This window comes from Pseudohaliea sp., from assembly GCF_054552115.1.
In genome coordinates, this window is record NZ_JBTOLW010000009.1 from 1 (window position 1) to 55,818 (window position 55,818).

Below are 55,818 nucleotides of genomic sequence, written 5' to 3' on the forward strand. Positions count from 1 at the left end.
ACTACATACCAGCGTTTTGGAGGGGATCAACAACCGAATAAAGGTCATCAAGCGGATGGCCTATGGCTACCGGGACGAGGCGTATTTCTTCCTGAAGATCCGCGCGGCGTTCCCCGGTAATCTACGATGAACCTTTTTTTAGGGCGCTTCCTTGAGGGCGCCTCCTACAGCGCCAGCAGGGCCCGGCCGCGCAGCTGCTCGGGCAGCAGAGGTTCAACCTCAAGCGGCGGTGCCGGCCGGTTCTCGGCGATGAAGCGCCACTGCAATACGCTCTGGTAATGACGGATGTTCTGCACATAGCGCACCGCCTCGCGGCCGCGCGCGTAGCCGTGGCGCACGGTGGTGTACCAGGCGCGCTGCTCGAGCTTGGGCAGGTGGGCCATCACGTCCTGCCAGTGGTGCGGGTCACCGCCCGCGCGCTCCGTGAGCACACGGGCGTCCTCCAGGTGCCCCAGGCCGATGTTGTACGCGGCGAGCGCGAGCCAGGTGCGGTCCGGCTCGGTGATATCGCCGGGAAGGCGCCGGCGCAGGTCCTTGAAGTAGCGCGCACCACCGCGCAGGCTCTGCAACGGGTCCCGGCGGTCGGGCACGCCGAGCTCGCGTGCCGTCGCGCGCGTGAGCATCATCATGCCGCGCACCCCGGTCGGCGAGATGGCCTCCGGGTCCCAGTGCGATTCCTGGTAGGCGATGGCGGCGAGCAGCGCCCAGTCCAGCTGGTGTTCCCGGGCTACCTGCTCGATGGCCTCCCGGTAGGCCGGCAAGCGGCCGCGGATATTGGCGATGAAGGTCTGGGAGCCGGCGCGGGTCAGCACATCCACCTGGCCGAAGTGCGCCTCGCGCAGGGCCGCCAGCGTGCCGCCTTGCTCCAGGCGCCGGAAAAACCCGGCCAGCCGTTCCTGGAGTGCGCCGTTGTCACCGTCGGGGGCGAGGTACCAGACCATGTCCTGCTCGGTGGCGAGGTCGAAGGCGACGGCCAGCTGTGGCAGCAGGTGCCGCTGGATGGCGAACTCCACCGAGTCCACCACGGCGGCGTCGGCGCTGCCCTGGTCCAGCTGGCGCAGCACGTCCAGCGGGTCGGCCCCGGCGACGCTGCGCACCTTCAGGCCCGGCAGGTCGTCGGCCTGGCGCCGCGCGAGGAGGGCGCCATGGCTGGAGCCCGCGAGCACCAGGACCTCCCGGTCCTCGAGGTCCTCCAGGCTCCGGGGGCGGCGGGTGCCGGTACGGTAGATCACCTGGGGACGCTGCTCGTGGTAGGGGGTGGATGCAGGAAAGGTGCTCGCGCGCTCCGGGGTCAGCGTCAGGCCGGCGCCGGCGATATCCGCCTCGCCTCGGCGCAGGGCTGAGAACAGCCCGTCGAGGCTGAACACGGGCACCACCGTCAGTCCGACGCCGAGTTCCTGGGCGAAGCGCCGGGCCAGGTCGTACTCGAAACCGGCCGGTGCGCCCCGCTCGCGGTAGTAGGTCGTGGGCCCGTTGCGGGTGACGAAGCGCAGTTCGCCGCGCTCGCGGATCGCCTCGAGGTTATCCGCCGGCCCGCCGCAGCCGGCGGCGAGGGCGAGCAGGGTCAGCAGGGCGGTGAAGGCGAGGCGCGTCGGCATGGTCCTAGTGTAAACGCACCGGTACACTACGCGCCCGTCTTCGCACCCGGGAGTCAGAGTCCCCATGTTGATCCTGCCCGGCCCGCCGGCCCTGTCCACTTTCCGTCTCGCCAAGCTCGCCGAGCGCCTCCAGGCCGTGGACCCCGCCATCCGGGTCACCGGCGCTCGCTATGTGCACTTCGCGCAGCTGCAGGGTTCCCTCGACGAAGGACAGCGGGCCGTGCTGGAGGGTCTGCTGGCTTACGGTGGCGTTACGCCGGACACGGGCGGGGATCTCGCTGCCGCGCCGGGGGAGACCCTGCTGCTTGCGGTACCGCGCCCGGGCACCATCTCGCCCTGGGCGAGCAAGGCGACGGACATTGCTCACCACTGCGGCCTTGACGCCCTGCACCGGGTGGAGCGGGGCATCGCCTACACGCTGCTGTTGCCCGCAGAGCTGCCGGAGGCTGCGGTAACCGCCGCCCGTTCGCTGCTCTTCGACCGCATGACGGAAACGCTGCTCGATGAACCCGCGGCCGCCACGACGCTGTTCGCCGAGGCCACGCCGCGACCCATGGCGCAGATCGACGTGCTCGGCGGCGGCCGGGCGGCCCTCGAAGCGGCGGATCGCGGGCTCGGCCTCGCCCTGGCCGAGGACGAGGTCGACTACCTCCTGGAGAGTTTCCGCGACCTGGGCCGCAACCCCAGTGACGTGGAGCTCATGATGTTCGCCCAGGCCAACAGCGAGCACTGCCGGCACAAGATCTTCAACGCCAGCTGGACCGTGGACGGCGAGGACCAGCCCCACTCCCTCTTCGACATGATCCGCAACACCTTCCGCCAGGGTGGAGAGAACGTGCTCTCGGCCTACGCGGACAATGCCGCGGTGGTCAGGGGCAACCGCGGCGGCCGCTTCTATCCGGCACCCGACAGCGGCGAATACGGCGCCCACGAGCAGGACATTCACCTGCTCATGAAGGTCGAGACGCACAATCACCCGACGGCGATCGCGCCCTTTCCCGGTGCGGGTACCGGTGCCGGCGGCGAAATCCGCGATGAGGGCGCCGTGGGCCGGGGGTCGAAGCCCAAGGCCGGCCTGACGGGTTTCACCGTGTCCAATCTCGAGCTGCCGACCCTGCCCCAGCCCTGGGAGCAGGGCTACGGCCGCCCGGGGCGTATCGCCTCGGCGCTGGATATCATGCTGGAAGGGCCCATCGGCGGGGCCGCCTTCAACAACGAGTTCGGCCGGCCGAACCTCTGCGGTTATTTCCGCAGCTTCGAGCTGGCGGTGGACGGCGAGGTGCGCGGCTATCACAAGCCGATCATGATCGCCGGCGGCTACGGCAACATCGCGCCGGAACATGTCGAGAAGGGCAGCTTCGGTCCCGGCGCGAAACTGGTGGTGCTCGGCGGGCCGGCCATGCTCATCGGCCTCGGCGGGGGCGCGGCGTCATCCATGGCCTCCGGTTCGGGCCAGGAAGACCTCGACTTCGCTTCGGTGCAGCGGCAGAACCCGGAAATGGAGCGGCGCTGCCAGGAGGTCATCGACCGCTGCTGGCAGCTCGGCGAGGCCAATCCCATCGCCTTCATCCACGATGTCGGCGCCGGTGGTCTGTCCAACGCGCTGCCGGAGCTGGTGAAGGACGGCGGCCGCGGCGGCCGCTTCGACCTGCGGGCCGTGCCCTCGGACGAACCGGGCATGTCGCCGCTGGAACTCTGGTGCAACGAAAGCCAGGAGCGCTATGTGCTCGCGGTGGAAAGCCACGACCTGGACCGCTTCGCGGCGATCTGTGAGCGCGAGCGCTGTCCCTTTGCCGTGGTCGGCGAGGCGACGGTGGCACAGCACCTGGCGGTCACGGACCCGCACTTCGGCAATGCCCCCGTGGACCTGCCCATGGGGCTGCTCTTCGGCAAGCCGCCGCGCATGCACCGGGAGACGGCCCGGCCGCCGGCACGCTCGCCCGAGCCCGTGCCCGCCGCTGCGCCGGCGGAGGCGCTGGAGCGGGTGCTGCAGCTGCCGACGGTGGCCAGCAAGCAGTTCCTCATTACCATCGGCGACCGCAGCATCACGGGCCTGGTCTGCCGCGACCAGCTCGTGGGCCCCTGGCAGGTGCCGGTGGCGGATTGCGCGGTGACGGCCGTGACCTTCGAGGGCGACCGCGGCGAGGCCATGGCCATGGGCGAGCGCACGCCGCTCGCTCTGCTGGACGGCCCCGCATCCGGCCGCATGGCCGTCGCCGAGGCCATCACCAACATCTGCGCCGCACCCATCGCCGCCCTCGAAGACGTCAAGCTCTCCGCGAACTGGATGTGTGCCGCCGGGGTGGGTCACGAGGACAGCGTTCTCTTCGACACGGTCCGGGCGGTGGGTATGGAATTCTGCCCTGCGCTGGGCCTCACCATTCCGGTGGGCAAGGACTCCATGTCCATGCGCACCGCCTGGAACGAGGGCGGCGTGGCGCGCGCGGTGACCGCGCCGGTCTCGCTGATTGTCTCCGCCTTTGCCCCGGTCACGGACGTGCACCGGGTGGCCACGCCGCAGCTGGACCCGGCAGCCGATGCGGTGCTGCTGCTTGTCGACCTGGGCCGCGGCGCCGGCCGCCTCGGCGGCTCCGCGCTGTGCCAGGTCTACGGCGGCCTCGGCGATGCACCGCCGGACATCGACCGCCCCGGCGACCTGGCAGGTCTCTTTGCGCTGGTGCAGTGGGGGCTCGCCCGCGGCGATCTGCTCGCCTACCACGATCGCTCCGATGGTGGTGTCATCACGGCCCTGCTGGAGATGGCCTTCGCCGGTCGCTGCGGCCTGGCCGTGGACCTCCCGCCGGCACCCTCCGTGCCGGCGGCGCTGTTCAGCGAGGAGGCCGGCGCGGTGCTGCAGGTGCCCCGCGCGGCCGTCGCGGCCTGGCGGGAACAGGCGGAGGCGCTTGGTATCGCGGAGTGCCTGGCAGAGGTCGGCCGTGCGGTGCCGGGCGATGCCGTCACGGTTGCCGTTGCCGGCGAGCCGGTTCTCGATGACCGCCGCGCCCGCCTGCAGGCGCTCTGGGCCAGCACCAGCCACGCCCTGCAGCGCCTGCGCGACAACCCTGACTGCGCCGACGAGGAATTCGCCCGTATCGCCGCCGACGACCCGGGCCTCCACGCCGAGCTCAGCTTCGACCCGGAAGATGACGTGGCGGCGCCCTTCGTCGCGACCGGGCAGCGGCCGCGGGTGGCGGTGCTCCGGGAGCAGGGCGTTAACGGCCAGGTGGAGATGGCCGCGGCCTTTCACCGCGCCGGCTTTGCCGCGGTGGATGTGCACATGAGCGATCTCGCCCAGGGGCGCCACGATCTGGCCCGCTTCGACGGGCTCGTGGCCTGCGGTGGTTTCTCCTACGGTGACGTGCTCGGCGCCGGCGAGGGCTGGGCCAAGGCCATCCGCTACAACGAGGGCCTGCGCGACGCCTTCGCTCACTTTTTTGCCCGCGGCGACAGCTTCACCCTGGGGGTCTGTAACGGCTGCCAGATGCTGTCGACGCTGCGCGAGCTGGTGCCCGGCGCAGAGCACTGGCCGCGCTTCCTGCGCAACCGCAGCGAGCAGTTCGAGGCGCGCCTGTCGCTGGTGCGCGTGGAAGCCTCCCCGTCCCTGTTCCTGGCTGGCATGGCCGGGTCGCGGCTGCCCGTGGCCGTGGCCCACGGCGAGGGCCGGGCGGCCTTCGCCTCCGATGCGGAGCGCGAGGCCTGCGAGGGCGCGGGGCTGGTCGCCCTGCGTTACCTGGAGAACGACGGCAGCGTGGCCGAGCGCTACCCGGCGAATCCGAACGGGTCGCCGGCCGGCATCACCGGCCTGACCAGCGCCGACGGCCGCGCCACGATCATGATGCCGCACCCGGAGCGGGTGCTGCGCGGGGTCAACTTTTCCTGGGCGCCGCCCGCCTGGGGCGACGACGGTCCCTGGCTGCGCCTGTTCCGCAATGCCCGGGCCTGGCTGGGTTAACGGGGTCACGGCGGACGCCTCTTGTGACTGCGGCGCCGTGCTCTATAATGGCGCCTTTTTTCCGCCGGGCGCGTTTCCCGCGCCCGCGAACCGGGCCCGACGATGCTGAACAAATACCCCCTGTGGAAATACCTGCTGGTGCTGGGCGTCGTCTGCCTCGGCTTGCTCTATGCCGCGCCGAACCTCTACACGCCGGACCCGGCGCTGCAGATCACCGGTGAGAGCAGCGCCCAGGTCATCGATGCAGCGACCCTGCGCCGGGCCACCGACGCGCTGGAAGAAGCGGGCATCGACCATTTTGGCGAGGAAGTCGAGGCAAACGGCCGCAACGCCCTGATCCGCCTCCGCGACCGCGACGCCCAGCTGCGCGCGCAGGCGCGGGTGGCCCGGGCCCTCGGCGACGGCTTCATCATCGCCCTCAACCTCGCGCCGACGACGCCGGACTGGCTCCTCGCCGTGGGTGCCCAGCCCATGAAGCTCGGCCTCGATCTCTCCGGCGGTGTGCACTTCAAGCTCGAGGTGGACGTGGACGCCGCCGTCGAGCGCCGCATGGAGTACTACTACAGTGCCATCCGCCGCGCCCTGCGCGAGGAGCGCATCCGCGGCCGGGTGACGCTCGATGGCGACCGCCGCGTGGCGATGGTATTCCGCAGCGAGGACGATCGCGAGGCGGCCCGCAGCATCGTTGTCGACAATCACCCGGAGCTGCTGCTCGACCGCATCGACGAGGAGGGCAGCTGGCGCCTCAACGCCGACATGACCGACGCCAGCGTCGACGAGATCATCGATTACGCCGTGAGCCAGAATCTCACGACCCTGCGCAATCGGGTCAACGAGCTCGGCGTCTCCGAGCCACTGGTCCAGCGCCAGGGCCGGGCCCGCATCGTGGTGGAACTGCCCGGTATCCAGGACACGGCGGAAGCCAAGCGGATCCTCGGCAAGGTGGCCAACCTCGAATTCCGCCTCGTCGCCGCGCCGGACGCCCCGGCGGCCGAGAAGCAGCGTTTCGAGTACCGCAGCGAGGAGCGCGCCGGCGCCTACGAGTGGCTGGAGCGCGATATCATCATCACCGGAGAGCGGGTGTCCAACGCCCAGGCGAGCTTCGACCAGAACGGCCAGCCCAACGTGCAGATCAGCCTCGACAGCGAGGGCGGCACGCTCATGAGCCGGGCCACGCGCAACAACGTCAAGCGGCGCATGGGCGTGCTCTTCATCGAGCGCAAGTACCGCACCCGCTACGAGGAGCAGCCGGACGGCAGCGAGGTGCCGGTAAAGGTGCCCTACGATGAGAAGAAACTGCTGACGGCCCCGGTGATCCAGCAGGCCCTCGGCGCCCAGTTCCAGATCACCGGCCTCGACAGCCCCATGGAGGCCTCGGAGCTCGCGCTCATGCTGCGCGCCGGTGCGCTCGCCGCGCCGATCACCTTCGTGGAGGAGCGCACCGTGGGTCCGTCCCTCGGTGCCGAGAACATCCGCCTGGGCGTGAAGTCCGTGCAGGTGGGCCTGGCACTGGTCGTGGTCTTCATGGTGCTTTATTACCGGGTCTTCGGCCTCTGCGCCGTCGCCGCGCTGTCGGCAAACCTCGTGCTGCTGGTCGCCTTCATGTCGCTCATCGGGGCTACGCTGACACTGCCGGGTATCGCCGGTATCGTGCTCACGGTGGGCATGGCGGTGGACGCCAATGTGCTCATCTTTGCCCGCATACGCGAGGAGTTGCGCGAGGGGAGGGCGCCGCAGATGGCCATCCACAGCGGCTTCGAGCGCGCCGTGTCCACGATTCTCGATGCGAACATCACCACGCTCATCGTCGCGGTGATTCTCTATGCCGTGGGTACGGGCCCGATCAAGGGCTTTGCCGTGACCCTGTCCATCGGCATCCTGACTTCCATGTTCACGGCGATCCTGGGTACGCGGGCGCTGGTCAACCTGATCTACGGGGGGCGGCGGCTGCGCCACCTCGCCATTGGCAAGGACATCGTGCAGGGGGACGCGGCATGAAGGTATTCAACTTCATGGGCTGGCGCCTGGCGGCGGTGGTCTTCTCGGCTGTGCTGCTGGTGACCGCCATCGGCTCGCTCGCGGTGCGCCAGCTCGAATGGGGCCTCGACTTCACCGGGGGGACGCTGGTCGAGGTGCATTACGGCGATAGCGCAGACCTCGACGCCATCCGCGACACCCTGGACAGTGGCGGCTACGAGGGCGCCACGGTGGTCAGCTTCGGCACGGACCAGGACGTGCTCATCCGCCTGCCCTCGGGCTTTACCGATGCCGACGGCGCCGCCGTGCTGGCCGTACTGAGCGAGGCCTCGGACGCGGGCGTGGAGCTGCGCCGCACCGAGTTCATCGGCCCGCAGGTGGGCGAGGAACTGCGCGAGCAGGGGGGGCTGGCCATGCTGCTGGCGCTCGGCCTGGTGATGCTCTACATCGGTTTCCGCTTCCAGCTCAAGTTCGCCGTCGGTGCCGTCGCCGCCCTGGTGCACGATGTGCTCATCACCCTCGGCTTTTTCTCCGTGCTTGGCCTCGAGTTCGATCTCACGGTGCTGGCGGCGCTGCTGGCGGTGATCGGCTATTCGCTGAATGACACCATCGTCGTGGCCGACCGCATCCGTGAAAACTTCCGCAAGCTGCGCCGGGCCGAACCGGTCGAGGTGATCAACATCTCCCTCTCCGAGACCCTGGGCCGGACCCTGGTGACGTCCTTGACCACATTGCTGGTGCTCGCGTCGCTGGCGATTTTCGGCGGCGAGATGATCCACGGCTTCGCCGTGGCGCTGATCGTCGGCGTGTTCATCGGTACCTACTCGTCGATTTACGTCTCGGCGACGACCCTGCTCGCCATGGGCGTCAGCAAGGAAGACCTGATGATACCGGTGAAGGAAGGGGCGGAGCAGGACGACCTGGTGCCCTGAGGCGCGGGCCCGCCGCGCCGCTGAGACCCTAGGAGCGCGCCCCCGCCAGCGGGCGCGCGGCCTGCAGCACCGCCTTGAAGCACTTGGGGTTGCCGCAGGCGATGTTGCCGCTTTCGAGGTAGTTCTCCGAACCGTCGAGGTCCGCCACCAGGCCGCCGGCCTCGCGCACGAGCAGGCTGCCGGCGGCCATGTCCCAGCGCGCCAGGCCGATCTCCCAGAACGCATCCAGGCGCCCGGCGGCGACGTAGGCGAGATCCAGCGAGGCGGCGCCGGCGCGGCGGATGCCGGCGCATTTCGCGGCGAGCACGGCCAGCGTCTTCGAGTAGCTGGCCAGGTGCTGGTCGCAGTGCCCCCGGAAGGGGATGCCGGTGCCGAGGAGGGCGCCGTCGAGGCTGTCGTACCGGCTCACCCGCACGCGGCGCCCGTTGAGCTGCGCCCCGCGGCCGCGGGAGGCGGTAAACTCCTCGCGGCGCACCGGGTCGAGGACCACGGCGTGTTCCACCTTGCCGCGGTGCAGGCAGGCGATGGAGACCGCGTAATGGGGGATGCCGCGGAGGAAGTTGGTGGTGCCGTCCAGCGGGTCGATGACCCACTGGTACTCGGCGTCCGGGTCACCGTCGAGACCCGCTTCTTCGCCGAGGAAGGCGTGGCCGGGGTAGGCGCGCTTCAGCTGTTCTACGATGATCTCCTCGGCACGCTCATCCACTTCGGACACGAAGTCATTCGGGTCCTTGGCTCTTACCTGAAGACGGTCGAGGTCGTCGGAGGCGCGCACGATGTGTTCGCCAGCCCGGCGCGCGGCGCGCAGGGCGATATTGATCATCGGTTCCATGGTGTATTCCGGTGCCTGGTACCTGGCCGGCGGCGCTCCGAGCGGCCCGTGGGCGCGGGAGTATAACAGAGGGCGGCGGGCCTCTGGTAAACTGGCGGGTCATCAGCCACTTGCCGAGGGAGGCCCCGTGCGGCCCGAGCTCATCGACATCGTCCTCGTGAACACTTCTCACCCCGGCAACATCGGTGCGGTGGCCCGGGCGATGAAGAACATGGGGCTCGTGCGCCTCACCCTGGTCGCACCGCGGCAGTTCCCGCACGAGATGGCCACCTCCCGGGCCACTCACGCGGCGGATCTTCTGGAGGCGGCGCGCGTCGTCCCCGATCTCGACAGCGCCATCGGCGATGCGCAGTTCGTCGTCGGGACCAGCGCCCGCGGCCGCCGTATTCCCTGGCCCGTGCAGGACCCGCGGCGCTGCGCGGCGCGCATGGGCGCGGCGACGGATGCCGGCCAGCGGGTGGCGGTGCTCTTCGGCCGCGAGGACCGGGGGCTGAGCAACGACGAGCTGAACCGCTGCAACCTGCACCTGCACATTCCCTCTCATGACGGCTACACCTCCCTCAACCTCGCCATGGCGGTGCAGATCGTCTGCTATGAACTGCGCATGCTCGCCGTCGGCGAGACGCTGCCGGCCGCCGAGACCGCCGAGTGGGACACGCCCTTCAGCACCCAGCTGAACATGGAGCGCTTCTACGCCCACCTCGAGGAGACGCTGAGCGCGATCGGCTTTCTCAACCCCGCGGCGCCGCGGCAGCTGATGCCGCGGCTGCGGCGGCTCTTCGGCCGGGTCCGTCTCGACGAGATGGAGCTGAACATCCTGCGCGGCATCCTTACGGCCACCGACGAGCAGGTGGAGCGCGCCGGCGGCCCCGTGTTCGAGAAGCAGCGAACGGGGAGCGAACCGTGAAGAAGCCGATCTACTTCGACTACCTTGCCACCACGCCCGTCGACCCCCGGGTAGCCGCGGCCATGGCCGACTGCCTGACCCTCGAGGGCACCTTCGGCAACCCCGCGTCGCGCTCTCATCGCTACGGCTGGGAGGCGGAGATGCGCGTGGAGAACGCCCGCCGCGACGTTGCCGAGCTCATCGGCGCCGATCCCCGGGAGATCGTCTGGACCTCCGGTGCTACCGAGTCCGATAACCTGGCCATCAAGGGCGTGCTGCGCGCGGCCGGCGAGCGCGGGCACATCGTGACCTCGGCGATCGAGCACAAGGCGGTGCTAGACAGCTGCCGCTACCTCGAGGCCCGCGGCGTGGCCGTGACCCGGCTCGCCCCCGGGCCGGACGGTCTCATTGAACCGGCGGCGGTGGCCGGCGCGCTGCGCGACGACACCCGGCTGGTGACGATCATGCATGCCAACAACGAGATCGGTACCGTCAACGACATCGCTGCTATCGGCGCCATTGCCCGCGATGCGGGGGTACCCTTTCACGTGGATGCCGCGCAAAGCGCCGGCAAGCTCCCCCTCGATGTCGGCGAGCTGCCCGTGGACCTGCTCTCCCTGTCGGCGCACAAGTTCTACGGCCCCAAGGGTGCCGGCGCTCTCTATGTGCGCCGCCAGGCGCGGCTGGAGCTGGTGCCGCAGATGCACGGCGGCGGCCACGAGCGCGGCCTGCGCGCCGGTACCCTCGCCACCCACCAGCTCGTGGGCATGGGCACGGCGGCGGCGCTGGCTGCCGCCGAACTTGAGGCGGAAGCCGGGCGGCTCCGGGGGCTGCGCGAGCGCCTGCGGGAGGGGCTGGAAAGCATCGGTGACGTCACGGTCAACGGCCATGCCTCGGCGCGGCTGCCGGGCGCCCTCAATGTCGCCGTGGGCGGCGTGGAAGGGGAGACCCTTCTCCTGTCCCTCAAGGACCTCGCGCTCTCCACGGGCTCGGCCTGTACCTCGGCCAGCGTGGAGCCCTCCTACGTGCTGCGCGCCCTGGGGCTGCCCGACGAGCTTGCCCACAGCTCGCTGCGCTTCGGCCTCGGCCGGTTCACGACGGCCGAAGAGGTCGAGTACGCGATAGCACAGGTTGCGGAGAGCGTTCAGCGGCTGCGCCCGGCCGCTGCAATAAGCTCCTGATTCGCGGGCATAAGTCGGGAGTTTTCCCGGCGCCGGCGGGTGAAACGGCGGCACAGGCGGCGTATAATGCGCGCGCCCGGGCGGGGCCTCTTGAAGCCCCGCCCCCTGACCATTCTTTTGCTGGAGAACCCTGATGGCCGTTGAACGCACCCTTTCCATCGTCAAGCCCGATGCCGTCGGCAAGAACGTGATCGGCAAGATCTACAGCCGCTTTGAGGACGCGGGCCTGACGATCGTCGCGGCGAAGATGCTGCGCCTGTCGGAGGCGGTGGCCGGCGGCTTCTACGCCGAGCACAAGGAGCGCCCCTTCTACAAGGACCTCGTCGCCTTCATGACCTCCGGCCCCGTCGTCGTGCAGGTTCTCGAGGGCGAGGACGCCATCGCGAAAAACCGAGAGCTGATGGGCGCGACCAACCCGCAGGAGGCCGACGCCGGGACGATCCGTGCCGATTTCGCCCAGTCCATCGACGCCAACGCGGTGCACGGCTCCGACTCCCCGGCCTCGGCAGAGCGCGAGATCGCCTATTTCTTCTCGGCTAGCGAAATCTGCCCGCGGGACTAGCCGGGAGCGGACGGAGAAAACCCATGACCGCCGTCATCGCCAGTAGCGCCGGACGCAGCGGCGCGCAGGCCGGGAAGGTGAACCTTCTCGGCATGCCGCGCCCCTGGCTGGAGTCCTGGTTCGAGGAGATCGGCGAGAAGAAATTCCGCGCCCAGCAGCTCCTGAAGTGGATCCACCACGAGGGCGTGACCGACTTCGAGGCGATGACCAACCTGTCGAGGGCGCTGCGCGACAAGCTGGCGTCGATCGCCGAGGTGCGGCCGCCGGAGGTGGCGAGCCAGAGCGACTCGACCGACGGCACCCGCAAGTGGCTGGTGCGCGTCGACGGCGGTGCCCTGGTCGAGACCGTGCTCATCCCCGACGGCGATCGGGCCACGCTCTGCGTCTCCTCGCAGGTCGGCTGCAGCCTGGACTGCAAGTTCTGCTCGACGGGCAAGCAGGGGTTCCAGCGCAACCTCACCGCGGCGGAGATCGTGGGTCAGCTGTGGCTGGCCATCGCCTCCTACGACGCCTTCAAGGCGGGCAAGGATCGCGTGGTCACCAATGTCGTGTTCATGGGCATGGGCGAACCGCTGCTCAATTTCGAGAACGTCGTCGCCGCCATGAACCTCATGATGGACGATTTCGGCTACGGCATCTCCAAGCGGCGGGTGACCCTGAGCACCTCCGGGGTGCTGCCGGCCCTCGACGAACTGCACCGCTACACGGATGCGAGCCTCGCGATATCCCTGCACGCGCCGAACGACGCGCTGCGCAGCCGTATCGTGCCGATCAACAAGCGCTACCCGGTAGCTGACCTGCTGGCCAGTGCGAAGCGCTACATCGATGCGCAGGTGGACCGCAAGCGGGTGGTCACCATCGAGTACACGCTGCTGGCCGGCGTCAACGACCAGCCCGAGCATGCCCGGGAACTGGTGGCACTGCTCGCGGACTATCCCTGCAAGATCAACCTCATTCCCTTCAATCCGTTCCCGAACAGCGGCTTCGAGCGCCCGAGCGGCAACGCCGTGTCGCGCTTCTGGAAGGTGCTGGTGGACGCGGGGCTCCGCGTCACCGTGCGCGCGACCCGCGGGGACGATATCGACGCGGCCTGTGGTCAGCTGGTCGGGCAGGTCGCGGATCGCACGCGTCGCAACGAGCGCTACCGCCGCTCTGCGGCGATCGGGAACGCCCTCTGATGGCTTCCCGCGCCGCGCTTGCCCTTGTCCTCGGCGTCCTGCTCGCGGGCTGTATCACCGAACGCGGAAGCGTCTATACCAACCCGCCCTCCCCGGAGGAGGCCATGCGCCAGCGGGTCGAGCTGGCGCGCTCCTACATCGGCCAGGGCAACTGGGAAGACGCCAAGCGCAACCTGAAGATCGCGGTGGAGCTCAATGACCGCGAGCCGGAAATTTACGAGGCGTTTGCCCTTGTCTACCAGAGCACAGGGGAGTTCGAGCTGGCGGAGGAGAACTTCCGCAAGGCCATCAGCCTGGATCGGGAGTTTTCCCGCGCCCGCAACAACTACGCCGCGTTCCTGTTCGCGCAGGAGCGCTTCGCAGAGGCGGAGACGCAGCTCGAGCGGGTTGTGAAGGACACGCTGTACGAGGCCCGGCCCCAGGCCTTTGTCAACCTGGGGCTTTGCCGCCGTGCTCTGGGCAAGCCCGCGCTGGCCGAGGAAGCCTTCGCCCGGGCGCTCGCCATGGACCGGCAGAACCGCATAGCACTGCTCGAACTCGCTCAGCTGCGCTTCGAGGCGGGGGATTACGCGGCGGCGGCTGGCTACTATACTGGGTACCGGGCAGCGGTTCGGCGGCAGAGCGCGCGCGGCCTGTGGCTCGGCATCCGCCTGGCGCAGGCCACCGGTGACCGCGATGCGGAGGGCAGTTACGCCCTGGCGCTGCGCAACCTCTACCCGGAATCGCCGGAATTCGCCGCCTGGCAGCGTCAGCAGGCCAAAGCGGGCGCCCCCTGAGGACGGATTCCGAGGGACATGAAGGCACCAGCAGTCGAGGCAAAGTCATGAGCCACAGTTCCCCGATCCAGCGTCGCAAGAGCCGGCAGATCCACGTCGGCAAGGTGGCCGTCGGCGGTGATGCGCCGATCAGCGTGCAGAGCATGACCAACACGGAAACCTGTGATGTCGCCGCCACGGTCGCGCAGGTTCAGGCCATCGCCGACGCCGGCGGCGATATTGTCCGTGTGTCCGTGCCGAGCATGGACGCCGCCGAGGCCTTCAAGCAGATCCGCGCCCAGGTCGAAGTGCCCCTCGTGGCGGATATCCACTTCGACCATCGCATCGCTCTCAAGGTTGCCGAGTATGGCGTCGACTGCCTGCGTATCAACCCGGGCAACATCGGCCGGGACGACAAGGTGCGCGAGGTGATTGCCTGCGCCCGGGATCGCGGCATCCCCATCCGCATCGGTGTCAACGCCGGCTCCCTCGGCAAGGACCTGCAGCGCAAGTACGGCGAGCCCACGGCCGAGGCGCTGGTCGAGTCGGCGCTGCGCCATGTCGATATTCTCGACAAGCACGACTACCCGGACTTCAAGGTCAGTGTGAAGGCGTCGGAGGTCTTCATGGCCGTGGACGCCTATCGGCTGCTGGCAAAGGAGATCGACCAGCCCCTGCACCTCGGTATCACGGAGGCCGGCGGCCTGCGTGGCGGCACGGTGAAGTCCGCCGTGGGTCTGGGCATGCTGCTCTACGAGGGGATCGGCGACACGATCCGCATCTCCCTGGCGGCGGACCCGGTCGAGGAGGTGAAGGTCGGCTTCGAGATCCTCAAGAGTCTCAAGCTGCGCACCAACGGCATCAATTTCATCGCATGTCCCAGCTGTTCGCGGCAGAACTTCGATGTCATCGGCACCATGAACACGCTCGAGCAGCGCCTCGAGGATGTGCGCACGCCGATGGACGTGGCGGTCATCGGCTGCATCGTCAACGGCCCCGGTGAAGCCCGGGAAGCGGATGTGGGCCTCACGGGCGCCACGCCGAACAACCTCATCTATGTCGGCGGTGAGCCGGACCACAAGGTCAGCAACGCCGACTTCATCGACCACCTCGAGCAGGTAATCCGCGAGCGCGCGGCGAAGATCGAGGCGGAGCGTGCCCGGCAGGAAGAGGAAGTCATCCTCAAGAGCACCGGGTGAGCGCCGCCGGCACCACGCAGGACACGCTATGAACCCCATTCGCGCGATCCGCGGGATGAACGACATCCTGCCTGACGAGGCTTTGCAGTGGCGGGAGGTCGAGGAGACAGCCGCGCGTCTCCTCGCCAGCTATGGCTATGGCGAGCTGCGCCTGCCGCTGGTGGAGCAGACAGAGCTGTTCAGCCGCTCCATCGGCGAGGTCACAGACATCGTCGAGAAAGAGATGTACAGCTTCGAGGACCGCCACGGCGACAGCCTGTCGCTGCGCCCGGAGGGTACCGCCGGCTGCGTGCGAGCGGCCATCCAGCAGAACCTCCTCGCCACCCCCTGCCGACTCTGGTACGCGGGCCCCATGTTCCGCTACGAGCGGCCGCAGAAGGGGCGCCAGCGCCAGTTCCACCAGATCGGCGCCGAGGCCTTCGGCTTCGCGGGACCGGATACCGATGCGGAACTCATTGCGCTGTCCGCGCGTCTCTGGCGCCTGCTCGGTATCGACGGGGCCGTGCGCCTGGAGCTCAATTCGATCGGTTCGCCCGAAGCCCGCCGCCGCTACCGGGAAGCCCTGGTCGCCTACCTGGCGGGGCACCGCGAGGCGCTCGACGCCGACAGCCAGCGGCGCCTGGAAACGAACCCGTTGCGCATCCTCGACAGCAAGGACCCCGGTACCCGGGCGGTACTCGAGGATGCGCCCGCCCTGGCGGACCATCTCGACGAGGAATCGGCGGCGGATTTCGAGCGCCTGGGATCGCTGCTGGATGCAGCGGGCATCCCTTTCGTGCACAATCCGCGTCTCGTGCGGGGCCTCGACTACTACAACAAGACGGTTTTCGAGTGGGTCACGGAGGCCCTCGGCGCCCAGGGTACGGTCTGCGCCGGCGGCCGCTACGACGGCCTCGTGGCGCAGCTCGGCGGCAAGGCGGCGCCCGGCGTCGGCTTCGCCATGGGGCTCGAGCGCCTCGTGCTGCTGCGCGCCGAGCTGGGCGTGGCCACACCTGCTGCGGCACCGGACGTTTACGTCGTTGCCGTGGGTGAGGCGGCAGAGCAGACCGCCCTGGTCGAGAGCGAGCGGTTGCGCGATGCGCTGCCGGCGGCCCGCATCCTGCGCCATGCGGGGGGCGGCAGCTTCAAGAGCCAGATGAAAAAAGCCGACAAGAGCGGTGCCCCGGTGGCACTGGTCTGGGGCGAGGACGAGGTCGCCGCCGGCGAGGTGGTCCTGAAGCCGCTGCGCGGCGGCGAGCAGCGTCGCCTGCCCCTGGCCGCTGTTGCCCCCGCGCTCGCCGACATCATGACGCAAGGACACTGACGTGGAAAGTTACCGGACGGAAGAAGAACAGGTCGAGGCGCTCAAGCGCTGGTGGAAGGAGAACGGCACGAGCACGCTGGTATCGATTCTCCTCGCCGTAGCCGTGGCTTTCGGCTGGCAGGGCTGGCAGGCGCGGCAGCAAGCCAGGGCCGAGTCCGCCTCGAACCTGTTCCAGCAATTCCTGGAAACGATGGGCAGCGCGGAGCAGGCGACCGGCGGCGCGGCGGCAGAAGAGCTTGCCACCCGCATCGCCACCGAGTATGACGGCACGGCCTACGCCCGTTTCGCCGAGTTGCACCTCGCACGGCTGCACGTGGCCGGGGGCGACCTGGGCGCGGCGGAGGCGGCGCTGCGCACCGTCCTCGCCGAGACGTCAGCAAAGGAAGATCTTCACCGGGTCGCCAGGCTGCGCCTGGGTCGGGTGCTGGCCGCCCGTGGTGACACCGAGGACGCGCTCGAGCTGCTGGCCAGCGACGGGGCCAACCCCTATGCCGGTGCCTACGCCATGGCCCGGGGCGATGTCTTGCTCGCCGCAGGCCGCGCTGACGAAGCCGCCGCGGCCTACCGCGAGGCCCAGTCCCTCGCCGACCCGGAGCGGCCCCTGCCCGGGCTCGACGAGAAGCTGGATTACCTGAACCCGCAGCCGCCGACGGCGGGAGCGCAGGGATGAGCGCAACGCTGCGCGCCGCCTGGCTCCTCGCGCTGCTGCCGCTGCTCGCCGGCTGCAGCACCATCGGTGACTGGTTCGAATGGAGCGAGGACGAAGACCCGCGCAAGCCCGCCGAGCTGGTCGACATCGATAGCCGCGTGAACATCGACCGGCTCTGGTCCGTGTCCGTCGGGGACGGACAGGGCAAGGGCCTCTACAAGCTGCAGCCGGTGCTCGCCGGCGACATGATCTACGCCGCTTCCGTGGACGGCCAGCTGCGCGCCGTGGAGCGCGACCGGGGCCGCACGCGCTGGCGCGAGAACGTCGAGACGGGCCTGTCCGGCGGCGTGGGTTACTACGATGGCAACCTCTACCTCGGCAGCGCCGACGGCGAGGTGCTGCGGCTCGACGCCGCCGACGGCAGCGTGCGCTGGTCCGCGCGGGTGACCGGCGAGGTGCTGGCGCCACCGCAGGGTGACGGCCGGGTCGTCGTGGCGCAGACCTATGACGGCAAGCTTCACGGCCTCGATCACGACAGCGGGGAGCGCCTCTGGAGCTATGACAGCAACGTCCCGGTGCTGACGATCCGCGGCACGAGCACGCCGATTCTCCGCGATGGCACGGTCTATGCCGGCTTTGCCAACGGCCGGGTACTGGCCTTTGACGCCCTCACCGGCGCCGTGACCTGGGAGGCCCGCGTGGCGATCGCCCAGGGGCGCTCCGAGATCGAGCGCATCGTCGATGTCGACGGCACCATGGCGATCCAGGGCACGGAGCTCTATGCGGCCAGTTACCAGGGCCGCATTACCGCCCTCGATATCCGCAGTGGGCGCAAGCTCTGGCAGCGCAACCTGTCGTCCTTCAGCGGCGTTTCGCAGGGCTTCGGCAACGTCTATGTCGCCGATGAGGACGGCACGATCACCGCCTACCTGCGCAGCGGCCAGGGGATTCGCTGGGAACAGCCGGCGCTGGCCTTTCGCGAACTGTCGCGGCCGACCCCGGTCAGTTCCTACCTGGCGGTCACCGACTACCAGGGCTACCTGCACATCCTCTCCCAGGTCGACGGCGAGTTCGTCGGCCGCACGCGCGTCGATGGCGACGGCGCCCGGGCGGACATGCTCGCCGATGGCAGCGTGCTCTATGTCTTCGGCAACAGCGGCAAGCTCGTGGCCTACGAGATCACCCCCAGGGACTGATGCCCCATGCTCCCGGTCATCGCCCTGGTCGGCCGCCCCAACGTGGGCAAGTCGACCCTCTTCAACCAGCTCACGCGCAGCCGTGACGCGCTGGTCGCGGATCTCCCGGGGCTGACCCGGGACCGCAAGTACGGCGAGGGCGTGAGCGGGGATCACCGCTTCATCGTCATCGACACCGGCGGCATCAGCGGCGACGAGGCCGGTATCGACGCCGCCATGGCCAGCCAGTCCCTGGCCGCCATCGAGGAGGCGGACCGGGTGCTGCTGCTGGTCGACGCCCGGGCCGGTCTGGCAGCCGGTGACGAACAGCTCGTGCGGGAACTGCGCCGTCGCGGCAAGCCTTTCGATCTGGTCGTGAACAAGGTCGACGGCCTCGACCCGGAGGTCGCCGCCAGTGATTTTTACCGCCTCGGCATTGAGCATTTCCACCGGATCGCCGCCAGCCACGGCCGCGGCGTGCGCGCGCTCATCGAGGCGGTACTGGCCGATTTTCCGCCGGCGTCAGCGCTGGCGGACAGCGCGGAAGACCGCGTGCGGGTTGCCGTGGTAGGGCGCCCGAATGTCGGCAAGAGCACGCTCGTCAACCGGCTCCTCGGCGAGGAAAGGGTCGTGGTCTACGACCAGCCGGGCACGACCCGGGACAGTGTCTTCATCGATTTCGAGCGCGACGGGGCGCCCTATACCCTCATCGACACGGCGGGCGTGCGCCGGCGCAAGAACGTGCGCGAGACCGTGGAGAAATTCTCCATCGTCAAGACGCTGCAGGCGATCGACCAGGCCCATGTCGTGGTGCTGCTCATGGACGGCAGCGAGGGGCTCGTCGACCAGGACCTGCACCTGCTCGGGCACTGCATCGAGGCCGGGCGCGCCCTGGTGCTCGCGGTGAACAAGTGGGACGGGCTCGAGCCGGAACAGCGCGAGCGTGTGAAGAGCGAGCTCGAGCGCCGGCTGCGCTTCGTCGACTACGCGGAGACCCATTTCATCTCCGCGCTGCACGGCTCCGGTGTCGGGCTCCTCTTCGGCGCCATCGACGCCGCCTACGAGGCGGCGACCCGGCCGCTGTCGACGAACCAGCTCACGCGCATCCTCCAGGATGCGCTCGCGGACCACCCGCCGCCCATGGTCGCCGGCCGGCGCAGCAAGCTGCGCTACGCCCACGCGGGCGGGCGAAATCCGCCGGTCATCGTCATCCACGGCAACGGGACGGACAACATTCCCGCCAGTTACCGGCGCTACCTCGAGAAAACCTTCGCCCGGGCGCTTTCCCTGAGCGGCACGCCCGTGCGCGTGGAGCTGCGTTCCGGTGAGAACCCCTATGCGGGCCGCCGCAACACGCTGTCGAAGCGCCAGGTGGACCGCAAGCGCCGGCTCATGGCCCACGTGAAGAAGGACAAGAAGCGCCGGCAGCGGAAGAAAGATCGCTAGGGAAGCGGGATAGCCATGGCACGGCCGGACCTCGACAGCCCGGAGCACATCGCCGCTTTTGTCGACCGGTTCTACGAGCGGCTTCTCGCGGATCCGCAGCTCCGGCCCATCTTCATCGATGCCGCCGGCATCGACCTCGCCACGCACCTGCCGCGGATCCGCGCCTACTGGCGCAAGATGCTCCTCGGTGACCCGGGCTACCGCCGTCACACGATGAACATCCATCGCGCCGTTCACGCGCGCCGGCCCTTCACGGCGGCGGACTTCGACCGCTGGCTCGCGCTGTTCACGGCGACCCTCGATGAGGGCTATGCCGGCCCCGTCAGCGAGCGTGCCCGGCGTCTCGCAACCCGCATTGCTGCCAACATGCAGGCGGGCCTTGCGGCCCCCTGCGACGAACGGCGGGCAGCGCGCGACGAGTGACCGTCAGCTGTCTTGTGGCACGTTTCACGGGTGCTATAGTCCCCTATAACACCCACGCAGGAAGGATTGCGGACATGTTTTTCCCTCATCGCAAGCGCCGTTTCGTTGGTGACAACGGGCTCCTCGCCGGTGCAGTGCTCTTTCTTGCCTGCACGCTGGCGAGCGTGCTCTGGGCTCGTGTCGCCCATGCCGGGGACCCGGAAACGCTGCGTGTCGAGAACCTGCCCATGAACCACGTCACCGTGCGCGGAGCGGTGCAGGTGGAAATCAGCCAGGGCGAGCCCGCGGTGCTGCTCATGCGTGGCCCGGCGGAGCAGCTCGCGGTGCGTCCCTTCATCGCCCGGGAAAAGCTTCTCGTGCTGGGGGACAGTGAGCAGGACCCCCGCGCCGACGTGAGCGATGTGCGCTACAAGCTGACGCTGCCGTCCCTCGAGGCGCTGCACGTGGCGGGCAGTGGCACGGTCTACGTGCGCCGCCTGGCCGTGGGGGATCTCGACGTCAGCGTGGACGGCTCGGGCGACGCGCGTTTCTTCGCGGTTGACGGGGAGGACATCCATCTCGCCGTGAACGGCTCCGGGGACCTGGAAGTCGTCGAGCTTCGCGCTGAAGGGCTGGAGGTCGTCGTCGCCGGCGCCGGCGATGTGCGCTTCAGGGACGTCACCGTGGAGGACCGTATCGGCGCCGTGATCAAGGGCTCCGGCGATATTGTCGCGAAGGGCGAGGGGCGCAGTGCCGCCATGAAACTGGCGATCGTCGGCTCCGGCGACATCGACTTCCGCCGGATCAACGCCACGGACGTGGAAGTCAACATCGTCGGCTCCGGCGATGCCCGCGTAGGCGGCGTCCTGGACCTCGATGTGACGGTGCTCGGCAGCGGTGATGTCTACTACCGCGGTGAGCCTGATATCAGCACGACGATTCTCGGCTCCGGCCGCCTCCACGACAGCGACGACTGAGAGCGGGCGCGCCCATGGAATGGAACGATGTCCAGCCGATCTACCGCCAGCTCCGCGACCTGGTGATGCAGCGGGTACTGGACGGGTCCTTCCCCGAGGGGGAGTCGATTCCCTCCGTGCGCCAGGTCGCATCCGAGTACCGGATCAACCACATCACCGTGAGCAAGGCCTACCAGGAACTGGTCGACATGGGCCTGCTGGAAAAGCGCCGTGGCCTCGGCATGTTCGTCCGCCCCGGGGCCCAGGCGGCGCTGTCCAGCGAGGAGAAGCGCCGGTTCCTGGACGAAGAGGTGCCCGCGCTCGCGGCGCGGGCACGCACCCTGGGCGTGGCCATCAACACCATCGTGGAGCGCCTGCAGGACGCGGGCGAGGAGAAGCATGTCACACATCATTGAAGCAAGGGATGTCCGGCGGACCTTCGGCGATATCCGCGCTCTCGACGGCGTGAACCTGGCCCTGGACAGCGGCAGCGTCGTCGGGCTCATCGGCCCGAACGGCGCCGGCAAGACCACGCTGCTCCGGGCGCTGCTGGGCCTGACGGCCTGCGAGGGTGAGCTGCGGGTGCTCGGCAGCGACCCGCTGGCCGAGCACGCCCGGCTCATGCAGTCCGTGAGCTTCATCGCCGATACCGCGGTGCTGCCGCGCTGGATGCGCGTGGACGAGCTCCTCGATTACGTCACCGGTGTCCATCCGAACTTCGACCGCGACCAGGCGGAGCGTTTCCTGGCCACCACGGAGGTGACGCCGCGCCGCCGCGTCCGGGATCTCTCGAAGGGGATGACGGTGCAGCTGCACCTCGCCCTGGTGATGGCCATCAATACCCGCCTGCTGGTGCTCGACGAACCGACCCTGGGCCTGGACATTCTCTACCGGCGCCGTTTCTACGAGCAACTCCTCAACGACTACTTCGACGAGGAGCGCACCATCATTATCTCGACGCACCAGGTGGAGGAGGTGGAGCACATCCTCACCCACGTGGTGTTCATCAACCATGGCCGCCTGGTGCTCACGGAAGCCACGGCGCGCCTCGAGGAGCGCTTCGTGGAACTGCACGCTGTCGGCGAGGCGGTGGCGCGGGCCGAAGCCATCCCCCACGTGGGCAAGCGCAGTATCCTCGGCGGGAAAGCGTTTATCTACGAGGATGTGGACCGCAGCCTGGTCGCGCCCCTCGGCGAGTGCCGCACGCCTTCCGTGGCGGACCTGTTCATGGCGAAGGTAGGAGGCTGAAGCGGTGATCGCGAGAACACCCCCCAACACCCTGTTCACCCTGCTGCAGCGGGAACTGCGCGAGTACCGCACCTCGCTGCTGTGGACGCCCGTGACCATCGCCGCGCTGCTGGTCGTGCTCCTTGGTGGCAGCGTCTTCTTCGCCGACCGCATCAGCGTATTCGGCGAGGCTTTCATGCAGATGCTGGAGCACGAGAGCGGTGACGGTTCCCTGAATATCTCGATCAGCGTGGGCGAGGACGAAGTTACCGTCTACCGGCGCGGGGAACTGGACGAGCGTCTCGGTCCGCCGCTGGACCTGCCGGTGAGCGAGCCCGAGGCACCGCCGCCGCCGGAAGCCTGGAATTTTTCGCGGGACTGGACCTTCAGCCCGCCCCGCGCCGCCGAAGCCGGGGAGGCGGCCCCTGAACCGGAAGCGTATGGCGCCCTGAGCCCGTTACTCAACGTCCTGCATAACCTGCTGTTGCTGGTGCTCATGTTCACCACGGCGAACTACCTGCTCGGTACGCTCTTCGATGACCGCAAGGACCGCAGCATTCTTTTCTGGCGCTCCATGCCCGTCTCCGAGTGGCAGACGGTGCTGTCGAAGTTCCTGGTGGTGGCGGTGGTCGCGCCGGGCGTCGTGTTCATTATCAGCTTCGTGCTGCAGGTGCTGACCCTGGCGCTCTCGGCGGTGCTCGCCTGGCGCATGGAGGTGCCCACGGAAAGGCTCTTCGAGGGGCTCGCCCTCGGCCGGCTGGCGCTGGACCAGTTCGGCGGCTGGGTGCTCACGGCCCTGTGGCTGGCGCCGATCTGGGCCTGGCTGCTGCTGGCGTCCGCCGCGGCGCGCCGCTCGCCCTTTCTGCTCGCCGTGACACCGGTCGTCGTCGCTGCCATCGCCGAGGCGCTGCTCTTCGGCAGCCACTATGTCATCGGCGCAGTCGTTGACCACCTGCCGAAGCTGGTGGCCGACGTCGAGGCCGATCCGGGCTCGGCGGGGCTCTACCTCTTCGGGCCGAACTGGCACGCCGTGAACCTGCCCGGCATGGGCGCCGGCCTGGTCGCCGCCGTCCTGCTGCTCACCGGCGCGGTCTGGCTGCGCCGGCACCGCTGGGAAATCTAGCCTCGAAGGCGTGCGCCCTCAGAAATGCACGCCCTTCATGAGGGCGGCGAGGGCGACCTGCTCGTTGGAGACCTCCACCTGCTCGGGCTTCTTCTCGCCCCGGGCCGCGGCCGAGTCGCCGAACATGCGGAAGACCGTGTTCATGATCACCTCGGTCACGTGGGGCATGAGGGCGTTCATTACCTGCAGCGAGATGCCGAGGCGGGTTGCGATGCGCTTGGGCTTCTTGATCACCGCCTCGGCGACCATGTCCGCCGCCTCCTCGGGCGAGATAATGGGCATGGAGTTGTAGACTTCTGTCGCGGCGATCATCGGCGTGCGCACCAGTGGCATGTTGATCGTCGTGAAGCGCACGTTGCGGTCGGAGAACTCGACCGCGGCGGCCCGGGTCCAGGCGTCCAGGGCGCTCTTAGAGGCGACGTAGGCGGAGAAGCGCGGCGCGGGCATGAGTGCGCTGATGGATGAGATGTTGATCACCTGTCCGCTGCGGCGCTCGAGCATGGACGGCGCCAGCCCCATGATGAGCCGGATCGCGCCGAAGTAGTTGAGCTGCATGGTGCGTTCGAAGTCGTGAAAGCGGTCGAAGGACAGCTCCAGGGAGCGGCGGATCGAGCGGCCGGCGTTGTTGATGAGGATATCGATGCCGCCGTGCGTGTCGAGTACCTCGGCGACCAGCCGGTCCACGTCTTCCATCACCGATACATCGGCTGTGTGCATCGAGGCGCGCCCGCCGGCCAGCTCGATCCCGGCCGCGGTCTCCTCGAGCTTCTCCCGGGTGCGGGCCACCAGGATGACGTGCGCGCCGGCGTCCGCGAGGCGCAGCGCCGTGGCCTTGCCGATGCCCGAAGAGGCGCCGGTGATGAGGACGTTTCTGCCGCCGACGTTGCCCTCCAGCGAGTGGTCCACGAACAGGTCCGGGTCGAGGTTGCGCTCCCAGTAGTCCCAGAGCCGAGGCGCGTAGTCGCGCAGGGACGGCACGGCGATGCCGCTGCCCTTGAGCGCGCGCTCCGCGTCGCGGTTGTCGTAACGCGTGGGGTAGTTGAGGAACAGCCCGATCGATTCGGGCAGGCCGAGGTCCTCAAGGATCGTTCGCGTGACCCGCTTGACCGGGGGCAGGTTGCTGAGCGTGTCGCGCACCGTGCGCGGGACGAAGGCGAACATGCGGCTGTCGAGGCGCATGCTGAAGCTCGGCGCGTGCCCGGCCCTGGCGAAGATGTTCATCAACTCGCCCAGGGAGTAGTGCTCCGGGTCCGTGAGATGGAAGCAGCGCTCGTCGAGGCCCTCCCGGTGGGCGATGTGGTCCATGGCATCGGCCACGTAGTCGACCGGCACGATATTGAACTTTCCGCCCTCGAGGCCCACCAGGGGCACCCAGGGCGGCAGCGCCCCGCGCAGCTTCTGCAGCAGCTTGAAGACGTAGTAGATGCCGTCGATCTTGTCGATCTCACCGGTGGTCGAGTCACCGACGACCATGCCCGGGCGGTAGATGCGCCAGGGGATGTCGCAGTCCAGGCGCACGATACCCTCGGATTCGTGCTTGGTGGCGAAGTAGGGGTGCTCGATGGCCTCCGCCTCCTCGAACATGTCTTCGCGGAAGGTGCCGCGGTAGAGCCCGCCGGCGGCGATGGAGCTGACATGCTCGAAGCACCCGGCCTCGAGGGCGCTGGCCAGCTGTACGGCGTTGCGGGTGCCCTCGATGTTGGTCGCCACCTGCGACGCCGCGTCGGCGGACAGGTCGTAGATCGCCGCGAGGTGGAAGAAGTGGTCGATGCGTCCGCGCAGCTGGGCGACCAGGCCCGGGTCCAGGCCGAGCATGGGCTGGCGGAGGTCGCCGGTGACCGCCACCAGCCGGTCGGCCTGGTCGCCCGCGGCCTCGCGCAGCGCCTCGAAGCGTGTCCGGGAGCCCGCCCGGGTGAGAACGTAGAGCGTGCCCTCGCGGCGCAGGAGCCGCCGGATGAGGTGTGTGCCGATGAAGCCGGTGCCGCCGGTGATGAAATACGCCATGAGCTTGTCCTTATTGATCGGCGAAACATGAGAAGCTGACTGTCGAGCAGTCTAGCGGGTCACCGGCGGACCACAAGGCGCCGCAACTGCATTGGTCGTGTGAATAGCAAAAATCAAAAACATCTATTTCATTTATGGCGGTCCCTTCCCTAGACTGCACCGATCGAGCTGGCAGACCGGCCACCGAACTTCCATCACAACCAGTCGAGGGTTTCCCATGGCGACTTACCAGGAAAAGACAGCTGACTTTGCCGCTCTCTGCAAGGAGCAGGGGGGCACCTGGCGCAACATCAACCCCGAGTTCGCGGCGCGCATGACGCTGCAGAACCGCTTCCGCACGGGCCTGGATATCGCGCGCTACACCGCGGGCATCATGCGCCGCGACATGGCCGAGTACGACGCCGATACCAGCCAGTACACTCAGTCCCTCGGCTGCTGGCACGGCTTCATCGGCCAGCAGAAGCTGATGGCCATCAAGAAGCACCATGGCAGCACGAGCAAGCGTTACCTCTACCTGTCGGGCTGGATGATCGCCGCCCTGCGCAGCGAGTTCGGCCCGCTGCCGGACCAGTCCATGCATGAGAAGACGTCCGTGCCGGCCCTCATCGAGGAGCTTTACACCTTTCTCAAGCAGGCGGACGCCCGCGAACTGAACCATCTCTTCCGTGAGCTCGACGAAGCCCGCAAGGGTGGCGATCAGGTTGCGGAGCAGCGAGCCCTCGACGCGATCAACAACTTCGAGACGCACGTGGTGCCGATCATCGCCGACATCGACGCCGGTTTCGGCAACGAGGAGGCGACCTACCTGCTCGCCAAGAAGATGATCGAGGCCGGTGCCTGCGCCATCCAGATCGAGAACCAGGTGTCCGACGCCAAGCAGTGTGGTCACCAGGACGGCAAGGTCACGGTTCCCCACGAGGACTTCCTGGCCAAAATCAACGCTGTGCGCTACGCGTTCCTCGAGCTCGGTGTCGATGACGGCGTGATCGTCGCCCGTACCGATTCGCTCGGTGCCGGCCTCACGCAGAAGATCCCCGTGTCCCGGGAGCCCGGCGACCTCGCCTCCCAGTACAACGCCTTCCTCGAGACCGAGGAAGTGAGCAGCGCCGAGGACGTGAACGAGGGCGACGTGGTGATCAAGCAGAACGGCAAGCTGGTGCGCCCGGTGCGCCTGCCCAACGGCCTCTACCGCTTCAAGCCCGGCACCGGCGAAGAGCGGGTGGTCCTCGACTGCGTCACCAGCCTGCAGAACGGCGCGGATCTGCTCTGGATCGAGACCGAGAAGCCCCACGTTGGGCAGATCGGGGCGATGGTCAACGAAATCCGCCAGCACGTGCCCGATGCCAAGCTCGTCTACAACAACTCGCCGTCCTTCAACTGGACCCTGAACTTCCGCCAGCAGGTCTTCGACGCCTGGCAGGAAGAAGGCCGCGACCTGTCCGCCTACGACCGCGACAGGCTCATGAGCGCCGAGTACGACGACTCCGAGCTGGCAGCGCAGGCCGACGAGTGGGTGAAGAACTTCCAGGCCGATGCTTCGCGGGAAGCGGGCATCTTCCACCACCTGATCACCCTGCCGACCTACCACACGGCGGCCCTGTCCACGGACAACCTCGCCCAGGGCTACTTCGGCGAGGAGGGCATGCTGGCCTACGTCCAGGGCGTGCAGCGCAAGGAGATCCGCCAGGGCATCGCCTGCGTCAAGCACCAGGACATGGCCGGCTCCAACATCGGCGACGACCACAAGGAGTACTTCTCCGGCGAGGGCGCGCTGAAGGCCGGTGGCAAGGACAACACCATGAACCAGTTCGGCTGACAAACTCCGCGCGCCGCCCGGCGCGCAGTGTCCCTTGCGGGTGGCCTCGTGCCACCCTTTTTTTTGGCGGCCTGCCGCTGCTCAGTCGCCGAAGGGGGCGTCGATAGACGGCGAGGGGGCGGTGAACCACTCTGCCCCCGTCTCCGTCACATGGAAGTGGTCCTCCAGCCGTATGCCGAATTCCCCGGGGACGCAGATCATCGGCTCGTTGCTGAAGCACATGCCGGGTGCGAGCGGCGTGTCGTTGCCGGGGACGAGGTAGGGCGATTCGTGGATGTCGAGGCCGATGCCGTGCCCGGTGCGGTGCGGCAGACCCGGGAGGCGGTAGCCCGGGCCGAGGCCGGCCGCCTCGATGACCGCCCGCGCGGCGGCGTCCACGGCACCGCAGAGTGCCCCGGGACGGGCGGCGTCGAAAGCCGCCTGCTGTGCCGCCTGCTCGAGGTTCCAGATCTCCCGCTGCCGGGCCGAAGGCTCGCCGAAGACATAGCTGCGGGTAATGTCGGACAGGTAGCCGTGCACCTCGCAGCCCGTATCGATGAGGACCATGTCCCCTTCCTCGAGCACCTTCGGCTTCGCGACGCCGTGCGGAAAGGCGCTGTCGGGCCCGAAAAGAACGATGCAGAAGGTCGAACCGCCGGTCCCCGCGGCCCGGTGGGCTGCGTGGATGAAGGCCTCGACCTCGGCCGTGCTGATGCCCGGCTCGAGCATGCGGGCGGTGTGCCGGTGCACGTCCAGGGTAATGTCCTTTGCCCGCTGCATGAGGGCGAGCTCCGCCGCGCTCTTGCGCTCGCGGCAGCCGGCGACCACCGGCGCGCCGTTGGCAACGGCCATGGACGGGGGCAGGGCACCGCGCACGCCATCGACGAGAAACCAGGGGGCCGCCGGGTCGATCGCCAGCCTGCCTTCACGCACGCCGCCGGCCTCGAGCACCGCTGCCAGCAGCCGGTAGGGACATTCATGTTCTTCCCAGCAGTGCATGTCGCCAGCGAGCACCGTGTAGCCCGACAGGGTGCCGCGCTCGAAGGCGGGGGCGAGGTAGTGGAGTTCGCCGCCGGCCGTGAGCAGGGCCCCGACGAGCCGCTCGCTCGGTGACCAGAGCGTGCCGGTGAAATAGCGCAGGCTGCTGCCCGCGTTGAGAAAGAGGGCGGCCAGGTCGTGCTCGCGCAGGAGGGTGACCGCCTTGTCGAGCCGCGCCCGGTACTCGGCCTCGCCGATGGGAACAGCCCCGGCGGTGCGGTCTCCGCCCGCCCGGAGTGTCTCGAGTTCCGTCGCCGCGTCGCTGCCGCCCACGCCTGCCGTCATGGTTGTCTCCCGGGTCTGCAAAAGGTGAATTGACGAGTTCGCGAAGGGGCCGATCATAGCATCCGGTGCCGGTTCCACGGTTTCTCCGTCGCACTTATACTCGTGGGTTCTAGGGAGGAATCGACATGCGCTGGGATGAAATCGACCGCCAGGTCTGCTCCGTCGCGCGGGCGCTGTCCGTGGTCGGGGAACGCTGGACCCTGCTGATCCTTCGCGATGCCTTTTTCGGCACGCGCCGCTTCGACCAGTTCCAGGCCAGCCTGGGCATCACCCGCCACCGGCTGTCAGAGCGCCTGGGCAAGCTCGTGGACCACGGCGTGCTCAGGCGCGTCCGCTACAGTGAGCGGCCGCCGCGCTACGAGTACCGGCTGACCCGCAAGGGGCTTGCGCTCTACCCGGTGCTGATGACCCTCGGTACCTGGGGGGATGACTGGATGGACCTGGGCGAAGGCGCCCCGGTGGTCTACGTGCACAATGCCTGTGGCAAGCAGACCCGGCCGCTGCTGACCTGCAGCGAATGTGGAGAACCCCTGCGCCCCGAGGGCGTCCTGCCGGAGGTCGGGCCCGCGCTCGCGCTCCACGTACCCGAGGCGCAGGAGGGAGACCGTGAGCTGCCGGCTTTCCCGCTGCTGTCGAGGGAGCCCGCGCTGGACTAGACTTCGGGTTCAGCCACGCGACAAGGAAAAGGTAACGCCATGGCAGACGCCGCCAACAGCATCGTGATGAACAGCGACAATCCGGAAGCGATGGTGCCGGGCACCGACCGGGACCCGGCCACGGAGCGTCTCGTGCGCAAGCAGCGTCTTGCCGCCGCGCTCCGCCTCTTCGGGAAGTTCGGCTTCGATGAGGGCGTGGCCGGCCACATCACGGTGCGCGACCCGGAGCACCTCGACCAGTTCTGGGTGAACCCCATGGGGCGCTCCTTCAAGCAGATGTGCGTCTCGGATCTCCTGCGCGTGGACCACGAGGGCAATGTCGTGGAGGGCGAAGGGCTGCTCAACGGCGCGGCCTTCACCATCCACTCGCGGATCCACATGGCCAACCCGCATATCACCGCGGCGGCCCATTCGCACTCGCTCCACGGCAAGGCCTTCGCGTCCCTCGGCCGCAAGCTCGACCCGCTGACGCAGGATGCGTGCGCCTTCTATGAGGACCACGCGGTACTGGAGAGCTTCACCGGCGTGGTGCTCGAGAGCGGAGAGGGGGACCGGATCGCCGAGCTCGTGAACCACCACAAGGCGCTGATCCTCCAGAATCACGGCCTGCTCACCGTGGGTGCCTCCGTCGACGAGGCCGCCTGGTGGTACATCACCCTGGAGCGCAGCTGCCAGGCGCAGCTCCTCGCCGAGGCCGCGGGCACACCGAAACCGATTCCCCACGAGTACGCCCTGAAGACCCGCGAGACCGTGGGCAGTCCGCTGGCTGGCTGGTTCAGCTTCCAGCCTCTCTACGACGTGATTGTCGCGGAGCAGCCCGAGCTCCTCGACTGAGACTGAATTTCATTCAAAGTCAGCCGCTTACGCGCACAAGCTGTTAAAAAGTCACAGGTTTTTTGCACCCCGCGCGGGCTACCGTCGCTAAACTTGCAGGCACAACGAGAACCGTCTCCAGAGAGAGGAGCCCGCAATGAAAAACCTGAAGCACACGGCGCTCGCCGTCGCAGTCGCCGCGACGCTGCCGCAGTTCGCCAGCGCCCAGATCGAGGAAGTCGTGGTCACCGCGACCAAGCGCGAGTCAACGGTGCAGGATCTGCCGTTTTCCATCAACGCCCAGTCCGAGGCGGCCATCGAGCGCAACAACGTGTTTACGCTCGAGGACCTGTCGCGCAATGTCGCCGGCCTCACCATCCAGAACCTCGGCCCGGGCCAGAGCCAGGTCGCCATCCGCGGTGTCTCCGCCGGCCAGATCGTCCGCGATCAGCCCGGTGTGAAAGAGCAGGTGGGCGTCTATCTCGACGAGACGGTCATCTCCCTGTCCCTGTTCACGCCGGATCTCGACCTCTTCGACCTGAACCGGGTCGAGACCCTGCGCGGTCCGCAGGGCACGCTGTTCGGCTCGGGCTCCGTGGGCGGTACCGTGCGTTTCATCACCAACCAGCCGGATATCGAGGGCGGTACCTACGGCAAGATCGAAGCGAACATGAATACCGTGACCGACGGCGAGGAGGGCGGCCATCTCAAGGGTGCCATCAACCTGCCGATTTCCGACACGGCGGCTATCCGCGCCGTGGCCTACGGTACCGAGTACGCCGGCTTTATCGACGCCCTGCGCGAGGGCCTGCCGAAGCAGGACGACGTCAACAGCGGTGGCCGTTACGGCGGCCGCATCGCCCTGGCCTGGCAGCCCACGGAGAACCTGCGCATCACCCCGCGGGTGGTCTACCAGGAGATCACGGCCGACGGCTTCAACCGCCAGGAGGCGTTCAACCTCTTCGCCAACCCGTACACGACGACGCGGCCGGCCATCCAGCTCGGCGAGCGCGAGCAGTACCTGCTGCTCGAGGAGGAGTTCGAGGATGAGACCCTCATCGCCGACCTGGTGGTCGAGTGGAACCTCGATAACCTGTCGCTGACCTATGCCGGCAGCTACACGGAGCGCGACATCCTGGTCAGCCGGGACGCCAGCGCCCTGACCGGGTCTGTCTCCGTGGACCTCGGCTTCCCCGAGTCCGCCGTGCTGATTCCCTCGAACCTGCGCGACACGACGGACCTCGAGCAGATCACGCACGAGTTCCGCATCGCCTCGAACTACGACGGCCCCCTGAACTGGGTCGGCGGCGTGTTCTACTCGGACATCAAGCGCACCTACGCCCAGCGCCTGCCGACGCCGGGCTACGACCAGGTCACGGACCTCGTGCTTGGCGCGGGCACCGCCGCCTCGCTGCGCAACGGTTTCCCGCCGGATTCGCCCTTCAACTCCGACCTGCCCTACGACATCGAGCAGCTTGCCCTGTTCGGCGAGGTCGACTACCAGGTCACCGAGCGCCTCAAGCTGACCGCCGGTGCCCGTTACTACGACTTTGAAGAGGAGCGCGACATTCTCCAGGGCGGCCTGTTCTCCAGCCTGGCGGACCAGACCGACGACACGGCCTCCGACGGCATCAACCCGCGCTTCATGGCCAGCTACGATCTGAACGATGCGGTCACCGTGAACGCCCAGGCCTCCCAGGGCTTCCGCCTCGGCGGCGTCAACGATCCGCTGAACGTGCCGCTGTGTGACCCGGGTGACCTGAACACCTTCGGCTCCTTCCAGGCCTACGACGACGAGACCCTGTGGAACTACGAGCTGGGCTTCAAGTCCATGGTCGGCAGCCTGCAGTTCAACGCCGCCGTCTTCTACACGGACATCGAGGACCTGCAGGTGACCCTGGATGCCGGTTCCTGTTCCTCGCGGATCTCCTTCAATGTACCGGAAGCCCATACCATGGGCGCAGAGTGGGAGCTCTCGAGCTACCTGACGGAGAACTTCCTGGTCACCTTCAACGGCAGCATCATCGAGGCGGAGTTCGACTCCACGGTGACCGACAGCGCCGGCAATATCCTCGGCGGCGTCGAGGACGGCAACCGCCTGCCCTCGGTCCCCGAGCTGCAGCTGTCGGCTTCGGCCACCTACACGTTCCCCGGCGGCCTGTTCGGCTCTGACGAGTTCTACCTGAACGCGCTGGTACAGCACGTCGGCGAGCGCTACACGCAGCCCTCGGACCAGGTGCCCGGTGCCGGCGATTTCGTCTCCGGCCTGCCCTTCGGCGGTGCCACCGGTACGGAAGTGACCAGCCTCGACCTGGAGCTCGACGCCTACGAGATCGTCAACTTCAGCGCCGGCTGGGTCTGGGACACGGTGGAGGCGGTGGTCTTCCTGAACAACGCCTTCGACGAGAACGCGGACCTGTCCTTCGACCGGGAGCGCGGCGGCCGCGCCCGCCTCGGCTTCCGCACCAACACGCCGCGCATGCTCGGCGTGACCCTGCGCAAGTCCTTCTAGGACGCCATCGGCGCAGCCAGGAACCGCGGCCCCCGGGCCGCGGTTTTTTTATGGTCGTTACGGATTGTTCCGGGGCGAGCGCGGGAGACTTCTCTCAGTCGCTCCCCGATACACGCTTTGTGAGAGAAGTCTCCCGCACTCGCCCCTGGCGCCTCGCATATTTCCAGCGCGGTTGATCATCCAGGGCGGTAGGGGTGGAGGCTGGAGGGTGCCCCCACCAAGCGTGTGTCGGGGAGCGACTGGGGGCGCCCTCCAGCCTCCGCCCCGGAAAGCTGCGATAAACGTCGCTCTACGTGTCCTCAGCCAACTCTGCCCCCAACTGCTCGGCGAGCACATGCTTCTGGATCTTGGTTGCGGACATGGGCCACTCGGTGACGAAACGCACGTGCCGGGGGATCTTGAAGGAGGCGATCTGGCCACGGCAGTAGTCGATCAGCGCGTCGGCATCGAGGCTGGCGCCCTCCCGGAGCTGCACGAACGCGGCGGCGACTTCTCCCAGCCGCTCATCGGGGGCGCCGACGACCTGCGCGAGGTGGATGGCAGGGTGCGTGCCCAACCAGTTCTCGAGCTCGAGTGGTGACACATTCTCACCGCCGATCTTCAGCAGGTCCTTGAGGCGGCCGTGGTAGGCGACCTGGCCCTCGGCAGTGAGACTGCACAGGTCACCGGTGCGGAACCAGCCGTCGTCGGTGAAGGCCTCGGCGGTACGCGCCGGGTCGCGATAATAGCCGTCGAGCAGGGAGAAGCCGCGGATCTGCATCTCGCCGCGTTCCCCCGCTGGCAGTACCGCGCCCGTCTCCGGGGCCACCACCCGGAGCTGTACCCCCGGGTAGGGCCGGCCGCAGGTCGCGGCCCGGGTTTCGTCGTCCTCGTTCGCGGCGCCGTGGCAGCAGATGCCCGAGGCCTCTGTCATGCCATAGGCGCTGATATGCAGCGCACCGGGCAGGGCGCGCATATTGGCGCGCAGGGTGTCGGGCGGTGCCACGTTGTTGATTAGCCGCACGCAGCCGAGGCGCCTGGCGTCGAAGTCCGGATGCGCGAGCAGGTCTGCCATGATCGCCGGGAACGCCGGGTAGAGAATCGTCGGCTGGTGCCGGTAGAGCTGCGCGAGCGCCGGGCCGGCCTCGAAATGTGTTTCGGCGAGGTAGCCGCCGCCGGCGCCGACCATCGCCAGCAGCGGCAGGATCGACGCCATGTGGAAGAGGGGCAGGGGGTTCCACTGCAGGTCGTCCGCCGTGACCTCCAGCCGGTCGCGCATGGCCAGCGCATTGCGCACGAGAGCCTCGTGGCAGAGCAGGCAGCCCTTCGGCCGCGAGGTGGTACCGGAGGTGTACATCATCAGGCAGGGTGCGCGCAGGGCGACCTCCCGCCGGCGCCGGTCGATGGCGGCGGTGTCAACGGCCTCGCCGAGGGCGGCGGCTGCGGCGGCGGTCAGGCAGCCGGCGCGTTCCCCGTCGCCGAGCAGGACCACGGTGCGCAATGCCGGTGCGGCGTCGGCTGTGAGCGTGCGCGGGTCCCGGGCTGCAGTGAGGGCCCCGTCCAGCGCGGCATCGACGAGCGCCGGGAAGTCCGTGGGGGTCGCCTCGGCGCCAGTGTACAGCAGGGCGAGATCTGCATGGCCGAGCACGTAGCGCAGCTCGTCAACCCGGTAGCGCGCATTCAGCAGTACCGCCACGGTGCCGGCGAGAGCGCAGCCGAACAGCTGCTCCACGACCTCGGGCCGGTTGTGCGCGAGAATGCCGACGTGATCCCCGGGCCCGGCGCCGAGGGCGAGCAGGCTCCGGGCACGGCCTTCGGCGCGGGCGAGCAGCTCGCGGTAGGTGACGTCGTAGCCGGGGAAGGCGAGGGCGCGGCGGTCCGGATGCTGTCTCGCCGCCCGCACCAGGAGGTCGCCGAGGGAAGTCGCTTCGATGGTCTTGAGGTCCATGGTCTTACCCGGGGTCAGAAGGAGCGCGGCAGGCCGAGGCCCTCGGCGATCATGTTGCGCGCCATCTCGTTGCTGATCGGGCCGATGCGCAGCAGCCGGGCGTCGCGCCAGTAGCGCTGCATGTCGGTCTCCGCAGAATAGCCCATGCCACCGAGGATCTGGATGCCGAGGTCCGCGGCGCGGCCCGCGTATTCGGAGCACAGGACCTTGGCCATGTTGGAGGCGTTCGCGCAGTCCTGGCCGGCGCTCTGCAGCGCGGCACCGTCGAGGAGCATGAGCTCGCCCTGCTTCTGCCACATGGCCATGTCGGCGACGTAGTGCTGCAGGGCCTGGAATTCGCCGATGACATGGCCGAAGGCGCGCCGTGTCTGCAGGTGCTCGACCGCATCCTCGAGCACGCCGTCGAGCATGCCCAGGCAGAAGGCCGCATTCACCAGGCGCTCATTATTCAGCGTGCCCGTGGAATAGCCCCAGCCTTTGCCGGCTTCGCCGAGGAGCAGGTCGTCGGGTACGAAGACATCGTCGAGGTGCACGGTGCAGGAGCTGATGCAGCGCATGCCCAGCTTGGGCATCGAGCTTACGGTGACGCCCTCCGCCTCACGGGGCACGAAGAACAGGGAAACCCCGTCGGCCCGGCGCTTTACGTCCTTTTCAGAGCGAGCCATGAGGAACAGGTAGTCGGCTACGCCGGCGCCGGTGCTCCAGATCTTCTCGCCGTTCAGGCGCCAGCCGCCGTCGACCTTCGTCGCGGTGGTCTTCATGCCGCCGAGGAGGTCCGTGCCGCCGCCCGCTTCCGTGAAGGCCATCGCGGTCTTCAGGCGCCCGGAGGCGATCTCCGGCAGGAAGCGCTGCTTCTGTTCCTCGCTGCCGGCGCCGAGCACACCCTTGCCGCCGCTGAAGGAGGTGACCCCCCAGACCCAGCCGACGCCCGCCGCCGTGCGCGCGAGCTCCCGGGCGAAGAGCACCTGGGTCAGGATACTGCCGCCCTGGCCGCCGTACTCCTCGGGGATGCCGATGCCGTGGGCGCCGAAGGCCGAAAGCTTGTCCCAGAAAGCGTCGGGGAAGGCGTCCTCTTCCCGTTCCAGCTCGCGGCACCAGTCCTTGGGGATCTCGGCGTCGACCCAGCTGCGCACGGTGTCGCGGAAGAGGCGGTCTTCCTCGGAGAGGAATGCAAGGGACATGCGGGGCTCCTTGTAATGCGTTATGCTTTTCTTGAATGATATTCAAAAATAACGGAGGAGGAAAGCCATGTCCGCCACTAGCAGCCTGGAAGCGCGCCTGCGCCGCCTGGAGGACCGCGTTGCCATCGAGGAACTCATCGCCCGCTACGGGCTGGTAATGGATGACCGCGACATGGACGCCATGCCGGGCCTGTTCACGGAAGATGTGCGCATCCTGTCCCGCGACGGGGTCATGGATGCCCGTGGCCGGGAGGCGGCGATCGAACTGTATCGCGGCCGCTTTACGGTGCTTGGCCCGAGCAATCATTTCACCCACGACAGGATCATTTGCTTCGGCGACGATCCCGACGAGGCCACGGGCACCGTGCTGTCGCACGCGGAGATGCAGCGCAAGGGCGAGCCGATGCTGGCGGCAATCCGCTATTCAGACCGCTACCGCCGGGAAGCAGGCGCCTGGCGCTTCGCCGAGCGCCTGTTCGATTTCTTCTACTACGTGCCCACGGCGGAGTACCTGGAGGCGCTGGGACCGGGGCTAGCTACGCGCATGCGTGCCTACGAGGAGGCCACGGGCGCCGACATCCCGGAGAAGCTCGCTACCTGGCGCGCCTATTACGGCGGCGCGCCGGGCGGCGAGGGCGATGCGCCGGGGAGCAGCTGAGGCTGGCCTAGCGCTGGCTCGCGGCCAGGGCCTGCTCGAGGTCGGCGATGATGTCGTCGGCGTGCTCGATGCCGATGGACAGGCGCACCATGTCCTCGGTCACCCCGGCGGAGGCCAGCTCTTCCGGTGACAGCTGCCGGTGGGTGGTGCTTGCCGGGTGGCAGGCCAGGGACTTGGCGTCGCCGATGTTCACCAGCCGCAGGATCAGCTGCAGCGCGTCGATGAAGCGGGCGCCGGCCTCGCGGCCCCCGGTCACGCCGAAGCTGAGTATGCCCGAGGCGCGGCCGCCGCAGATCTTCTCGCAGGTGGCCCGGTAGGGGCTGTCCGCGAGCGTCGCGTAGTTCACGTGCGTGACCGCCGGGTGCTCCGCGAGCCAGGCGGCGATGCGCTCGGCGTTCTCGCAGTGGCGCTCCATGCGCAGGCCGAGCGTCTCCAGCCCCTGCATGATCAGGAAGGCGGAGTGCGCGGCCAGCGCGGCGCCGGTGTTGCGCAGCGGCACGACCCGGCAGCGGCCGATGTAGGCGGCCTCGCCCAGCGCTTCGGTATAGACGACGCCGTGGTAGGACGGGTCCGGCTCGCTGAGCACGGCGAAGCGCTCCGCATTGGCCTTCCAGTCGAAGCGGCCGGAGTCGACGATGGCCCCGCCGACGGTCGTGCCATGGCCGCCGATGTACTTGGTCAGCGAATGCACCACGATATGCGCGCCGTGATCGAAGGGGCGGCAGAGGAAGGGCGTGGGCACCGTGTTGTCGACAATGAGCGGCACACCGTGGGCCTCGGCGATCTCCGCCCAGCGCGCCACGTCGACCACGTTGCCGGCGGGGTTGCCGATGGACTCGCAGAACAGCGCTCGGGTCCTGCCGTCGATGAGCTCGGGAATGCGGTCGAAGTCGTCGGCGGCGACAAAGCGCGTCTCGATGCCCTGGCGCGGGAAGGTGTGTGCGAACAGGTTGTAGGTGCCGCCGTAGAGCTGCGAGGTGCTGACGATGTTGGTGCCGGTCTCGGCGATCACCTCGATGGCGTAGCGGATCGCTGCCATGCCGGAGGCGACGGCGAGGGCGCCCACACCCCCCTCGAGCTGCGCGAGGCGCTCCTCGAGCACGGCGCAGGTGGGGTTCATGATCCGGCTGTAGATGTTGCCCGGCACCTTGAGGTCGAACAGGTCCGCCCCGTGCTGCGTGTTGTCGAAGGTGTAGGACGTCGTCTGGTAGATCGGCGTCGTGGCCGCGTGGCTGCTTGTCGGGTCGCCGTCGTAGCCGGCGTGCAGGGCGATGGTCTCGGGTTTCATGGGGCTCCTCGGCTCGGGTCCTTGCGGGGTCCCGCAACTTACCACAGCCGTCACCCCTCGCGTACACTACGCCCCCTTTCCCGCTGTCAGTTGCCGGAGGTTGCCGATGAATCCACTGCGCTGGGGCCTGGTGCCGCAGATCCTCGCCGGGGTCGTGCTCGGCGCGCTGTGCGGCGTCTTGCTGCCCGGGGCCGGGGAGGCCCTCGGCCTGCTCGGGCGTCTCTTCGTGAGCATGCTGAAGGCGGTGGCGCCGCTGCTGGTACTGCTCCTGGTGATGTCCGCCATCGCCAACCGCCACGAGCGCGGCGGCGATGCGCGGCGCACGTTCCTGACGCTGCTGCTCTATCTCGCCGGCACCGTGTGCGCGGCGCTGGTCGGCGTGCTGCTGAGCTTCGCCTTCCCCCAGACCCTGGTGCTCGTCGACGCGGCCGAGGGCAGCCCGCCGGCGGCGGTCGGCAGCGTGCTGGCCGATGTGCTTTTCAAGCTCGTGGACAACCCGGTGAACGCGTTGCTGGAGGGCAACTTCCTCGGTTGCCTCACCTGGGCCGTGCTCCTCGGCATCAGCTTCCGCCGCGCGCCGACGAGCTTCCGCGAACACCTGGAAACGCTCGCCGGCGGGGTGGCCGACGTGGTGCGTTACGTGATCCGCCTTGCCCCGGTGGGCATCTTCGGCCTGGTGGCTTACACGGTCGCGACCACCGGGGTCGCGGCCCTGGCCGACTACGCGGCCCTCGCGCTGCTGCTGGTCTCGGCCATGCTGGTGGTGGCGCTCGTCGTGAATCCGCTCATCGTCCTGCTGGTGACGCGCCGCAATCCCTACCCGGTGGTGCTGCGCTGCCTCGAGGAGTCCGGAATCACCGCGTTCTTCACCCGCAGTTCCGCGGCCAACATCCCGGTGAACCTCGCGCTGGCGAAGAAGCTCGGTATCAGCGAGGAGCTCTATTCGGTAACCATCCCTGTCGGCGCCACCGTGAACATGGCCGGCGCCGCGATCACCATCACCACCCTCACCCTGGCCGCCGCGAACACCCTCGGCATCGAGGCGAGCTTCGCCAGCGCCCTCGTGCTCTGCGTGGTCTCCGCGCTCGCCGCCTGTGGCGCCAGCGGTGTCCCCTCCGGCAGCCTGCTGCTCATTCCCCTGGCCTGCTCGCTCTTCGGCATTCCCCTGGACGTCGCCATGCAGGTGGTGGCGGTAGGCTTTGTGATCAGCGTGATCCAGGATTCGGCGGAGACCGCGCTCAACTCGAGTACAGATGTGGTCTATACCTGGGCCGTGGATAACGCGCCGCTGCGTCAGTAGCGCGACCGGGCCTCGTCGAGGAGCGCGCAGACGGCGCGGGCGCCCTCCAGGAGCCTGGGCGTCGGCCGCTGGATGAGGTCCGGGTCGAGTCCGTAGAGCGCGTCCGCCGCCACGGCCGACAGGCGCGGGAAGCGACGCCAGTCGGCCAGCCAGGGCGGGGTCTCCCTGCCCGCGCCGCTGGCGATGATGACTTCCGGGTCGCGCGCGAGGACGGCTTCCCGGCTGACCCGGGGTGCCAGCGATGGCACGTCCGCGAACAGGTTCTTCCCGCCGCAGCGCTCGATCACGGCGCTGATCAGGTGGCTGCCGCCCACGGTCTGCATGGGATCGTGCCAGAGCTGGTAAAAGACCCGCAGCCGGCGGCTCCCCGGGGGCGGGCCGAGGGCGGCAAAGCCCCGGGCCAGCGCGGCGGCAGCCGCTTCCCCCTGCGCTGGTGTGCCGGCGAGCCGGCCCAGCTGCGCGAGGGTCCTGCCGATGCGCGCGAGGTCGCGCACCTCGTCCACGTAAACGGGGATACCGAGGGCCTCGAGGCGCCGGACGATGGCGGCGCCGTTGCCCGAACCCCAGGCCAGCACGAGGTCCGGCCGCAGGGCAACGACGGCCTCCAGGCTGAGGGCGTTGTAGCCACCGATCCGCGGCACGTCCCGGGCTTTCGCGGGATGGTCGCTGTAGGCCACCGTGCCCACGAGGCGCCCGCCGCCGCCGGCCGCGAAGAGGTTCTCCGCCAGGTGCGGCGCCAGCGCGACGATGCGCTTCGCGGGTGCGGGCAGGGTGATGGTCTCGCCCCGGCTGTCGGTCACGGTGACCGGCGCTGCCTGCAGCGCCATGGTGGGGAGGAGCAGCGGCAGGAGCAGGAGCAGGAGCACGGCAGTGGGAGGCGCGTCCCCACTCCGACAGGGGCGGATGGTCGGCCCGTCCCTGTCGCGGCGAGGGGGCCGCTCCCACAGGGCGTCGCGAGTTCGGCGGGAGTGTGGCCTAGAGCGCCGGGAAAACAAGCGGGTAACCCTTCAGCGGATGTGGCTGAACCGCCAGCTCGGTGCCGAAGAGCTCGCCGAGGAACTCCCGCGTCAGCAGGGCGGCGGGCGTAGCCAGCGCCCGGCATTGACCCCCGGCGAGCACCAGCAGCCGGTCGGCGAGGCTCGACAACAGGTTGAGGTCATGCAGTGAGAGCACCACGCTGCAGCCCCGGGCGGCGAGGCCGCGCACCGTGTCCGCCAGCAGCTGCTGGTGGCGCAGGTCCAGCGCCGCGCTCGGCTCATCGAGGAGCAGGAGGCGGCCGCCCAGGGGTTCATCGGGCGCCCTGTGCAATAACTGGCATAGGACCCGGGCGAGCTGCACGCGCTGCTGCTCGCCGCCGGAGAGCAGCGTGTAGAGGCGGCCGGCGAGGTGGGTAGTGTCGGTCCAGGCGAGTACCTCGGCGACGATCGCATCGTCCGCCCGGCGGCCCGCGTCGTGAGGCAGTCGCCCGAGCATGACGACTTCGTGCACCGTGAAGGGGAACGCCAGGGTCGACGCCTGCGGCAGGTAGGCCACGCGGCGTGCACGTTCTTCCGGTGCCCAGTCCGCGAGCGAGCGGCCGTCGAGCGCGAGCGTTCCCGCGAGCGGTGCCAGGTCTCCCGCCATCGCGCGCAGCAGCGTGGACTTGCCGGCACCGTTGGGGCCCAGCAGTCCGAGCACCTCGCCGGCGCCCAGCTCCAGGTCGATCCCCGAGAGCACCGGACAGCCGCCCCAGCCGGCACTCAGGCCGCGGGCCGCGAGGAGCATGCTCACGCGGCCACCATGCCGAAGCGGGCCCGCTGTCGCAGCAGGGAGAGGAAGAAGGGCACACCCACCAGGGCGGTGAGGATGCCGACGGGGATCTCGGCCGGTGGCGCCAGCAGGCGCGCGGCGGTGTCGGCCAGGAGCAGCAGGATTGCCCCGGCCAGGGCCGAGCCCGGCAGCAGGTAGCGGTGGTCGGGGCCGATGGCCAGTCGCACTACGTGGGGCACGACCAGGCCGACGAAGGCGATCGTGCCGGCAAGGGCGACGGAGACGCCGACGCCGAGGGCGATCCAGGCCACGAGGATCGCCTTCAGGCGACCCACGCGGATGCCGAGGTGGGCGGCCTCGGATTCGCCGAGGAGCAGCGCATTCAGTGCCGTGCCGTGCCGGGGCAGGGCGAGGCAGAGCACGGCGGTGACCGCCAGGGCGAGGAGGACTTCCGGCCGGCTGGCCGTCTCCAGGCCGCCCATCTTCCACAGGCTGATGCGCCGCAGCAGCGTATTGTCGGCATAGAACTCGAACAGGGAGACCAGTGCGCCGGCGAGGGCCGTGATGGCGATCCCTGCGAGGAGCATCGTTGCCACCGAGGTTCCGCTGCTGTCGGTGGCGAGGCGATAGACGAGGAGCACCGCCGCCACGCCGCCGGCGAAGGCGCCGAGGGAGACGACGGTCAGCACCGGCAGTGCCGGCAGTGCGCCGGCCCCCAGTACCATGGCTGCCGCCGCGCCGAGGGTGGCGCCGCCGGTCACGCCGATGAGCGACGGGTCCGCCAGCGGGTTGCGGAAGAGGCCCTGGCTCACGGCGCCGCAGAGGGCGAGGACGGCGCCCATGGACCCGGCCAGCAGCGTGCGCGGCAGGCGCAGCTGCGCGAGGATCGTCGCGGCCGGGTCGGAGAAATCGCCGGCCAGGGCCGCGGCGAGGGCCAGGGCAAGTTCGCGCGGCCCGAGGGGAACGGCGCCGAGGGCAAGGCTCGCCAGCGCCGCGGGCAGGAGAAGGGCGGCGAGCAGCGCGATGAAGCGCCGGGCCCGCCCCTGGCGCGCGTCCGTGGCGTTCAGAAATCCACGCCCCTGCGGGCCTTGATGCCCGCCATGTAGGCGTGCTTGATGTCGCGGACCTCGGACACGGTGTCCATGATGGCCTGCAGGCCGGCGCCGCCGCCGCGGCCGGTGACCACGACGCTCTGCTCGCGCGGGCGGTTGGCCAAGGCTTCCAGAACCTCCTCTTCCGGCAGGTAGTCGAAGGAGAGCATGTAGGTCAGCTCGTCCAGGACGACCAGGTCGAAGGCCGGGTCGGCGAGCATCGGCTTCGCCTTGTCCCAGGTTCGCCTGGCGGCGGCGATGTCGCCGCTGCGGTCCTGCGTGTCCCAGGTAAAGCCCGTGCCCATCTGGTAGAAGTCCACTTCCGGGCACTTGTCGCGCAGGTACAGTTCCTCGCCGGAGAGCTGCTCCCCCTTGATGAACTGCACCACGCCGACCTTCTGCCCGTAGCCCAGGGCGCGCATCACCATGCCGAAGGCCGAGCTCGACTTGCCCTTGCCGTTACCGGTGAGCAGCACGGCCACGCCGCGCTCGAGCTGGGCCGCGGCAATGCTCGCGTCCACCTTCTCCTTCTGCTTCTGCATCGCGCGCTTGTGCTTCTCGTCGCGGTTCGTCTCGTCACTCATCGGGCTGTCTCCGGTCTCAGAAGCGGTAGCGCACACCGGCGTAGGCGGCGCGCTCGGCGGTGTTGTAGGTCGGGACCTCCTCGTAGTCCTCGTCCAGCGCGTTCTCCACGCGGCCGAAGAGCGTCAGCCCCGGGACCAGTTCGAAGCTGGCATTCAGGTCCATCACCGCGTAGTCGTCCAGGGGCGTGGCCGCCGTGCTCACGGCGTCCCGGGACAGGCGCAGGTGGGCGCCGAGCTTCAGTCGCTCGTCACGGCCGGTGAAGGTGAAGCCCAGGTTGCCCAGGTGCTCCGGGCGGCGGGCGCGCTGCTCGCCCGTCGCCGTTTCCGTGTCGTTCCAGGTGTAGTTGCCGTCCACGGTCAGCCCCGCGGCCAGGGGCCAGCTTGCCGCCAGCTCCACGCCGCGGGATTCGGACTCCCCGTCCTCTTGCAGGTAGCCGGAGAACCCAATGAGGTCAAAGAAGATCTGGTCCTCGACCTGCTGCTCGAACCAGGTGAGCTCCAGGTACTCGCCGCGCGCGCCGGCCCACGCCACACCCAGGTCATAGCCTTCGCTCGTTTCTTCCTCGAGGCCTGCGGTCGCCGCCGGCGGAAAGGCGAAGGGGCCGCGGTTGTAGGAAATCTCGTACAGGCTCGGCGCGCGGAAACCGGTGCCCCAGGTGCCGCGCAGCTTGAGCTCGCCGCCGGCCAGGGCCGTCACCCAGGCGCCGCTCACCCGGTAGGAGGTGAAGCTGCCGTAGTCGTCGTTGTCGTCGTTGCGCGCGCCGGCGGTCACGGTGAAGCCGTCGCCGAAGCGGCCCTGGACCTCGCCGTAGATCCCGGTCTGGTGCCGGTCCCGGTCGAAGCTGCCGTCGTCGATGGCCTGCGTTTCCCGGTCGAGGCCGTAGACCAGGCGCAGCACCTCGCCGCTGCGCCAGCTGCCCACGTAGGACCAGCGGCTGAGCTCGCCCTCGGCGCCGAAGCTGCGCAGCCCTTCCGTGTAGAAGTCCTTCTCCGTGCGGTTCTCACTGAAGGCCAGCTGATGGGTAAAGGCCTGGCCTTCGTAGTCCGCCGCGACGCGCACCGCATCCTGGGTGAAGTCGTCCCGGCAGGCGTTGCTCGGGGCGAAAGTGTCTACCGTGAAGCAGTTGTCGTAGTCGTTATCGCCCTCGGTGCGCCGCCCGGCGACGGACAGGCGCAGCGTGTCGGTCACGTCCCAGCCCAGGCGCGCGTTGTAGCTCGCGTTCTCGTAGCCGTCGTCGTCGGCGAGGTCCGTATCCGTGGTGCGGGCATTGAAGCCATCGGTCTCGAAGTTGGCCGCACCGACGAGAAAGTCCACTGCGCCCAGGTCACCGCCGAAGCTGCCGCTGAATTCCCGGGTGCCGAAGCTGCCGGTCTCGGCCGCGACCCGGCCGCTGAGGCCGTCCTGCGGCGTGAGCGTGGTGATGTTGATGACACCGCCGGCGTCGGCGCCGTACATGAGGCCCTGGGGCCCGCGCAGGATCTCCACGCGCTGGATGCCCGAGGACAGGAACTGCTCCATGCGCGGGCTGAACTGGGTGCCGGAGGTGTCGGTGATGTCGATGCCGTCGACCAGGACCTTGGTGCGGAAGCCTTCTTCGCCGCGGATGCGCAGGGCCGTTGCACCGCCGGGGCCACCGGTGTTCGAGGCCGCCACGGACGGCTGCGTGCGCAGGATTTCCGCGAGGGAGTTGAAGCCGCGACGGGTGATCTCTTCCTCGTCGATGACGCTGATGGCCGTGCCGACCTCGCGCAGGGGCATGGGCACGCGGGACGAGGTGACGACGATTTCCTCGAGGGGGTTGTCGCTGGCCGGCTGCGCGAGCGCAGCCACCGGTGCCAGGGCAAGCGCCAGGGCACGGGCCGGGAAGGGGTGTTTCATGCTGACTCCTCAATAGCCGGTAACGGGCGATTGAGGGAGGGGATCAAGGAGACGGAATGCGCGAACATTCAGCGACCTTTAATGAAGCCCTCCGCTCCATCGGTGCTCATGTCCGGGCAGGTATCGGGCTCGCGGCGTCGTGTGGTGACAGCCGCATACCGTTGCGGGGGCAGCGCTGGCCTTGGCCCCGGGGGCCGCACCAGTCTTCCCATTTAACCTGCCCAGATGCGGTTTGCGCACCGCACCGGCAGGCACCCTGGACGGCGAAGACTCTAGGGCCGCGTCCGGGTAATGTCAAACATTGCGGTAGAATGTGCTCATGGATATCGACGCCGCCACTCTCGCCACCATCACCGAGCGTCTCGGGCGTGAGCCGCGTGGGTTGCGCGCTGTTGCCGTCCGCGATGCGGCCGGTGAGCCGGCAGTCATCCGCGTCGCCTCCGTCGTGGACGGCAAGCCCTTTCCCACGCTGTTCTGGCTCATCGATCCGCTGCTGAGTTATCGGATCGACCGGGCCGAGGCCGGGGGACTCATCGCCGAGCTGCAGGCGCGCGTCGACACGGAGCCGCCGCTTGCCGACGCGATGGCGGCGGACCACCGCCGGCACATCGCCCTGCGCGAGCAGTACCTTGCCCCGGCGGAGCGTGAGCTGCTCGAGGCCCGGGGCCAGTGGTCGGCGCTGGCGGAGCGGGGCATCGGCGGCATTGCCGATTTCCGCCGCATCCGCTGCCTGCATACCTGGTATGCCGCGCACCTGGTGGAAGCCAACACGATCGGCACCCTGCTCGATGCACACTGGGCCGCGGAAGCGGCCTGAGCCGGGTGCCGTCAGGCCGCGTAGCAAGGGCCATGACTTCCGGCCAACACTCCAGGAACCCGAACCCGCAGGGCAAGGGCCTCGTCCCCGTCCTTGCCCACTGGCACGCGCTGCGGCCGCGCGCCGTCGCCGCCAAGGGGCCGGCGGAACTGCTCCTGGACCTGTTCGCCTCCACACTGGTGCTGTCCGCGCGCTGCGACCTGCGCCCGGTGGTCGGCCAGCGCTACTACCTCTACTGCGACCTCACTTGTGCCCTTGATGGCGACGAAGGCGGCTGGCGTCTCTCGCTGGTTTCGCCCGCGGAGTGGGGCGACCGCGCCCCGGGGCGCTGCCTCGGCCCCTGCTGGCTGCGCGACGACATGACCTGGGCCCTCGATGCCGAGGCGGCGCTGGCGGCCGATGCCGGACTGCGCGAACGGGTGGCGGCGCTGGTACAGGACTTCCTCGAGCGCCTCGACGTGGATGGCCCGCTGGAGGAGCAACTGCCCGCTTACCATCGCGAACTGCCGTACTACCGCCGCCTGCTCGCCGCCGGCCTCGGCGCCTCGCTGCGCCAGTCCCTCGCGGCCTCGGGGGCGAGCGCCGCGCAAGCCCGGGAGACGCTGCGCCTCGGCGCTGCCGGGCTGCGCCGGGCGGCTTTGACAGCACCACAGCCGCCGGGCGAGCATGCAACGGCTTCCCACCCTACAGAGGACACTCCCCCATGAGCGAGGAATCCGGCTACACCCCGCCGCGCGTGTGGACCTGGGATGCGGCCAGCGGTGGCCGCTTCGCCAACATCAACCGACCGGTGGCCGGCGCTACCCACGAAGCGGAGCTGCCCGTCGGAGAGCACCCGCTGCAGCTGTACTCCCTGGCCACGCCGAACGGCGTCAAGGTCACGGTCATGCTGGAGGAGCTCCTCGCGCTCGGCCACGGCGGCGCCGAGTACGATGCGTGGATCGTCAATATCCTCGAGGGCGATCAGTTCGGCTCCGGCTTTGTTTCCATCAACCCGAACTCCAAGATCCCGGCGCTCCTGGACCGCAGCACCGATCCGCACACGCGGCTTTTCGAGTCCGGCGCCATCCTGCTCTACCTCGCCGAAAAGTTCGACGCGTTCCTGCCGGCAGAGGGCCAGGCCCGCAGTGAAACGCTCTGCTGGCTGTTCTGGCAGATGGCGAGCGCGCCGATCCTCGGCGGCGGCTTCGGCCACTTCTACGCCTACGCCCCGGAGAAGTACGAGTACCCCATCAACCGCTACGCGATGGAAGTGAAGCGCCAGCTCGACGTGCTCGACCGTCACCTCGCCAGCCACGACTACCTGGCCGGCGACGAGTACACCATCGCCGACATGGCGACCTGGCCCTGGTACGGCGTGCTGGTGACGGGCGATATCTACAACGCCCAGGAGTTCCTCGATGTGAACAGCTACGTGCACGTCAAACGCTGGGCGGAGGCCATCGAGGCCCGGCCCGCCGTGCAGCGCGGCCGCCGCGTCAACCGGGTCTGGGGGCCTGAAGAGGAGCAGGTCCGGGAGCGCCATTCCGCCGCGGACCTCGACTGAGCCTTCAACCGGAAGGGGCCGCGGCACTCCCGGCAAGGATGCCGCCGTCGATCGTCAGTTCCGTGCCGGTGACGTAGCATGCCTCATCGGAGGCCAGGAGCACTGCGATGGCCGCGACCTCCGAGGGCTCGCCGAAACGCCTCAGGGGCGTGTCGGCGACGAATGCGGCCATCCGCGCCTCGCGGTCCGGGCCGTCACCCAGCATCGGCTCCCACATGGGCGTCAGTACCGCCGCCGGGTGGATGGAGTTGCAGCGGATCGCGAGGCCCTGCGCGGCGCAATAGAGGGCGACGGTCTTGCTGTGATTGCGTACGGCGGCCTTGGAGGAGGCATAGGCCGCCGCCGCGGGTATGCCGACCATGCCCGAGCACGGATTCCCAGGCGGCCTCGTCGCGCACGTCGAGCCGGGCTGCAGTTGACTGTTCCCCCAGGCGCGCGGCCATGGCCGCGGCACCATCGCCATCCATGTCGGTTACCCAGGCGCGCGCGCCCTCGGCCACGAAGGCCTCCGCGATCGCGGCACCGATGCCGCGGGCCGCCCCGGTGACGAGGCAGAGCTTTCCCTTCAATCGTGCCACAGTTGCTCCTGGCGCTTAGGGGCGCAGCGCTCCGTCCATGAAGGCACGCACGTCCTCCAGCAGCGCCTGCCGCGACGGCTCGTGCACGTACATCATGTGGCCGCCGTGGTAGAAGTGGAAATCCACCCGGTCGGCGCCGATGCCGTGGCGGCGCAGCGTGAACTCGGCGTCGAAGAACGGCGTTACCAGGTCGTGGTAGCCGCCGGCGACAAAAACACGCAATGCCGGGTTCGCCTCCAGGGCCCGGGCGAGGTCCCGTGCCGTATTCACCCAGTGCGGTTCCCAGGTTTCTCCCGGTGCCTTGCGACTCCAGTTCCAGTGACCGGACAGCTCCGGGTCCGCCGGTGAGAGGTAGGGGCGTTCCCAGTCCACGCCGAGGTCGCCGTGGAGGTAACTCAGCAGGGCTCCGGTGAAGGCGGCGGAGAACGCATCGCCTGCGGCATCGTTCTCGGGACGGGCGGCGAGGTTGTCCACCGGGTCTGCGGTGTAGCGAGCGTCGTTGAGCCCTACCGCGAGTCCCTTGTCGCGCAGCAACTCGCTGGCGAAGCGGAAACCGTTGATGCGCAGGTCCGCGCGCTCCACGTAGGTCGGCGACAGGCCGGTGTAGCGCACCAGGCCCTCGCGCACCCGAGCGCGTGTTTCTTTGTCCAGGGTGTTGCCCCGGAACAGCGCCGGCAGCAGCTCGTCCACGGCGAAGTCCCGGGCTTCCTGCAGGAAGGTCTCCAGATCCGTGCCTTCGCGGTCCACCTTGCCGTGGTGCCAGGCCGTCGCCGCCATGGTCGGCACGTAGGTAACGTAGGAAATCAGGTTGTCGCGCACGTAGGGTGAGGAGCCGGCGTAGTCGAGGGCCTGGGAGATCATGACGAGGCCGTTCAGGGCGACCCGGTACTCGTCTTCCAGCAGCTTCGCCACGAGCGCCGCGCGCGTGGTGCCGAAGCTTTCGCCGAGGAGGAATTTCGGCGAGTTCCAGCGCCCGTTGGCGCTCAGCCAGCGCCTGATGAACTCGGCCATGGACTCGGCGTCCTCGGTCAGACCCCAGAACTCCGTACTCTCGTGGTCACCGAGGGCACGCGAGTAACCGGTGCCGACCGGGTCTACAAAGACGAGGTCGGTGATGTCGAGGATCGATTCGGCGGCGTCGACGATCGGGTAGGGCGGAACGCCCGGATGGCTGGCATCGCTCGGGACCACCACGCGCTTGGGCCCGAAGGTGCCCATGTGCAGCCACAGGGAGGCCGAGCCCGGGCCACCGTTCCAGACGAAGGTCACCGGCCGGTCCTCGCCACCGTCCTTCGCCAGATAGGCGAAGCTGAAGATGGCGGCGGTGGGCTCGCCCTCGGCGTCGCGCAGGTAGGTTTCGCCGGCCCGGGCCTCGTAGCTGACCGTCGTGCCGTTGAAGGTGCCGCGGTGCTCGGTCACGAACGCGGTGGGCTCGGGAATCGATGGCGCCGGTGTTTCGGTCTGGGCATGGGCGAGCAGCGGCAGACCGAGGGCGAAGCACAGGGAAGCGAGAAAGCGTTTGCGCATAAGGGGTTCCTTCAGGGGGTTTGCAGGCGTTCGGGCAGGGCGGTCGCGGCTGTCAGCCGGTCGTACCAGGTACCGTAGCCCGCCCCCGACAGGTGCAGCCCGTCACGGGCGTAGTAGCGGTCCCCGTCCTCCCGGAAGCCATTGTCACCCGGACCGGTGAAGAGGTCCACGTAGTCGACGCCGTGGTCCCGGGCGGCGGCGAGAAAACGGTCGCGCACCGCGCGGGAGCGGGCGCTATAGAGCGGCGCGGCGGGCCAGGGGAGCGCGGGGGCGGCGCCGAGGTCGCCGGTGCTCATGAGCACGGTGTAGGGCGCGCGCTCGGTCGCCCGGCTCAGGACGGCATCGATGTCGGTCTCCAGCCTGGCAAGCGGCGTGAAGCGCAGCGCGTCGTTGCCGCCCACCTGCACCAGGATGGCGTCGTAGTGCGGCAGCGGTGCAGCGCGCAGCTGCTCCAGCACGTCGGCCGTGAGCGCGCCGTTGACCGCGAGGTTGTCTATGCGCGCGCCGGGCAGCGCGCGCCCCAGCCGCCCGGCGACGCTGTCCGCCGGATCCCCCGCGCCGGTACCGACGCCGGTGCTGTCGCCGACCACCAGCAGCGTGGCGGTGGCGTCGGCCGGCTGCTGGCTGTAGGCGCTGCTCTCCCGCGCGAGCTGGCCGCCGACGAAGAGCGCGCGGCCGATCACCACGCCATCGTAGGCGGCGAGGGCAAGGACCGCGGCGCCGAGGAGCGAAGCGAGCATGCGGAGACTCCGGGGGCGCCGGGCGCGCCGTTGACCTGGGGATTTCACCCCCTGACGATAACGGTCGCTCGTGACGCTGTCGAACCGGCCCCGCCGGAGGAGGAGATCCATGCCATTGTCCCGCTTCCGCTTCTTGCGCCTTTCACGCAGCGCCCACCTTGCCCTTGCCATCCTGCCGGCGCTCGCCGGGCAACCTGCGGCGGCGGAGGACCTGCCACCCGGGGCGGGCAGACACCTGGTCGAAAGCCTCTGCAGCAGCTGCCACAGCACGGCTTACATTCCGCGCAGCGCCGGTTTCGACAGCGCCGCCGAGTGGCGCGCCCTGTTCGACACGATGATCGACCTCGCGGAGCCGCAGGCCGACACCATCGCCGTGTACCTCGCCGAGCACTTTCCCGCGCTCGAGGAGCGGCGTCCCACGCTCGTCGCCGGCAACACGGAAATCACCATCGAGGAATGGCAGGTCCCCACCCTCGGTCAGCGGCCGCGGGATCCGGTGGAAGCGCCGGACGGCAGCATCTGGTGGACCGGCATGTGGGCCAGCCTGGTCGGCCGCTTGGACCCGGAGACGGGCGCCATGGCCGAGTACCGCCTGCCCCCGGCGGCGCGGCCGCACAGCATCGTGCCCGGCCATGACGGCAGTATCTGGTACACGGGCAACAGCAATGCCACCATCGGCCGCCTGGACCCCGCCACGGGCCGGATCACCGAGTACCCCACGCAGGCCGGGGACCCGCACACGGCCGTCTTCCACCCCAACGGCAAGCTGTATTTCACGGCGCAGCATGCCGGCATGCTGGGCCGCCTTGATCCGGCGACGGGCGCAGTCGACGAGATCGAAACCCGGCGCCGCCCCTATGGCATCAAGGTCGGGCCAGCGGGGCGTCTATGGGTGGCCTACAACGGTACCAACGCGATCGGCGCCATGGACCCGGATACCCTCGAGGTGACTTACTTTCCCATACCCGACGAGCGCACGCGGATCCGCCGCCTCGACATCGGCAGCGACGGCACCATCTGGTACGTGAACTCCAGCCTGGGCCGCATCGGCCGGCTGGACCCGGAGAGCGGCGAGACCCGCGAATGGCCCTCGCCGAGCGGGCCTTCGTCCCACCCCTATTCCCTGGCGGTGATCGACGATGTGGTCTGGTACAACGAGTCGGGCATGCGCCCGGACGCGCTGGTGCGCTTCGACCCGGCGACGGAACGCTTCCAGAGCTGGGCGATCCCCTCGGGCGTCGGCATTATCCGCAACGGGTGGGTGACCCGGGACGGGGATCTGCTCATTCACCAGAGCAGCAGCAACCGGATCGGCAGGGTCAGGATTCCGCCGCTGGTGAAAGGTCAGTAGCCGGAGACGCTCGCAAAGGGGCCTCTTCCCGCTCGAAAAGGCTCCGGAACGCCTCCTCGTCCGGGTTGCCGATCTTCATCACGTCCTCGAGGACGGCGGTGCCGCGTGCCGTGGCCGGGCGCGCCGCGCAGGCCGCCTCCCAGCGCTTGATGTTGGGCCACTCGTCGATGTCCATGCGGTGCAGCTCGCGGATCTTCGGCATCATCCAGGGATAGGTGGCCATGTCGGCAACAGTGAACTCCCCGCAGAGAAACTCCCGGTCCGCGAGGCGCTGCTCCAGCACGCCGTAGAGGCGCTTCGTCTCCCGGTGATAGCGCTCGCGGGCGTAGGGCACGTCCTCCGGCGCGTAGCCCATGAAGTGGCCGCACTGGCCGAGCATGGGGCCCATGCTCGCCACCTGGAAGTAGAGCCAGGTGAGTACCTCGTAGCGTGCGGCCCCGGAGGCCGGCAGGAACTGCCCGGTCTTGTCGGCGAGGTACTCGAGGATGGCGCCGGACTCGAACAGCGTAATCGGCTGGTCCCCCGGCCCATCGTGATCAACGATCGTCGGGATCTTGTGGTTGGGATTGAGCGCGAGGAAGTCCGGCTCGAACTGCTCGCTGCGCAGGATATTCACGGGCTTCACGTCATAGGGAAGGCCCATCTCCTCGAGCGCGATGGATGCCTTGTGGCCGTTCGGCGTAGGCCAGTAATAGAGCGTGATCACTGCGGCGCCTTGCCCTGTGCAGCGAGCACCTCGTTCACCTGGCCGTTGAAGAAAGCCGCGCTCTTGTCACCCTCGAAATCCTTGTTGAAGAACCAGGTCACCGACGGACGCTGGATCGCCTCGTCGTACCAGGCGGCGAGAGCATCGTGGCCCGCGCGCCAGTCGAAGCCGGGGTTGACCGGGTCTCCCTCGCCGTAGAAGGCGTTGCGGAAGTCGGTGTAGCTGATCATCTGCAGCATACCGACGTGACCGACGTCGAAACCGCGCCAGCCTTTTTCCGCCTGCGCGTTGAGTTCGGCGAGGCCGCGCTCGATCTTCGGCCAGACCCAGGTGAAGGTCTTGAGGTGCTGCTCCTCTTCCGGGTACCAGCCCTCCATGACCATCTGTACCGTCAGCTCGAACATCATGTCGGAAAGCGCGAGCCGGGTGATAGCCTCGAAGCGCTCCGGGCCGGCCGCCGGGAACAGCGGCTCGCCACCGGTGCGCTGGCTGTCGAAGTACTCGATGATCGTCTGGCTGCCGAAGATGACCTGCCCGGAGTCCAGCGCCAGCGTCGGCACCTTGTCCAGCGGGTTGATCGGCGCCAGCGAATACTGCCCGGAGACGTCCTCGCCATCGTTGTCGAAGAACGGGTAGGTCGGCACCCAGGTGATGCGCTCGTGCAGGCCCGCCTCGTGGGCGGCGACCAGCGACTTGTGGATGAAGGTGTGGAACGGTGAGTAAAAGAGCTTCACGGCGGCGGACCTCCCCCGGGTCTTGAGCCACCGGATGGTGGCACGCTGCGGGGAGCGCGGCAACCGGGGATCCGCCCGGTTGCCGCGGCCACGCTCAGCCCATGCGGTGCAGCGCGCAGAGCTTGTTGCCGGAGGGGTCGCGCAGGTAGGCGAGGTACAGCTTGCCCAGCCCACCCTCACGGACACCGGGCGGGTCCTCGCAGGTCGCGCCGCCGTTGGCGACCCCCGCCGCGTGCCAGGCATCCGCGGCCTCCGGGCTGGCGGCGCCGAAGCCAATGGTGCTGCCGTTGCCGCAGCTCGCCGGCTGACCGTCGATCGGCTTGGTCAGCGCCAGGACGCCGCCGTCCGTCATGTAGAACACGCGGCCCTGGTCATCGGTCACACCGGGACCGTAGCCGAGAGCGCCGAGGGTCGCGTCATAAAAGGCCTTGGAGGCCTCGAGGTCGTTGGCGCCGAGCATGATATGGCTGAACATGCGCTGTCTCCTTATCCATGGTGATGATGCACAGTGCGGGTCAGTGCGCCACGAGTATAGCCCGGCGGCGGCTGTCGTGGGAGCCGGTGGCTTCAGTGTCGGATTGAGTGCCGGCTAGAGTGCCGGCATCAGGTAGATCTCGCGGACGCAGTTTCGGGGTTCTGCAGCAAGTGCGTGCAGTACCGCATCGGCCACGTCCTCGGGGTCGAGCTTGTCGGGCTTCGGTTCGTCGAAGAAGGGTGTATTGACCATGCCGGGCGCGATGACCGTGCAGCGGCCCTGCCAGGCCTTCATCTCTTCCGCGAGGTTCTGGGCGAAGCCGTGCACGAACCACTTGCTGGCGCCGTAGACCGAGCCCTTGATCGTGTTCCGGCCCGCGGCCGAGCCGGTCATGAGGAAGTGCCCGGTCGTCTCGCGCAGGTGGGGCAGGGTCAGCCGCGCCGTGTACAGGAGCCCGTGCACGTTGACGGCAAGCATCCGATCCCACTCGTCCGGGTCGCCACCCTCGACGCCCGGCGTGTCGAGGCCCGTGCCGGCGTTGGCGAAGACCGCATCGAGGCGGCCGAAGCGCTCGATGCCGGCGTCGACCACGCGGGCCAGGCTCGCGTAGTCCCCGGCGTCGGCGGCCACGCCCAGCGCCTGCCCGTCGCCGATCTCCGCCACGAGGTCGTGAAGGAGGGTCTCGCGCCGGGCCGTCAGGACAAGCCTGCAGCCGGCCCTGGCCGCCGCGTGGGCCGTGGCGCGGCCGATGCCGCTGGAGGCGCCGGTAATGAGTAGTACCTTGTCCATGGGCTAGCTCCTTTCGCTGACGGTGTGCCCACTCTACGGCGCGGGTGCCGGTGCGGGTCAAGGGACGGATTCTTCGCTACCCTAGCGCGACCATCCTGTCGCCCGAGGTACGCCAGCCATGCCCGCAGGCAACACCGCCATCCTCGCCGTGCTCGGCGTCTATTTCGGCCTGATGCTCGCCATCGGTGCCTGGGCGCGGCGCAGCCACGACTCGGCGGCCGGTTACTTTCTCGCCGGCCGCAAGCTGCCGTACTGGGTGGCCGCCTTCAGCATGAACGCCACGGGCGAGAGCGCCTGGCTGATTCTCGGTCTCTCGGGCGTGGCCTACCTCACCGGCCTGCAGGCGCTCTGGGTGGTCGCGGGGGAGGCGCTCGGTGTGGCCGGTGCCTGGCTGCTCGTGGCCCGCCGCCTTAATGCCGCGTCCCGCGACTCGGATACGATTACCGTGCCGGACTTTCTCGCCGAGCGCTTCCGCAGGCAGGCAGTGGCGATCCGCAGCCTGGCGGTCACCATCATTCTCACCATGGCCTGTGCCTACATCGCCGCACAGATGCTGGCCACGGGTAAGGCGTTCAGCGTGTTCCTCGGCTGGGAGTACGCTACCGGCGTCTGGGTCGGGGGCCTGGTAACCGTCGCCTACACCGCCTTCGGCGGCTTCAAGGCCGTGGCCTACACCGACGCGGTACAGGCGATGCTGATGCTCTTCGCGCTCATCGCCGTTCCCCTCGTCGGGGTGTCGGCCATGGGTGGACTCGAGGCCCTCTGGGCCGGCCTAGACCGCGCGGACCCGGCCCTGCTGCTGCCGTGGTCGACCGGGGAAGGCACCGTGGTGTCCCTCGTGGTGATTGCCAGCGGGCTCGCCGTGGGCCTGCCCTTTCTCGGCGTGCCGCAGCTGCTGGTGCGCTTTATGGCCATCCGCGACAGCGCGGAGGTGCCCCGGGCGGCGGCGGTCTCTATCGCCGTCGTCCTGCTCTTCGATCTCGGCGCCGTGGGCACCGGGCTGGTCGGGCGGGTGCTGTTCCCCGGCCTCGACGATGCCGAGACCGTGATGCCGGAGCTGGCCCGGGCGCTCTTTCCCCCGCTGGTCACCGGGGTGCTGGTGGTCGCCGTGCTGTCGGCGGTCATGTCGACGGTGAGCTCGCTCCTTAACCTCGCCTCCTCGGCTATTGTCCACGATGTCTACCGCCAGCTGGCGCCGGCGAGGGAGGCGTCCCGCCACGAGGCGGCCATCGGCGCCTGGGTCACCCTGGCCCTCGGTATCGCCGGCTGTCTCGTTGCGCTGTTCGGCGGCGGAGTGATCTTCTCGCTGGTACTCTTCGCCTGGAGCGGCCTCGGCGCGGCCTTCGGGCCGGTGGTACTGTGTGTACTGCACTGGCGCGGCACCACCGGCCGCGGTGTCGTTGCCGGGATGGCCGCGGGCTTTGCCACGAGCATCGGCTGGGTTCTCCTTGCCAAGGAGGCCAGCCATGGCCTTTACGAGATGGTGCCGGCCTTTGTTGCCGGCCTGCTGGTCACCGTGGTGGTGAGCCGGCTCGATCGATCACAACGCCCGGGAGGAAAACACGCCGATGGAAATCCAGAGCCAGGCTTTTGAAGTCCGCCGCGACCAGCTCGCCGAGACCCGCATCGTCAGCGAGGCCATGCCCCCCGCCGAGCCCGGCGAGGCGCTGCTGCGCATCGATGCCTTTGCCCTCACCGCGAACAACATCACCTACGGCGTCACCGGCGACATGATCGGCTACTGGCAGTTCTTCCCCGCGGCGGAAGCCGGCTGGGGCCGTATCCCCGTCTGGGGCTTTGCCGACGTGGTCTCGAGCGGTGTCGACGATGTGGCCGAGGGCGAGCGTTTCTACGGTTACTTTCCCATGGCCGGCCACCTGCTCGTGCAGCCGTCGGCCATCGGCGACCGCAGCTTCACCGACGGCGCCGCGCACCGCGCGGCGCTGCCGGCGGTGTACAACCAGTACCAGCGCTGCGCGGCCGACCCGCTCTACCGGCCGGAGCAGGAGGCGCTGCTGATGCTGTTCCGCCCGCTGTTCACCACCGGCTTCTTCATCGACGACTTCCTCGCCGACAATGATTTCTTCGGCGCGGATACAGTGCTGATCTCCAGCGCCTCCAGCAAGACCGCGGTGGGGCTCGCCTGGCTCCTGCACCGGGCGCGCAAGGGCAGGGTGCGCGTGGCAGGCCTTACCTCACCGGGAAACAGGCGCTTCGTCGAGTCCCTCGGCTGTTACGACGTTGCCGTGACCTACGACAAGCTCGGCGCACTGCCCGAAGGCCCGGTGGTGTTCGTGGACATGGCCGGCAACGGCGACCTCCGCGCGTCTATCCACCGCCATTACGCCGACGACCTCGTCTACAGCTGCTCCGTGGGCGTGACCCACTGGGAGTCGGCGTCGCTCGGCGGCAACGACGATCTGCCCGGCCCGAAGCCGGAGCTGTTTTTCGCGCCGACGCAG

General features: G+C 68.9%; 50 protein-coding genes, 1 pseudogene and 1 riboswitch (1 of these 52 only partly in view). Of the genes and pseudogenes, 31 read left to right on the plus strand and 20 right to left on the minus strand.

The window, feature by feature from the left end; all coding sequences use genetic code 11:
• Positions 1-130, plus strand: a 130-nt coding sequence (locus tag ACX93N_RS06375; protein ID WP_459427662.1) for a transposase, incomplete at its 5' end; no start/stop codon positions are given.
• A 34-nt stretch (positions 131-164) separates the two neighbouring features.
• On the opposite strand, the gene mltF is transcribed toward ACX93N_RS06375, so the two are convergent.
• Entirely contained in the window at positions 165-1,598 is a 1,434-nt protein-coding gene (mltF, locus tag ACX93N_RS06380) for a membrane-bound lytic murein transglycosylase MltF (RefSeq protein WP_459427566.1), read from the minus strand.
• A 64-nt stretch (positions 1,599-1,662) separates the two neighbouring features.
• Between mltF and purL the strand changes: the two genes are divergently transcribed.
• The 3 genes from purL to secF all read left to right on the plus strand — a co-directional run bounded on the left by purL (position 1,663) and on the right by secF (position 8,459).
• Positions 1,663-5,550 carry a phosphoribosylformylglycinamidine synthase gene (gene purL / locus ACX93N_RS06385; RefSeq protein WP_459427567.1) on the plus strand — a complete coding sequence of 1,296 codons (3,888 nt, stop codon included), beginning with the start codon at positions 1,663-1,665 and terminating at the stop codon, positions 5,548-5,550.
• Positions 5,551-5,652: 102 nt separating this feature from the next.
• A complete protein-coding gene (secD, locus tag ACX93N_RS06390) occupies positions 5,653-7,548 on the plus strand; it encodes a protein translocase subunit SecD (RefSeq protein ID WP_459427568.1) in 1,896 nt (631 codons plus the stop codon).
• Complete coding sequence (gene secF, locus ACX93N_RS06395; protein WP_459427569.1) at positions 7,545-8,459, plus strand: protein translocase subunit SecF; 915 nt, start codon at positions 7,545-7,547, stop codon at positions 8,457-8,459. The genes secD and secF overlap by 4 nt, the downstream gene beginning before the upstream one ends.
• 28 nt (positions 8,460-8,487) lie before the next feature.
• Here the strand turns inward: secF and ACX93N_RS06400 are convergent, their stop codons facing one another.
• The gene (locus ACX93N_RS06400) at positions 8,488-9,291 is read right to left on the minus strand and encodes an inositol monophosphatase family protein (protein WP_459427570.1); all 804 of its coding nucleotides are present in this window, start codon (positions 9,289-9,291) and stop codon (positions 8,488-8,490) included.
• 127 nt (positions 9,292-9,418) lie between these two features.
• On the opposite strand from ACX93N_RS06400, the gene ACX93N_RS06405 reads away from it, so the two are divergent.
• The 15 genes from ACX93N_RS06405 to ACX93N_RS06475 all read left to right on the plus strand — a co-directional run bounded on the left by ACX93N_RS06405 (position 9,419) and on the right by ACX93N_RS06475 (position 23,333).
• A complete protein-coding gene (locus ACX93N_RS06405; RefSeq protein WP_459427571.1) occupies positions 9,419-10,198 on the plus strand; it encodes an RNA methyltransferase in 780 nt (259 codons plus the stop codon).
• Positions 10,195-11,358 carry an IscS subfamily cysteine desulfurase gene (locus ACX93N_RS06410; RefSeq protein ID WP_459427572.1) on the plus strand — a complete coding sequence of 388 codons (1,164 nt, stop codon included), beginning with the start codon at positions 10,195-10,197 and terminating at the stop codon, positions 11,356-11,358. Before ACX93N_RS06405 ends, ACX93N_RS06410 begins: the two co-directional genes overlap by 4 nt.
• Positions 11,359-11,491: 133 nt before the next feature.
• The gene (ndk, locus tag ACX93N_RS06415; protein WP_459427573.1) at positions 11,492-11,920 is read left to right on the plus strand and encodes a nucleoside-diphosphate kinase; all 429 of its coding nucleotides are present in this window, start codon (positions 11,492-11,494) and stop codon (positions 11,918-11,920) included.
• Between the two features lie 23 nt (positions 11,921-11,943).
• Positions 11,944-13,098 (plus strand): 23S rRNA (adenine(2503)-C(2))-methyltransferase RlmN, encoded by a 1,155-nt coding sequence (gene rlmN / locus ACX93N_RS06420; protein ID WP_459427574.1) that lies wholly within the window; start codon positions 11,944-11,946, stop codon positions 13,096-13,098.
• Positions 13,098-13,874, plus strand: coding sequence for a type IV pilus biogenesis/stability protein PilW (pilW, locus tag ACX93N_RS06425; RefSeq protein ID WP_459427575.1), 777 nt, complete (start codon positions 13,098-13,100; stop codon positions 13,872-13,874). The genes rlmN and pilW overlap by 1 nt, the downstream gene beginning before the upstream one ends.
• A 47-nt stretch (positions 13,875-13,921) precedes the next feature.
• Positions 13,922-15,052, plus strand: a complete 1,131-nt coding sequence (ispG, locus tag ACX93N_RS06430; RefSeq protein WP_459427576.1) for a flavodoxin-dependent (E)-4-hydroxy-3-methylbut-2-enyl-diphosphate synthase — start codon at positions 13,922-13,924, stop codon at positions 15,050-15,052.
• A 28-nt stretch (positions 15,053-15,080) separates the two neighbouring features.
• Positions 15,081-16,355, plus strand: a complete 1,275-nt coding sequence (gene hisS, locus ACX93N_RS06435) for a histidine--tRNA ligase (protein WP_459427577.1) — start codon at positions 15,081-15,083, stop codon at positions 16,353-16,355.
• 1 nt (position 16,356) lies between these two features.
• Positions 16,357-17,025: a YfgM family protein gene (locus tag ACX93N_RS06440; RefSeq protein ID WP_459427578.1), complete on the plus strand. Its 669-nt coding sequence runs from the start codon at positions 16,357-16,359 to the stop codon at positions 17,023-17,025.
• Entirely contained in the window at positions 17,022-18,200 is a 1,179-nt protein-coding gene (gene bamB, locus ACX93N_RS06445; protein WP_459427579.1) for an outer membrane protein assembly factor BamB, read from the plus strand. The genes ACX93N_RS06440 and bamB overlap by 4 nt, the downstream gene beginning before the upstream one ends.
• A 6-nt stretch (positions 18,201-18,206) precedes the next feature.
• On the plus strand, positions 18,207-19,625 hold the full coding sequence (der, locus tag ACX93N_RS06450; RefSeq protein ID WP_459427580.1) for a ribosome biogenesis GTPase Der: 1,419 nt from the start codon (positions 18,207-18,209) through the stop codon (positions 19,623-19,625).
• 15 nt (positions 19,626-19,640) lie between these two features.
• Complete coding sequence (locus ACX93N_RS06455; protein WP_459427581.1) at positions 19,641-20,048, plus strand: group III truncated hemoglobin; 408 nt, start codon at positions 19,641-19,643, stop codon at positions 20,046-20,048.
• A gap of 74 nt (positions 20,049-20,122) precedes the next feature.
• The gene (locus tag ACX93N_RS06460; RefSeq protein ID WP_459427582.1) at positions 20,123-21,004 is read left to right on the plus strand and encodes a GIN domain-containing protein; all 882 of its coding nucleotides are present in this window, start codon (positions 20,123-20,125) and stop codon (positions 21,002-21,004) included.
• 14 nt (positions 21,005-21,018) lie between these two features.
• Positions 21,019-21,399 (plus strand): GntR family transcriptional regulator, encoded by a 381-nt coding sequence (locus ACX93N_RS06465; protein ID WP_459427583.1) that lies wholly within the window; start codon positions 21,019-21,021, stop codon positions 21,397-21,399.
• Complete coding sequence (locus ACX93N_RS06470) at positions 21,383-22,231, plus strand: ABC transporter ATP-binding protein (protein WP_459427584.1); 849 nt, start codon at positions 21,383-21,385, stop codon at positions 22,229-22,231. Before ACX93N_RS06465 ends, ACX93N_RS06470 begins: the two co-directional genes overlap by 17 nt.
• 4 nt (positions 22,232-22,235) lie before the next feature.
• The gene (locus tag ACX93N_RS06475; protein WP_459427585.1) at positions 22,236-23,333 is read left to right on the plus strand and encodes a hypothetical protein; all 1,098 of its coding nucleotides are present in this window, start codon (positions 22,236-22,238) and stop codon (positions 23,331-23,333) included.
• A gap of 18 nt (positions 23,334-23,351) precedes the next feature.
• Here the strand turns inward: ACX93N_RS06475 and ACX93N_RS06480 are convergent, their stop codons facing one another.
• Positions 23,352-25,337 carry an SDR family oxidoreductase gene (locus tag ACX93N_RS06480; RefSeq protein WP_459427586.1) on the minus strand — a complete coding sequence of 662 codons (1,986 nt, stop codon included), beginning with the start codon at positions 25,335-25,337 and terminating at the stop codon, positions 23,352-23,354.
• A 217-nt stretch (positions 25,338-25,554) separates the two neighbouring features.
• Here ACX93N_RS06480 and ACX93N_RS06485 point away from each other — a divergent pair, with 217 nt between their 5' ends.
• Positions 25,555-27,153 carry an isocitrate lyase gene (locus ACX93N_RS06485; RefSeq protein WP_459427587.1) on the plus strand — a complete coding sequence of 533 codons (1,599 nt, stop codon included), beginning with the start codon at positions 25,555-25,557 and terminating at the stop codon, positions 27,151-27,153.
• Positions 27,154-27,234: 81 nt separating this feature from the next.
• On the opposite strand, the gene ACX93N_RS06490 is transcribed toward ACX93N_RS06485, so the two are convergent.
• On the minus strand, positions 27,235-28,455 hold the full coding sequence (locus ACX93N_RS06490) for a M24 family metallopeptidase (protein ID WP_459427588.1): 1,221 nt from the start codon (positions 28,453-28,455) through the stop codon (positions 27,235-27,237).
• Positions 28,456-28,580: 125 nt separating this feature from the next.
• Between ACX93N_RS06490 and ACX93N_RS06495 the strand changes: the two genes are divergently transcribed.
• From ACX93N_RS06495 to ACX93N_RS06505, 3 genes are all read left to right on the plus strand, one after another.
• Positions 28,581-29,111, plus strand: coding sequence for a winged helix-turn-helix transcriptional regulator (locus ACX93N_RS06495; RefSeq protein ID WP_459427589.1), 531 nt, complete (start codon positions 28,581-28,583; stop codon positions 29,109-29,111).
• A gap of 39 nt (positions 29,112-29,150) precedes the next feature.
• Positions 29,151-29,945 carry a class II aldolase/adducin family protein gene (locus tag ACX93N_RS06500; RefSeq protein ID WP_459427590.1) on the plus strand — a complete coding sequence of 265 codons (795 nt, stop codon included), beginning with the start codon at positions 29,151-29,153 and terminating at the stop codon, positions 29,943-29,945.
• Between the two features lie 136 nt (positions 29,946-30,081).
• A complete protein-coding gene (locus tag ACX93N_RS06505) occupies positions 30,082-32,436 on the plus strand; it encodes a TonB-dependent receptor (protein WP_459427591.1) in 2,355 nt (784 codons plus the stop codon).
• A 289-nt stretch (positions 32,437-32,725) separates the two neighbouring features.
• Here ACX93N_RS06505 and ACX93N_RS06510 read toward each other — a convergent pair whose 3' ends face one another.
• Positions 32,726-34,363: a class I adenylate-forming enzyme family protein gene (locus ACX93N_RS06510; protein WP_459427592.1), complete on the minus strand. Its 1,638-nt coding sequence runs from the start codon at positions 34,361-34,363 to the stop codon at positions 32,726-32,728.
• Positions 34,364-34,377: 14 nt separating this feature from the next.
• The gene (locus ACX93N_RS06515; RefSeq protein ID WP_459427593.1) at positions 34,378-35,544 is read right to left on the minus strand and encodes an acyl-CoA dehydrogenase family protein; all 1,167 of its coding nucleotides are present in this window, start codon (positions 35,542-35,544) and stop codon (positions 34,378-34,380) included.
• A gap of 67 nt (positions 35,545-35,611) precedes the next feature.
• Between ACX93N_RS06515 and ACX93N_RS06520 the strand changes: the two genes are divergently transcribed.
• The gene (locus ACX93N_RS06520; RefSeq protein WP_459427594.1) at positions 35,612-36,202 is read left to right on the plus strand and encodes a nuclear transport factor 2 family protein; all 591 of its coding nucleotides are present in this window, start codon (positions 35,612-35,614) and stop codon (positions 36,200-36,202) included.
• Positions 36,203-36,209: 7 nt separating this feature from the next.
• On the opposite strand, the gene ACX93N_RS06525 is transcribed toward ACX93N_RS06520, so the two are convergent.
• Positions 36,210-37,490, minus strand: a complete 1,281-nt coding sequence (locus ACX93N_RS06525) for an O-acetylhomoserine aminocarboxypropyltransferase/cysteine synthase family protein (RefSeq protein WP_459427595.1) — start codon at positions 37,488-37,490, stop codon at positions 36,210-36,212.
• Positions 37,491-37,596: 106 nt separating this feature from the next.
• Between ACX93N_RS06525 and sstT the strand changes: the two genes are divergently transcribed.
• Positions 37,597-38,790, plus strand: a complete 1,194-nt coding sequence (sstT, locus tag ACX93N_RS06530; protein WP_459427596.1) for a serine/threonine transporter SstT — start codon at positions 37,597-37,599, stop codon at positions 38,788-38,790.
• On the opposite strand, the gene ACX93N_RS06535 is transcribed toward sstT, so the two are convergent.
• The 5 genes from ACX93N_RS06535 to ACX93N_RS06555 form a co-directional block, all read right to left on the minus strand.
• A complete protein-coding gene (locus ACX93N_RS06535) occupies positions 38,784-39,656 on the minus strand; it encodes a cobalamin-binding protein (RefSeq protein WP_459427597.1) in 873 nt (290 codons plus the stop codon). The genes sstT and ACX93N_RS06535 overlap by 7 nt on opposite strands.
• 109 nt (positions 39,657-39,765) lie before the next feature.
• Entirely contained in the window at positions 39,766-40,554 is a 789-nt protein-coding gene (locus ACX93N_RS06540) for a heme ABC transporter ATP-binding protein (protein WP_459427663.1), read from the minus strand.
• A 2-nt stretch (positions 40,555-40,556) separates the two neighbouring features.
• Positions 40,557-41,606: a FecCD family ABC transporter permease gene (locus ACX93N_RS06545; RefSeq protein ID WP_459427664.1), complete on the minus strand. Its 1,050-nt coding sequence runs from the start codon at positions 41,604-41,606 to the stop codon at positions 40,557-40,559.
• Positions 41,603-42,214 carry a cob(I)yrinic acid a,c-diamide adenosyltransferase gene (gene cobO / locus ACX93N_RS06550; protein ID WP_459427598.1) on the minus strand — a complete coding sequence of 204 codons (612 nt, stop codon included), beginning with the start codon at positions 42,212-42,214 and terminating at the stop codon, positions 41,603-41,605. Before cobO ends, ACX93N_RS06545 begins: the two co-directional genes overlap by 4 nt.
• A gap of 16 nt (positions 42,215-42,230) precedes the next feature.
• Positions 42,231-44,093 carry a TonB-dependent receptor plug domain-containing protein gene (locus ACX93N_RS06555; RefSeq protein ID WP_459427599.1) on the minus strand — a complete coding sequence of 621 codons (1,863 nt, stop codon included), beginning with the start codon at positions 44,091-44,093 and terminating at the stop codon, positions 42,231-42,233.
• A gap of 98 nt (positions 44,094-44,191) precedes the next feature.
• Positions 44,192-44,367, minus strand: a riboswitch (cobalamin riboswitch).
• A 45-nt stretch (positions 44,368-44,412) separates the two neighbouring features.
• On the opposite strand from ACX93N_RS06555, the gene ACX93N_RS06560 reads away from it, so the two are divergent.
• The 3 genes from ACX93N_RS06560 to yghU are packed head-to-tail and all read left to right on the plus strand — an operon-like array spanning position 44,413 to position 46,456.
• Entirely contained in the window at positions 44,413-44,910 is a 498-nt protein-coding gene (locus ACX93N_RS06560) for a DUF501 domain-containing protein (RefSeq protein WP_459427600.1), read from the plus strand.
• A 32-nt stretch (positions 44,911-44,942) separates the two neighbouring features.
• Complete coding sequence (locus ACX93N_RS06565; protein ID WP_459427601.1) at positions 44,943-45,617, plus strand: hypothetical protein; 675 nt, start codon at positions 44,943-44,945, stop codon at positions 45,615-45,617.
• The gene (gene yghU / locus ACX93N_RS06570; protein WP_459427602.1) at positions 45,614-46,456 is read left to right on the plus strand and encodes a glutathione-dependent disulfide-bond oxidoreductase; all 843 of its coding nucleotides are present in this window, start codon (positions 45,614-45,616) and stop codon (positions 46,454-46,456) included. The genes ACX93N_RS06565 and yghU overlap by 4 nt, the downstream gene beginning before the upstream one ends.
• Before the next feature lie 4 nt (positions 46,457-46,460).
• On the opposite strand, the gene ACX93N_RS06575 is transcribed toward yghU, so the two are convergent.
• From ACX93N_RS06575 to ACX93N_RS06590, 4 genes and pseudogenes are all read right to left on the minus strand, one after another.
• Entirely contained in the window at positions 46,461-46,817 is a 357-nt protein-coding gene (locus tag ACX93N_RS06575) for an SDR family oxidoreductase (RefSeq protein WP_459427603.1), read from the minus strand.
• 58 nt (positions 46,818-46,875) lie between these two features.
• Positions 46,876-47,034, minus strand: a pseudogene (locus tag ACX93N_RS06580) (SDR family NAD(P)-dependent oxidoreductase); the annotation flags it as partial.
• Positions 47,035-47,049: 15 nt separating this feature from the next.
• Positions 47,050-48,561 (minus strand): S10 family peptidase, encoded by a 1,512-nt coding sequence (locus tag ACX93N_RS06585; RefSeq protein WP_459427604.1) that lies wholly within the window; start codon positions 48,559-48,561, stop codon positions 47,050-47,052.
• Between the two features lie 11 nt (positions 48,562-48,572).
• Positions 48,573-49,301, minus strand: coding sequence for an SGNH/GDSL hydrolase family protein (locus ACX93N_RS06590; RefSeq protein ID WP_459427605.1), 729 nt, complete (start codon positions 49,299-49,301; stop codon positions 48,573-48,575).
• 109 nt (positions 49,302-49,410) lie between these two features.
• Between ACX93N_RS06590 and ACX93N_RS06595 the strand changes: the two genes are divergently transcribed.
• The gene (locus ACX93N_RS06595; protein WP_459427606.1) at positions 49,411-50,652 is read left to right on the plus strand and encodes a Vgb family protein; all 1,242 of its coding nucleotides are present in this window, start codon (positions 49,411-49,413) and stop codon (positions 50,650-50,652) included.
• On the opposite strand, the gene ACX93N_RS06600 is transcribed toward ACX93N_RS06595, so the two are convergent.
• The 4 genes from ACX93N_RS06600 to ACX93N_RS06615 form a co-directional block, all read right to left on the minus strand.
• The gene (locus ACX93N_RS06600) at positions 50,621-51,358 is read right to left on the minus strand and encodes a glutathione S-transferase family protein (protein ID WP_459427607.1); all 738 of its coding nucleotides are present in this window, start codon (positions 51,356-51,358) and stop codon (positions 50,621-50,623) included. The two genes, ACX93N_RS06595 and ACX93N_RS06600, sit on opposite strands and share 32 nt — an antisense overlap.
• Positions 51,355-52,092 (minus strand): glutathione S-transferase family protein, encoded by a 738-nt coding sequence (locus ACX93N_RS06605; RefSeq protein ID WP_459427608.1) that lies wholly within the window; start codon positions 52,090-52,092, stop codon positions 51,355-51,357. The genes ACX93N_RS06600 and ACX93N_RS06605 overlap by 4 nt, the downstream gene beginning before the upstream one ends.
• A gap of 94 nt (positions 52,093-52,186) precedes the next feature.
• Entirely contained in the window at positions 52,187-52,567 is a 381-nt protein-coding gene (locus tag ACX93N_RS06610) for a VOC family protein (protein WP_459427609.1), read from the minus strand.
• Positions 52,568-52,681: 114 nt separating this feature from the next.
• The gene (locus ACX93N_RS06615; protein ID WP_459427610.1) at positions 52,682-53,356 is read right to left on the minus strand and encodes an SDR family oxidoreductase; all 675 of its coding nucleotides are present in this window, start codon (positions 53,354-53,356) and stop codon (positions 52,682-52,684) included.
• A gap of 118 nt (positions 53,357-53,474) precedes the next feature.
• On the opposite strand from ACX93N_RS06615, the gene ACX93N_RS06620 reads away from it, so the two are divergent.
• On the plus strand, positions 53,475-54,950 hold the full coding sequence (locus ACX93N_RS06620; RefSeq protein WP_459427611.1) for a sodium/proline symporter: 1,476 nt from the start codon (positions 53,475-53,477) through the stop codon (positions 54,948-54,950).
• A protein-coding gene (locus ACX93N_RS06625; RefSeq protein WP_459427612.1) for a DUF2855 family protein crosses the window boundary here: on the plus strand, positions 54,925-55,818 show its 5' portion. 198 nt of this gene lie beyond the right edge of the window; the window shows 894 of its 1,092 coding nt (coding positions 1-894); it begins with the start codon at positions 54,925-54,927; its stop codon lies off the right edge, out of view. The genes ACX93N_RS06620 and ACX93N_RS06625 overlap by 26 nt, the downstream gene beginning before the upstream one ends.

What these genes read in the sequence shown, in the direction of transcription:
- mltF (WP_459427566.1), bottom strand. Translation starts at nt 1,598, where the DNA reads ATGCCGACGCGCCTCGCCTTCACCGCCCTGCTGACCCTGCTCGCCCTC.
- purL (WP_459427567.1), top strand. Translation starts at nt 1,663, where the DNA reads ATGTTGATCCTGCCCGGCCCGCCGGCCCTGTCCACTTTCCGTCTCGCC.
- secD (WP_459427568.1), top strand. Translation starts at nt 5,653, where the DNA reads ATGCTGAACAAATACCCCCTGTGGAAATACCTGCTGGTGCTGGGCGTC.
- secF (WP_459427569.1), top strand. Translation starts at nt 7,545, where the DNA reads ATGAAGGTATTCAACTTCATGGGCTGGCGCCTGGCGGCGGTGGTCTTC.
- ACX93N_RS06400 (WP_459427570.1), bottom strand. Translation starts at nt 9,291, where the DNA reads ATGGAACCGATGATCAATATCGCCCTGCGCGCCGCGCGCCGGGCTGGC.
- ndk (WP_459427573.1), top strand. Translation starts at nt 11,492, where the DNA reads ATGGCCGTTGAACGCACCCTTTCCATCGTCAAGCCCGATGCCGTCGGC.
- rlmN (WP_459427574.1), top strand. Translation starts at nt 11,944, where the DNA reads ATGACCGCCGTCATCGCCAGTAGCGCCGGACGCAGCGGCGCGCAGGCC.
- pilW (WP_459427575.1), top strand. Translation starts at nt 13,098, where the DNA reads ATGGCTTCCCGCGCCGCGCTTGCCCTTGTCCTCGGCGTCCTGCTCGCG.
- ispG (WP_459427576.1), top strand. Translation starts at nt 13,922, where the DNA reads ATGAGCCACAGTTCCCCGATCCAGCGTCGCAAGAGCCGGCAGATCCAC.
- hisS (WP_459427577.1), top strand. Translation starts at nt 15,081, where the DNA reads ATGAACCCCATTCGCGCGATCCGCGGGATGAACGACATCCTGCCTGAC.
- bamB (WP_459427579.1), top strand. Translation starts at nt 17,022, where the DNA reads ATGAGCGCAACGCTGCGCGCCGCCTGGCTCCTCGCGCTGCTGCCGCTG.
- der (WP_459427580.1), top strand. Translation starts at nt 18,207, where the DNA reads ATGCTCCCGGTCATCGCCCTGGTCGGCCGCCCCAACGTGGGCAAGTCG.
- ACX93N_RS06455 (WP_459427581.1), top strand. Translation starts at nt 19,641, where the DNA reads ATGGCACGGCCGGACCTCGACAGCCCGGAGCACATCGCCGCTTTTGTC.
- ACX93N_RS06460 (WP_459427582.1), top strand. Translation starts at nt 20,123, where the DNA reads ATGTTTTTCCCTCATCGCAAGCGCCGTTTCGTTGGTGACAACGGGCTC.
- ACX93N_RS06465 (WP_459427583.1), top strand. Translation starts at nt 21,019, where the DNA reads ATGGAATGGAACGATGTCCAGCCGATCTACCGCCAGCTCCGCGACCTG.
- ACX93N_RS06470 (WP_459427584.1), top strand. Translation starts at nt 21,383, where the DNA reads ATGTCACACATCATTGAAGCAAGGGATGTCCGGCGGACCTTCGGCGAT.
- ACX93N_RS06480 (WP_459427586.1), bottom strand. Translation starts at nt 25,337, where the DNA reads ATGGCGTATTTCATCACCGGCGGCACCGGCTTCATCGGCACACACCTC.
- ACX93N_RS06485 (WP_459427587.1), top strand. Translation starts at nt 25,555, where the DNA reads ATGGCGACTTACCAGGAAAAGACAGCTGACTTTGCCGCTCTCTGCAAG.
- ACX93N_RS06490 (WP_459427588.1), bottom strand. Translation starts at nt 28,455, where the DNA reads ATGACGGCAGGCGTGGGCGGCAGCGACGCGGCGACGGAACTCGAGACA.
- ACX93N_RS06495 (WP_459427589.1), top strand. Translation starts at nt 28,581, where the DNA reads ATGCGCTGGGATGAAATCGACCGCCAGGTCTGCTCCGTCGCGCGGGCG.
- ACX93N_RS06500 (WP_459427590.1), top strand. Translation starts at nt 29,151, where the DNA reads ATGGCAGACGCCGCCAACAGCATCGTGATGAACAGCGACAATCCGGAA.
- ACX93N_RS06505 (WP_459427591.1), top strand. Translation starts at nt 30,082, where the DNA reads ATGAAAAACCTGAAGCACACGGCGCTCGCCGTCGCAGTCGCCGCGACG.
- ACX93N_RS06510 (WP_459427592.1), bottom strand. Translation starts at nt 34,363, where the DNA reads ATGGACCTCAAGACCATCGAAGCGACTTCCCTCGGCGACCTCCTGGTG.
- ACX93N_RS06515 (WP_459427593.1), bottom strand. Translation starts at nt 35,544, where the DNA reads ATGTCCCTTGCATTCCTCTCCGAGGAAGACCGCCTCTTCCGCGACACC.
- ACX93N_RS06520 (WP_459427594.1), top strand. Translation starts at nt 35,612, where the DNA reads ATGTCCGCCACTAGCAGCCTGGAAGCGCGCCTGCGCCGCCTGGAGGAC.
- ACX93N_RS06525 (WP_459427595.1), bottom strand. Translation starts at nt 37,490, where the DNA reads ATGAAACCCGAGACCATCGCCCTGCACGCCGGCTACGACGGCGACCCG.
- sstT (WP_459427596.1), top strand. Translation starts at nt 37,597, where the DNA reads ATGAATCCACTGCGCTGGGGCCTGGTGCCGCAGATCCTCGCCGGGGTC.
- ACX93N_RS06540 (WP_459427663.1), bottom strand. Translation starts at nt 40,554, where the DNA reads ATGCTCCTCGCGGCCCGCGGCCTGAGTGCCGGCTGGGGCGGCTGTCCG.
- cobO (WP_459427598.1), bottom strand. Translation starts at nt 42,214, where the DNA reads ATGAGTGACGAGACGAACCGCGACGAGAAGCACAAGCGCGCGATGCAG.
- ACX93N_RS06555 (WP_459427599.1), bottom strand. Translation starts at nt 44,093, where the DNA reads ATGAAACACCCCTTCCCGGCCCGTGCCCTGGCGCTTGCCCTGGCACCG.
- ACX93N_RS06560 (WP_459427600.1), top strand. Translation starts at nt 44,413, where the DNA reads ATGGATATCGACGCCGCCACTCTCGCCACCATCACCGAGCGTCTCGGG.
- ACX93N_RS06565 (WP_459427601.1), top strand. Translation starts at nt 44,943, where the DNA reads ATGACTTCCGGCCAACACTCCAGGAACCCGAACCCGCAGGGCAAGGGC.
- yghU (WP_459427602.1), top strand. Translation starts at nt 45,614, where the DNA reads ATGAGCGAGGAATCCGGCTACACCCCGCCGCGCGTGTGGACCTGGGAT.
- ACX93N_RS06575 (WP_459427603.1), bottom strand. Translation starts at nt 46,817, where the DNA reads ATGGTCGGCATACCCGCGGCGGCGGCCTATGCCTCCTCCAAGGCCGCC.
- ACX93N_RS06585 (WP_459427604.1), bottom strand. Translation starts at nt 48,561, where the DNA reads ATGCGCAAACGCTTTCTCGCTTCCCTGTGCTTCGCCCTCGGTCTGCCG.
- ACX93N_RS06590 (WP_459427605.1), bottom strand. Translation starts at nt 49,301, where the DNA reads ATGCTCGCTTCGCTCCTCGGCGCCGCGGTCCTTGCCCTCGCCGCCTAC.
- ACX93N_RS06595 (WP_459427606.1), top strand. Translation starts at nt 49,411, where the DNA reads ATGCCATTGTCCCGCTTCCGCTTCTTGCGCCTTTCACGCAGCGCCCAC.
- ACX93N_RS06610 (WP_459427609.1), bottom strand. Translation starts at nt 52,567, where the DNA reads ATGTTCAGCCATATCATGCTCGGCGCCAACGACCTCGAGGCCTCCAAG.
- ACX93N_RS06615 (WP_459427610.1), bottom strand. Translation starts at nt 53,356, where the DNA reads ATGGACAAGGTACTACTCATTACCGGCGCCTCCAGCGGCATCGGCCGC.
- ACX93N_RS06620 (WP_459427611.1), top strand. Translation starts at nt 53,475, where the DNA reads ATGCCCGCAGGCAACACCGCCATCCTCGCCGTGCTCGGCGTCTATTTC.